Annotated in this window: 38 protein-coding genes (2 of these 38 cut by a window edge); 26 read left to right on the top strand and 12 right to left on the bottom strand. The window is 44.3% G+C overall.

Going from position 1 to position 57,671, the window contains the following annotated elements; all coding sequences use genetic code 11:
• The 4 genes from IPL35_17425 to IPL35_17410 all read left to right on the top strand — a co-directional run.
• Window positions 1-6,855, top strand: partial view of a choice-of-anchor L domain-containing protein gene (locus tag IPL35_17425; protein ID MBK8445067.1) — the 3' portion only. Its footprint begins 1,623 nt before the window's first position; 6,855 of the gene's 8,478 nt are visible here — the last part of the coding sequence; the start codon falls outside the window, past its left edge; it ends in the stop codon at window positions 6,853-6,855.
• Window positions 6,856-7,036: 181 nt separating this feature from the next.
• Window positions 7,037-8,482, top strand: coding sequence for an aldehyde dehydrogenase (locus IPL35_17420; protein MBK8445066.1), 1,446 nt, complete (start codon window positions 7,037-7,039; stop codon window positions 8,480-8,482).
• A 240-nt stretch (window positions 8,483-8,722) separates the two neighbouring features.
• The gene (locus IPL35_17415; protein MBK8445065.1) at window positions 8,723-9,406 is read left to right on the top strand and encodes a retropepsin-like domain-containing protein; all 684 of its coding nucleotides are present in this window, start codon (window positions 8,723-8,725) and stop codon (window positions 9,404-9,406) included.
• Window positions 9,363-9,896: a PDZ domain-containing protein gene (locus IPL35_17410; GenBank protein ID MBK8445064.1), complete on the top strand. Its 534-nt coding sequence runs from the start codon at window positions 9,363-9,365 to the stop codon at window positions 9,894-9,896. Before IPL35_17415 ends, IPL35_17410 begins: the two co-directional genes overlap by 44 nt.
• Window positions 9,897-10,021: 125 nt before the next feature.
• Here IPL35_17410 and IPL35_17405 read toward each other — a convergent pair whose 3' ends face one another.
• Both IPL35_17405 and IPL35_17400 read right to left on the bottom strand, forming a co-directional pair.
• Entirely contained in the window at window positions 10,022-11,533 is a 1,512-nt protein-coding gene (locus IPL35_17405) for a tail fiber domain-containing protein (GenBank protein MBK8445063.1), read from the bottom strand.
• Window positions 11,534-11,795: 262 nt separating this feature from the next.
• A complete protein-coding gene (locus tag IPL35_17400; GenBank protein MBK8445062.1) occupies window positions 11,796-13,022 on the bottom strand; it encodes a T9SS type A sorting domain-containing protein in 1,227 nt (408 codons plus the stop codon).
• A 256-nt stretch (window positions 13,023-13,278) separates the two neighbouring features.
• Between IPL35_17400 and IPL35_17395 the strand changes: the two genes are divergently transcribed.
• From IPL35_17395 to IPL35_17370, 6 genes are all read left to right on the top strand, one after another.
• Entirely contained in the window at window positions 13,279-14,724 is a 1,446-nt protein-coding gene (locus IPL35_17395) for a hypothetical protein (protein MBK8445061.1), read from the top strand.
• 160 nt (window positions 14,725-14,884) lie between these two features.
• Entirely contained in the window at window positions 14,885-15,571 is a 687-nt protein-coding gene (locus tag IPL35_17390) for an acetyltransferase (GenBank protein ID MBK8445060.1), read from the top strand.
• A 182-nt stretch (window positions 15,572-15,753) separates the two neighbouring features.
• Window positions 15,754-17,328 carry a helix-turn-helix domain-containing protein gene (locus IPL35_17385; GenBank protein MBK8445059.1) on the top strand — a complete coding sequence of 525 codons (1,575 nt, stop codon included), beginning with the start codon at window positions 15,754-15,756 and terminating at the stop codon, window positions 17,326-17,328.
• A gap of 4 nt (window positions 17,329-17,332) precedes the next feature.
• On the top strand, window positions 17,333-19,096 hold the full coding sequence (locus IPL35_17380) for an AIPR family protein (GenBank protein MBK8445058.1): 1,764 nt from the start codon (window positions 17,333-17,335) through the stop codon (window positions 19,094-19,096).
• Window positions 19,083-19,856: a TdeIII family type II restriction endonuclease gene (locus IPL35_17375; protein ID MBK8445057.1), complete on the top strand. Its 774-nt coding sequence runs from the start codon at window positions 19,083-19,085 to the stop codon at window positions 19,854-19,856. The genes IPL35_17380 and IPL35_17375 overlap by 14 nt, the downstream gene beginning before the upstream one ends.
• 133 nt (window positions 19,857-19,989) lie before the next feature.
• Window positions 19,990-22,398, top strand: coding sequence for an alpha-amylase (locus IPL35_17370; GenBank protein MBK8445056.1), 2,409 nt, complete (start codon window positions 19,990-19,992; stop codon window positions 22,396-22,398).
• A gap of 16 nt (window positions 22,399-22,414) precedes the next feature.
• Here the strand turns inward: IPL35_17370 and IPL35_17365 are convergent, their stop codons facing one another.
• From IPL35_17365 to IPL35_17350, 4 genes are all read right to left on the bottom strand, one after another.
• Window positions 22,415-23,884, bottom strand: a complete 1,470-nt coding sequence (locus IPL35_17365) for a serine/threonine-protein phosphatase (protein MBK8445055.1) — start codon at window positions 23,882-23,884, stop codon at window positions 22,415-22,417.
• Window positions 23,885-24,162: 278 nt separating this feature from the next.
• Window positions 24,163-25,740, bottom strand: a complete 1,578-nt coding sequence (locus tag IPL35_17360) for a T9SS type A sorting domain-containing protein (GenBank protein MBK8445054.1) — start codon at window positions 25,738-25,740, stop codon at window positions 24,163-24,165.
• A 90-nt stretch (window positions 25,741-25,830) separates the two neighbouring features.
• A complete protein-coding gene (locus IPL35_17355; protein ID MBK8445053.1) occupies window positions 25,831-25,941 on the bottom strand; it encodes a T9SS type A sorting domain-containing protein in 111 nt (36 codons plus the stop codon).
• Between the two features lie 2,177 nt (window positions 25,942-28,118).
• A complete protein-coding gene (locus IPL35_17350; GenBank protein MBK8445052.1) occupies window positions 28,119-28,589 on the bottom strand; it encodes a hypothetical protein in 471 nt (156 codons plus the stop codon).
• A 169-nt stretch (window positions 28,590-28,758) separates the two neighbouring features.
• On the opposite strand from IPL35_17350, the gene IPL35_17345 reads away from it, so the two are divergent.
• From IPL35_17345 to IPL35_17325, 5 genes are all read left to right on the top strand, one after another.
• Window positions 28,759-29,466, top strand: coding sequence for a hypothetical protein (locus IPL35_17345; GenBank protein ID MBK8445051.1), 708 nt, complete (start codon window positions 28,759-28,761; stop codon window positions 29,464-29,466).
• Between the two features lie 198 nt (window positions 29,467-29,664).
• Window positions 29,665-32,940, top strand: coding sequence for a tetratricopeptide repeat protein (locus IPL35_17340; protein ID MBK8445050.1), 3,276 nt, complete (start codon window positions 29,665-29,667; stop codon window positions 32,938-32,940).
• Window positions 32,941-33,068: 128 nt separating this feature from the next.
• Window positions 33,069-33,671, top strand: a complete 603-nt coding sequence (locus tag IPL35_17335) for a tetratricopeptide repeat protein (GenBank protein MBK8445049.1) — start codon at window positions 33,069-33,071, stop codon at window positions 33,669-33,671.
• Between the two features lie 193 nt (window positions 33,672-33,864).
• On the top strand, window positions 33,865-34,119 hold the full coding sequence (locus tag IPL35_17330) for a GlsB/YeaQ/YmgE family stress response membrane protein (GenBank protein ID MBK8445048.1): 255 nt from the start codon (window positions 33,865-33,867) through the stop codon (window positions 34,117-34,119).
• 166 nt (window positions 34,120-34,285) lie between these two features.
• Window positions 34,286-34,822 carry a DUF937 domain-containing protein gene (locus IPL35_17325; GenBank protein MBK8445047.1) on the top strand — a complete coding sequence of 179 codons (537 nt, stop codon included), beginning with the start codon at window positions 34,286-34,288 and terminating at the stop codon, window positions 34,820-34,822.
• Between the two features lie 50 nt (window positions 34,823-34,872).
• Here the strand turns inward: IPL35_17325 and recQ are convergent, their stop codons facing one another.
• Together recQ and IPL35_17315 are read right to left on the bottom strand one after the other, a co-directional pair.
• On the bottom strand, window positions 34,873-37,083 hold the full coding sequence (recQ, locus tag IPL35_17320; GenBank protein MBK8445046.1) for a DNA helicase RecQ: 2,211 nt from the start codon (window positions 37,081-37,083) through the stop codon (window positions 34,873-34,875).
• 60 nt (window positions 37,084-37,143) lie between these two features.
• Complete coding sequence (locus IPL35_17315) at window positions 37,144-38,040, bottom strand: hypothetical protein (GenBank protein ID MBK8445045.1); 897 nt, start codon at window positions 38,038-38,040, stop codon at window positions 37,144-37,146.
• Between the two features lie 101 nt (window positions 38,041-38,141).
• Here IPL35_17315 and IPL35_17310 point away from each other — a divergent pair, with 101 nt between their 5' ends.
• The 10 genes from IPL35_17310 (at window position 38,142) to IPL35_17265 (ending at window position 53,422) form a co-directional block, all read left to right on the top strand.
• Window positions 38,142-38,786, top strand: a complete 645-nt coding sequence (locus tag IPL35_17310; protein MBK8445044.1) for a 4'-phosphopantetheinyl transferase superfamily protein — start codon at window positions 38,142-38,144, stop codon at window positions 38,784-38,786.
• 307 nt (window positions 38,787-39,093) lie between these two features.
• On the top strand, window positions 39,094-41,007 hold the full coding sequence (locus tag IPL35_17305) for a hypothetical protein (protein MBK8445043.1): 1,914 nt from the start codon (window positions 39,094-39,096) through the stop codon (window positions 41,005-41,007).
• Window positions 40,904-41,425, top strand: coding sequence for a hypothetical protein (locus IPL35_17300; protein MBK8445042.1), 522 nt, complete (start codon window positions 40,904-40,906; stop codon window positions 41,423-41,425). The genes IPL35_17305 and IPL35_17300 overlap by 104 nt, the downstream gene beginning before the upstream one ends.
• Before the next feature lie 249 nt (window positions 41,426-41,674).
• Window positions 41,675-42,586, top strand: coding sequence for a hypothetical protein (locus IPL35_17295; protein ID MBK8445041.1), 912 nt, complete (start codon window positions 41,675-41,677; stop codon window positions 42,584-42,586).
• A complete protein-coding gene (locus IPL35_17290; GenBank protein ID MBK8445040.1) occupies window positions 42,522-42,944 on the top strand; it encodes a hypothetical protein in 423 nt (140 codons plus the stop codon). The genes IPL35_17295 and IPL35_17290 overlap by 65 nt, the downstream gene beginning before the upstream one ends.
• Complete coding sequence (locus tag IPL35_17285) at window positions 42,875-43,417, top strand: hypothetical protein (protein MBK8445039.1); 543 nt, start codon at window positions 42,875-42,877, stop codon at window positions 43,415-43,417. The genes IPL35_17290 and IPL35_17285 overlap by 70 nt, the downstream gene beginning before the upstream one ends.
• Entirely contained in the window at window positions 43,401-43,784 is a 384-nt protein-coding gene (locus IPL35_17280; GenBank protein MBK8445038.1) for a hypothetical protein, read from the top strand. Before IPL35_17285 ends, IPL35_17280 begins: the two co-directional genes overlap by 17 nt.
• A gap of 101 nt (window positions 43,785-43,885) precedes the next feature.
• Window positions 43,886-46,327, top strand: coding sequence for a hypothetical protein (locus tag IPL35_17275; protein ID MBK8445037.1), 2,442 nt, complete (start codon window positions 43,886-43,888; stop codon window positions 46,325-46,327).
• Between the two features lie 1,379 nt (window positions 46,328-47,706).
• Entirely contained in the window at window positions 47,707-49,821 is a 2,115-nt protein-coding gene (locus IPL35_17270) for a hypothetical protein (GenBank protein MBK8445036.1), read from the top strand.
• On the top strand, window positions 49,775-53,422 hold the full coding sequence (locus tag IPL35_17265) for a gliding motility-associated C-terminal domain-containing protein (GenBank protein ID MBK8445035.1): 3,648 nt from the start codon (window positions 49,775-49,777) through the stop codon (window positions 53,420-53,422). The genes IPL35_17270 and IPL35_17265 overlap by 47 nt, the downstream gene beginning before the upstream one ends.
• Before the next feature lie 213 nt (window positions 53,423-53,635).
• Here the strand turns inward: IPL35_17265 and IPL35_17260 are convergent, their stop codons facing one another.
• Together IPL35_17260 and IPL35_17255 are read right to left on the bottom strand one after the other, a co-directional pair.
• On the bottom strand, window positions 53,636-54,685 hold the full coding sequence (locus IPL35_17260; GenBank protein MBK8445034.1) for a hypothetical protein: 1,050 nt from the start codon (window positions 54,683-54,685) through the stop codon (window positions 53,636-53,638).
• An 84-nt stretch (window positions 54,686-54,769) separates the two neighbouring features.
• Window positions 54,770-55,471, bottom strand: coding sequence for a class I SAM-dependent methyltransferase (locus IPL35_17255; protein MBK8445033.1), 702 nt, complete (start codon window positions 55,469-55,471; stop codon window positions 54,770-54,772).
• Between the two features lie 245 nt (window positions 55,472-55,716).
• Here IPL35_17255 and IPL35_17250 point away from each other — a divergent pair, with 245 nt between their 5' ends.
• Window positions 55,717-56,457, top strand: coding sequence for an RNA methyltransferase (locus IPL35_17250; GenBank protein MBK8445032.1), 741 nt, complete (start codon window positions 55,717-55,719; stop codon window positions 56,455-56,457).
• A gap of 162 nt (window positions 56,458-56,619) precedes the next feature.
• On the opposite strand, the gene IPL35_17245 is transcribed toward IPL35_17250, so the two are convergent.
• Both IPL35_17245 and IPL35_17240 read right to left on the bottom strand, forming a co-directional pair.
• On the bottom strand, window positions 56,620-57,036 hold the full coding sequence (locus IPL35_17245; GenBank protein MBK8445031.1) for a T9SS type A sorting domain-containing protein: 417 nt from the start codon (window positions 57,034-57,036) through the stop codon (window positions 56,620-56,622).
• 127 nt (window positions 57,037-57,163) lie between these two features.
• A protein-coding gene (locus IPL35_17240; protein ID MBK8445030.1) for a TrkA family potassium uptake protein crosses the window boundary here: on the bottom strand, window positions 57,164-57,671 show its 3' portion. 182 nt of this gene lie beyond the right edge of the window; 508 of the gene's 690 nt are visible here — the last part of the coding sequence; its start codon lies off the right edge, out of view — the gene reads right to left on this strand; its stop codon occupies window positions 57,164-57,166.

Genomic DNA, 57,671 nt, shown 5'->3' with positions numbered 1-57,671 from the left:
GCCGAAGTAACCGCCCTCTTGACTATACAAATGGAGAGTGAGCCGCAGGTAGAAATTATAGACCCCGGAGATATTTGTATTGGCGATACTATTGTATTAGATGCCTATATTAATGGTGATATATTGGCAAATGCCCCCGGCAGCGGCTATTGGAGTACACCTACTGCCAATGTATTTATCGGTGATAATGGAGAAGTAACAGGATTTACGGGAAATCCGCCATATATGGTATCTTATGCTTATACCACACCCAATTTTTGTTATACTACCGTTGATGAAATACAATTAAATTTTGTAGAATCTCCCACAGCTACTTTAGATGGTAAAACCTATCAGATTTGCCCCGGTGGTGTAGATTGTACCAATATCCCTATCAAACTCACCGGACAAGCTCCTTGGTCACTGACCTATTCTATTGACGGCACGAATCAGGCGGCTCTCAATATTACACAAAGCCAAACACAAGCCGGCACAGGAGATACGGTATTGTATAATTTACAAGCCTGTACCGCTGGAACTTATATAATAGAAATCGTTTCTGATATAAACTGTACGGGAGTAGGCTTCAATGAAGCGGTGGTAGAAACAGCTCCCCCTTTAACCGTAACATTTCCCGACAGCACCATTTGCTATACAGGTACTGCCGTACAAGTGCCTATCACTTTCACAGGTACACCACCCTTTTTTCTGACCGCTAAATTTGATGGTTTGAATAATGATGTACCGCTTATACAAAATATCACAGCAGCGCAATTAGATGCCAATGGCGTGTATTTGCTGAATATTTCGGCACAATCTCTGAATAACAATATTCCGGGTACTTTCGTAATCAACACCACCCCTTTACCCGGCTTGAGTGATGCTTTGGGTTGTACGCCTACCATCAACAACGGCAACTTCGTAATTGGTACTTTTGCCATTACCGATGCCGACATTACGCCCGAAACCTGTGATGCCGCCAATGGTGCTGTTACCAATGTTACCTATTCCGGTGTGGGCACTAACAGTTTGGAATATTACTGGGTGTCGGCAGCCGGAGATACAGTAGCTACCACCGATAATTTAACAGATGTAAATGCGGGAACTTATACTTTGTATCTTCACAATGCGGGTGGCTGTGTGGATACTGCCACTTACGATATTCCCGACCAACCTTCGCCTGTATTAAGCGGCGGTACTGCAACGGCAGCCACTTGTAACCTCAACAACGGCAGCATTACAGATATTGTTATATCAGGCGGCACCGGCAATATCTCCTACGAATGGCTCAACGGTGCAGGTACTACCATAAACGGTGCTGCAAGTATTGATTTAAATAATGTAGCAGGCGGTACTTATACTTTGGTAGCCACCGATGCCAACGGTTGCGATGATTCTTTGTCGCTCACTATTGATGCCTTTGCTAGCCCTATATTGAACGGCGGCATCGTACAAAATGCCTATTGCGGACAAAGCAACGGCAGTATTTCGGGTATTAGTGTTACTTTAGCAACAGGTGTCACCAATGCTGTTTACAGTTGGCAAGACAGCAACGGTAACGAAATAGCTCTTACTACAGACCTTTCCAACGTTCCGGCGGGTACTTATACTTTTATAGTAATTGATGAAAATGATTGTGAAGTTTCTTTACCTCCTTTTGTAGTTGATGATTTGCCGGGACCTACCTTGAGTGGCGGCGGCACCGAACCCGAAACCTGCTCGGAAAATGACGGAGCAGTGGTGGGAATTTCTATTGCAGGCGGAGCGACACCTTATACTTATACCTGGACTGATGCCAACGGAACGACAGTAGGTACGGATAGCATTGATTTATACAATGTTACCGAAGGTTCTTATACACTTACTGTTGTAGATAATGCCAATTGTGAAGATGAAATAGGACCTTTCACCGTGAGCCATACACCCGATATAGTAGCCACAGGAGGAACAGTAAATAATGCCGCTTGTGGCGATGCCAATGGCGGTATTAGTGGAATTAATGTAAGCGGCGGAACTTCCCCTTATACTTACGAATGGTCAAATAGTACGTCCAATATTAATTTAAGTAATGTGGGCGAAGGCACATATACTTTTACAGTCACCGATGCTGCCAACTGTACAGCCACACTCAATTTTGATGTTGCCGACGAACCAGCTCCCATCATCAATGGTGGAAGTTTGGTTCCATCTACTTGTAACTTGCCCAATGGAGCAGTCAATGGCATTACCATTATCGGCGGTACGGAACCACTCACTATTCAATGGCTCAATAACGGCACACCCGTAAGCGGAGCTACTACTGCTACTTTGAGCAATGCCACAGGCGGCGATTATACACTTGTTGTAACAGATGCCAACAACTGCGAAGTAACACAGGATTTCACTATTCCCGCTTTTGGAAACCCCGCTTTAAGTGGCGGCACTGTACAAAATGCACATTGCGGACAAAGTGACGGCAGCATTACAGGCATACAACTGACTTTGGCAAATGGTGTAACTGATGCAGATTATGTATGGACTGATGCAGCAAACAATACGGTGGGTAATACTGCCAACCTCAACAATGTTGCAGCAGGAACATACACAGTTACAGTTACTGATGAAAATGATTGTGAAGCTACCTTATCTTTTACAATAGATGATTTACCTGCACCGACTTTGAGTGGCGGCACACCTTTTGCAGAAACCTGTGCCGGAAATGATGGTGGTGTCGATGGAATTACTGTATCCGGCGGAGCTACACCATATTCATATAGCTGGACAAATGCAGGTGGAACTATTGTAGGCAGCAACGATATAGATTTAAGCGGCGTACCACAAGGTACTTATACATTGACAATAACAGATGATGCAGATTGTGTTGTAACAAGCCCCCCTTTTGAAGTAGAACACGCCCCGCAAGTTGATGCTACCGGCGGTACAGTTGATGACAGTGCCTGCGGCGATGCAAATGGTGGTATCAATGGTATCAATGTATCGGGCGGCACAACACCTTATTCTTATAGCTGGACAAATGCAGGCGGTACAGAAGTAAGTACAACTTTGAATTTGACCAATGTATTGGCAGGAAATTATACTTTTACGGTCACAGATGCCTCTGATTGTCAGGCTACTTTGTCTTTTACAATCAATAATGAAGCCGGACCCACACTGAGTGGCGGCGAAGCTACTCCCGCCGTATGTGCCGAAGCCAACGGAGCCATTAACAATGTACAAAGCAATGGCGGCACAGGTACACTCACCTTCTCTTGGACAAATGCCTCCGGTTCTGTTGTAGGAAACAGCATTAATTTAGCCAATGTCAGTCCGGACGACTACACACTTACCGTTACTGACGAAAACGGCTGTACCGACAACATCACCATTACAGTAGGAACACTGCCTTTGCCAACCCTCAGCGGCGGAACAGTAAATAATGCTACTTGTGGCGAAGCCAACGGAAGTATTATCAACATTGTTGCTACCGGACAAGGCACTATTGATTATGTATGGCAAAACAGCAGTGGCGGCGTAGTTGGTTCGGGTAGCGGCACAAGTATTAGCTTGCAAAATGTAGCACCAGATACTTATACCCTCATCATCACCGATGAAAATCAATGCGAAGAAAGCCAAACCTTTACTTTACAAAATGAACCCTCGCCTGTATTAAGCGGCGGTGTTGCCAATAATTCAAGTTGCGGCAATGCAGATGGAAGTATAAATGGCGTAAGTGTAAGCGGCGGCACACCGCCTATTACTTATTCTTGGGAAGATGCAGCAGGTGATGCAGTAGCGGGCAATGGCAATTCATTGTCTAATGTGCCTGCCGGTGCTTATACCTTATATGCTACTGATAACAATGGCTGCCGCGATACTTTATTTTTTAATATTATTGATATTGGCGCACCAACTGTTAATCCTCCTACTACTGTAATCGGCACAACCTGTTCCGGTAATAACGGCTCTATTGCAGGTGTGAGTGTAAGTGGCGGCACACCGCCTTATTCCTATCAATGGACACTGAATGGTACACCTGTTATCAATGGCAACCAAGCAGATATAGCTGCTTTGGCGGCAGGAACTTATACGCTTACTGTCACCGGAGCCAACGACTGTGCAGCCAGCATCAATGTAGACGTTCCCGACGCACCGGGTCCTGTTTTAAGCGGCGGTATTGCTCAGGCTTCTAGTTTCTGTGCCGACAACGGCAGCATCAGCGGTATTGTTTTATCCGGCGGCACAGCACCTTTCAGCTATCAATGGGAAAGAAACGGTGTGTTAATAGCGGGCGAAAATGATATTGATTTGCAAGATGTAGGCGCAGGAAATTACACTTTAACAGTAACTGATGATAATGATTGTACATTTAGTATAGATTTTACGGTTACTGCCGCCAATCCACCTTCTTTGAGTGGCGGTACTGTGGTAAATGAAACGTGCAGCGATAATAATGGAAGCATTACAGGTATTGTTTCTAATGGAGTGACACCGCTTACTTATGAATGGGTAAATACCAATACTCCCAACAATGTAATCAGCACAAGCATCAATTTAAATAATGTAGCTGCCGGAGAATATGAATTGACCATGACCGATGGTAATGATTGCGATACTACTTTAACATTTACGATAACTGACAGTCCGGCTCCGCAAATCAGTGGCGGCGGCACTACTCCTTCGAGTTGCGGTCAGTCAGATGGTGCTGTTAGTACAGTAAATGTAAGCGGAGGTCAAACGCCTTACACTTATAGCTGGATCAATGCACAAGGAGCAGCAATAGGCGGCAATCAGAATAATTTGCCGAATGTTCCTGCGGGTAGCTATACACTCACCGTCACCGATGCCAACGACTGCACCGATACCGAAACTTATACCGTTTCTGATGCTTCGGCACCGATTATCAGTGGCGGCACTCCTACATCTACTACTTGTTCTCAGGATAATGGCAGCATTACAGGCGTTTCAGCTTCGGGTGGCAACGGCAATTTGAGTTTTACATGGACAGATGCGGGCGGAGCTACGGTTTCCACCAATCAGCAATTAAACGGAGTGGCGGCAGGAAACTACACACTTACGGTAGAAGATGCTACGGGTTGTGTAGCAACCAAATCATTTACCATCACCGACCAAGCTGCACCTCAATTAAGTGGCGGCACCGTGACACCTCCCACCTGCGGCGAAAATAATGGAAGTGTAACAGGCGTTTCGGCTTCGGGTGGTACTGCACCTTTGACCTATGTATGGCGCGAAGGAACAACAATAGTAGGCAACTCGGTTAATTTGATAAATGTAGGTCCCGGCACTTATGCACTTACTGTTACCGATGCCAATGATTGTAGCGATAACATTTCATTTGATGTAATAGATGAAGCATCACCACAAATTACAGTGGACGGCACCACCGTTTCGGATTGTGGAACAGGTACGGGCACAGCGAGCATCAGCGTAAGCGGCGGCGTATCTCCTTATCAATACGAGTGGACAAACAGCTTATTACAAGTAGTTTCTACCGTTCAAGACCCGACCGGTCTTTTACCCGGCACTTATACAGTGGCGGTTACAGATGCCAATAATTGCACCATCACTGAGCAAGCCTTAGTTCCGGGCAATATTCCACCGCCTGTTATCAGTTGCGGAACCGCCGATTATGAAAGCCTTACTTTCAACTGGACGGCGGTAGGCGGAGCAAATGGTTATTTGGTTACTTACGAAGGATTGAACGATACCTTATTGCTAAGTGCTGCAACACTCACTTATACTATAGAAGATTTATCGCCCAACCAAACTGTTACCTTATATGTAGCCACCGTAGGCGAAGCCGGTTGCGGATCCAGTGCCTTTGCCGACAATGATTGTACTACGGCAGGTTGTCCGCCGGTTGCAGTGGCTATCAGTGGTTTAGCAGATTCTTATTGTGTAGGTGATGCTGCCGTAAATTTAACTGTTACGCCTACGGGTGCTGTATTGAGCGGAGCGGGCATCAGCGGACTTACATTTGACCCTACAATAGCAGGAGCCGGAAATATAGACATCAATTTAGTGTATGAGGTGTATTATGATCAGGATACTTGTGTGTATGAAACGCAAGCAACAACAGTAGTATATGAACAACCCATAGCCGACTTTGAATTAGACAGTTCGGTGGTATGTTTGGGCGATTTGGTGAACTTCAGCTTTACGGGGCTTGCCAATAATGGTGATGATATATTGTGGGATTTCGGCGATGGCGCACAGCCTGCTACCGCCAACGGTATTGGTCCTCACGAAGTTTTTTGGAACACACCGGGCAACAAAAACATATCGCTCACCGTTGCCAGCAGCAATTGTAATGATGCCACTTCGCAGGTGGTGGCAGTTTCGGAAGTTACCATCAGCACCATTGGCAGCACCGAAATTGATTTGGGAGAATCTATTGAACTCGTTACCAATGGAACTTCTGCACTCAATGGCAGCTTAGATTTTGAATGGATAGTATTGGGTGAAAATGGCAATCTTTCCTGCGAAAACTGCCAAAATCCTACTGCTACTCCTATTGACTCGGTTACATATCAAGTAACCGTAGAAGACGAATACGGCTGTACGGCTACTACTACGGTTACGATTGACGTTTTTGTGAAACCTTTTGTTGCCGTTCCTACCGGATTTTCACCAAACGGCGATGGTATTAACGACTTTTTCAAAGCAATTTCGCGGGAAGTAACAGCATTAGAACTGATGGTATTCAGTCGGTGGGGCGAAAAGATGTATGAAACCAAAGAAATCAATCATCAGGGCTGGAACGGCTTATTGCCCAACGGCGAAGCTGCCGAATTAGATGTATATGTATGGTGGTGCAGGTATAAAGACAACAACGGCAAAGAAGAACTCATCAAAGGAAACGTAACCTTAGTGCGATAAACTTTTGATCTAATCATTTGTTTTATTTCATAAAAAAATAATTTCCGGCAGTGATAAAATGCTTGTAATTTTATCACTGCTTTTTTTCTTTCTGTTAAAGATGATACGCAGCATTGCTCGGCATTGCTGATTTTGTATTCAAAAAAATTCTGTTCATCATTTTTATAACCATAAAAAAATTATGGCTCATATTTTAGAAAATCCTGTCGCTTCAGCCTCTTTTATCCCAAAAGAAAGCACGGTATCCAATCAAATAGCAGATGTGATAGCACAACAAAACCGTTTTTTTGCTTCGGGTGTTACAAAAGACGCAAATTTTCGGGTACAGCAACTCCGCCGCCTGCGCCAAGCTATACAACAATATGAGCCGAAACTCTTCGATGCGCTCCACGCCGACCTGCACAAAAGCAATTTTGAAAGTTTCGGAACAGAAATCGGTGTCACACTCTCCGAAATAGATGGTTTTATCAGCCATGTTCCGCGTTGGGCAAAACCCCACAGCGTAGGCACTTCTTTATTTCATTTTCCGGCATCGAGCCGCATATATTACGAACCTTTCGGCAAAACCCTCATCATTGCCCCTTGGAATTATCCGTTTTTGTTGAGTATTTCGCCATTGGCAGGTGCGTTAGCCGCCGGAAACACTGCCGTTATCAAACCCTCCGAACTCACGGTGCATACTTCGGCGGTAATGCAGGAAATGTTAGAGGCTTATTTTCCTGCCGAACAAGTGGCGGTATTTCAGGGCGATGCCGCCGTTGCTCAACAATTGCTGGCGCAGCCTTTTGAATTTGTCTTTTTTACGGGCAGCACGCGCGTAGGCAAAATTGTATATGAAGCCGCCGCCAAAAATCTCACACCCGCAGTGCTGGAACTCGGCGGCAAAAGCCCTTGTGTGGTGGACAAAGATATACATCTGACACACACCGCCCGCCGTATTGTGTGGGGAAAGTTTTTAAATGCCGGACAAACCTGTATTGCACCCGATTATGTATTGGTGCATCGTTCTGTAAAAGATGCTTTGATTGCACAAATGAAAAAAGAAACGGAGCAGTTTTTTGGCAGCAACCCCCAACAAAGCAGCGATTATGTGCGCATCATCAACCACGCTCACTTCGACCGATTGCTGCGCTTGATAGATGCTTCCAAAGTGGTGCACGGTGGCACACACGACCGCAACGACCGCTACATCGCACCTACTATTTTAGATGGTGTGCAGTTGAAAGATGCAGTGATGCAGGAAGAAATTTTCGGTCCTATTTTGCCTGTCTTGACCTACGAAAATACCGAAGAAGCACTTGCCATCATTCGGCAACGCCCCAAACCTTTGTCGTTATATGTTTTTTCAAAAGATAAAAAATGGTGCGAAAATATCATTGAGCGCACTTCGTCGGGCGGCGGCTGCATCAACGACACTATTGTGCATATTTCCAACAAAAACTTAGGCTTCGGCGGTGTGGGCAACAGCGGATTAGGAAAATATCACGGCAAAAACAGCTTTGAGGCATTTTCCAATCGGCGCGGTATTTTAGATAAAAAATTGTGGCTTGATGTGCCTTTGCGCTATGCTCCCTACAACAAATTGAGCTTGGATATGGTACGAAAAATCTATCGCTGGTTTTTTTAGCTGGCGGATAAGTAGGTAATTTTTTTTGAAAAGAAAACAAATCCACACACTTGGCAGGCGGTATTTTTTCATAAAAAACACCGTATTTTCAATACCTTAAAATAAATTTTTGTTACAATTTTGTTTTGCGCAGGTACTTTGATACTCAGATATTACTGTATTGCTTGGTGTTGTTTTTGTTGTCTGTTGTGTTCATCATCAGAGAGCGCAGCACAAACGACAAGGAAAGAAACGCAGCAGGTGGTAGGCTTTGACATTCCACAAGGTCGGCGCGTTTGTACGATACCGATACAAGTTGTCAATAATTTAATACTGCTGCCGGTGCGCAACCATAGCGGTTTGCCACTTACTTTTATTTTAGATACAGGTGTAGCTACGCCGATTTTATTGTATCAATCGCTGCAAAATACTTTTGAATACCGCTACCAACGTACAGTTACGGTGAGGGGTTTGGGCAAAGATGAAGCACTCGAAGCACAGGCTCTCAGTGGAGTTTCCTTAGATATAGGTGCGTTGCAAGGGCGCAATTTGGAGATGATTGTACTACCTGATTTTGCCTTTGATGCTACAAGTTTGGTCGGTGTGCCGATACACGGTATTATTGGCTACGACATATTTGCACCCTTTCAGGTGCGTATTGATTATATAAAAAAGCAATTACAAATACGGCTGCCGCAATCGTCCTGCAAAGGAGCAGCGAGCATCATTCCTTTAGAAATCATCAATAAAAAACCATATATACGGGCTAAGGTGCAACAAGAGGAACGAAGGTATGACAATACTTTGCTGTTTATAGACAGCGGCTCCAGTATGGCACTTACATTGGTGGCACGCGATACTTTAGATATACCCCCTTCGGAGCAGGTAGTTCCTGTGTTTTTTGGGCACGGGACTCAGTGGCGATTTGAGTGGCAACTTGGGTAGGGTAGATGCTCTGTATATGGATAAGCACACTTTATTACAGCCTCTTACAGCTTTTCCCGATTCTGTGTCGCTGCGGCATTTGTATGCAGTGGACAGTATCCGCAACGGCTCGGTGGGTGGCGAAATATTGCGGCGTTTTGTGGTAACATTTGACTATACGGCGCAACGGCTCTATTTACAGCCCAACCGACATTTTAAACAAAGCTTTGAATACAACAAAAGCGGCTTACATCTGTTGCAGGAAAACAACAACAAACTCACCACTTTGGTAGTGAGCAGGGTGGAGGCAAACAGTGCAGCAGAGCAGGCAGGTATTGAAAAAGGGGATATTTTATTGTCGATAAACGGAACTGCCGCCGCCGAGTGGAAACTCAGCGAATTGTATCATTTTTTTACCCACAAAAAAGCGGGCAAGCGCATACATCTCAAAATATTGCGACAGGGCAATATCAAAATTTCCCGCACTTTGGTATTGCGCGATTTATTGTAAAAATACATAGCAGTATATAAAAAAAAGCCGCCCCCAAAATTGAGGAGCGGTCTTGTGTGTATGTATAATAACAGTTAGGGTCTGTTTTAGCATTGAGTTTTGAAGACAAAATTCATATTGTTTTATTAACGGCTCAATACCATGCGTTTGCTGGCTACTTCAATACCGTCTGCAACGAGGGTATAAATATATAATCCGGCAGAAAACTCATTGGCTTCGATAATACTGCTGCCTGCGCCGCGCGAAGTAATATCCATTGCTTTGAGTTGTTTGCCACTCATATCATAAATAAATAGTTGGGCAGTATTGACGGTTTCGGGTAAAAAGTAGCGAATTTGTGTGTTTTGGTTGAATGGATTGGGGGCATTTTGTTCCAGAACAGCACCTTGCAAATCGTTGTTATTGTTGCCGGAAGTTTTGTTAAAAGCCGAGCAGCCATTTTCGCACATTGCTTGCAAGAGGTTTTTTAAATTCTCTAATTCTTCTTTTACGCTGCTTACTTGCTTGTTTAATTCAACAATGGCTTCATCTTTGCTTTCAATGAGGACTTGTTGCTCTTGAATGGCTTCGGTGAGTACCGGAATTACTGCATCATAATTCACCATTAAAGTACCGCTTTCGTGTTGGCGTACTGCTTCGGGTACTATTTCGAGCAATTCCTGTGCTAAGAAACCATTGGTTTTTCCTTCCGAAAATTTAGTGTCTTTCAACAAAGTATTGTCGTATTCGTAGCTCACCGGATTGAGGGCTTTTACTTTGCTCAAAGCATTTTGCAAAGGTGCGATGTCTTTTTTGAGGCGTTTGTCGGAGAAAGTGAAGTACATACCGCCGCCCACATCACCATTGGCAAACAACACAGTGCCTACAACACCTGTCACCCAAGGTGCACTGCCCGGAATAATAGCTGCCGGACCAGGCCACATACAATTACTGAAAGGACCGCCAACGGTTAAAGTAGCATTGACATTCAGGTCGCCGGGGCAACCGGGTGTGGTGCTGATAATAGGAAACCCTACTGCGCTGGTGGGCGAACCACAAAAACTAATCGAATTTACATTTCGGATATTGTTGCATTGCATTTGCAAATCTGTGGTAGCAATATGATTGCCTAAATTATCGCCACCACCCGGAGGCACAGCTACAGAAGCTAAATATCCGTTGGCATCTACTCCTACAAAAGTGTTGGGAGTCAAAGAAGGTACATTTACGCCGCTACCGCCTAAAACCAAACCGCCTAAGCCATCGCCAAAAACGTTGCCGCCACCGCAGAAATTAGCCGAATTGATGTTGTTGATATCAAAACACGACATATTTAAAGGCATAGCGGCGATATGATTGCCTAAATTATCGCCTGGCAGTGGGGCAGTGCTTAGGTTGCGAACACGAACATTATTTGTACCATCTAATACCAAGATATTAGTGGCTGCAGTAGTACTCGCACCTAAATTTTGCAAGCGCACCGTACCATTGACGTGGAGTTTGGCGGCGGGGCTGGTTACATTGATACCTACATTGCCGGAGCGGTAAATATTACCTGTAGAAGTGGTAACACCGAGCCATTGTTGGGCTTGTAAAGAAAAAGAAGAAACTGCCAATAAAGAAGCAGCTAATGCGAGATGCTTGATAGTGCGTGTCATAACTTTGAAATTTTTTTGGGTGAATAAAAATTATTAAAATTGATTTGAATGAAATTGTTTGTTTTCTTGCCACAAAATTATCCTACTCATCACCCCGAAAACAAATACAAAAAAAATGAAAAATATAAGCGACTCATTTTTATACTTCCGTGCAAGCAATTACGCCAAACAGATAATTTTTTTTATGGAATAAGGAATAAAAAAAATGCGCCACCCAAAGGCAGCGCACTTTTGTAAAGACATAATACACACAATAGCGTTTTTAGCGTTTTATCAGTTTTCCTTTGCTTATTGTTGCTCCTGTTTGGAGGCGATAATAATAAACTCCGCTTGCTACCTCCGCACTGTTCCAGACCAAATGCTGTGCTCCCGCACCAAAAACAGCATCATTGACAAACTCCACAGCACCCAATGGCGAAAATATTTGCAGTTGCACCTGCTGTTGTTCTTCTTCTACATAAAAAGAGAAAGTTACCGTTTGCTCAAAAGGATTAGGGCTTATTTGTAAATTTTTATAAACGCTCATATTTCCGGCATCGGTTTTAAGTGGCGGGCTGCTGCAATTGACAGAGTTGTGCAATATATAGCGGGCAGCATTTGCCATACATTGTAAATAGTTGGGATTTCCGGTGCAGGCGCAGGCTTCTGTTCTGGAATACACACGACCGTAGTTATTGCCAGGGGTGGTATCTTTAATATAAGTACAAGGACTGGAGCATAAATCGGGCGGCGGCAATGTTAAAACACCATAAATGGGTTCTACGGTAGCCACACCATATACATGAATGGTTTTTAAGCAAGTACCCGAACCAGCGGCTTTACTGGCAGTGCCACCCGCCCCGCAATCAGAACTTACACAATATTCTATGGTATCCATAGAGCCGGTAACGGTGGGCAAAGGATAAGTATAAGCGGCAGTAGAGGTAGAAAAAGTACTCGGAGGCTCACTATCCACACTGATTTCCACCGTATAGCTTGTTGCTTGCGGTACGGCTGTCCATTGCAAAATTTCTTCGTTGCCGGCTTGGGCGTAGCTCGTCCAAAGGCTGTCGGGGTCGGGGCAAAGCGGATTGGAATAGGTATCGCAATGAAAGGTTGAAGGATATTCTATTACATTGGGGCATTGCGAAAGCACACAAAACGTCAAATCTTCGCCTTGCCACGCAGGAGGTACTCCAAAATTAAATTCGGGTGTTGATGGCATAAAACTACCGACAGGCACACCATTGGAGCTGATATTGAGTGTGTATTGGGTTGCTCCTGCCACCGGATTCCAGAAAGCCTGTATGCTGTCGGGCTGTATGCTTGCAAAATTGATAACAGTAGGCGGCGGGCAAAAATGTGACGGCAGCACCCAAGTATCTGCATAAAGAGCCGTATCCGCTTCAATAATTGTATAGGCGGCTGTTTGTGCTTGTAATAGGGTAGTTGCTGCCGCCCAAATCCAACAACAACTGTAAAAAACGCAGCGTAAAGAAATTTTTTTCATATCTTACCAAGTTTAATTTATTTAAAAGTACAATATCACTCCCAATACATTCGGAGTGTTGTTTTCTTTTTTTACGGCACATCTGTTGTGATGATGACAAAATGACGTAAAAAGAAGCCTTATTTTGTTTGATACATAAACATATCCTAAATTAGTACTCAAAAATATAATAAAACCTTTGATTGTTTCATTACATTTTTTCGCCAAAATATCAAAACCTGATACAGTCGGCAGCAATTTTTTTTAAAACTTTTTTATGAAAGATGCCAAATTGATAAAAGTATTGCGGCTTTTGCCTGCCGGCGAACTCAAACGCTGGCGCGATTTGGTATATTCGCCTTTTTTCAACAAAAACAAAGTGTTGCAACAGTTCTGTGATTATATCCTCAAATATGCTCCTGATTTTGAACACCCTGCTTTAGAGCGCGATACAGTATTTGCGACATTGTTTCCTAATGAGGGCGCACGCGACAATAAAAGCGAAACCATCAATATGTTGTCGGGCAAATTATTTGCGCTGCTGGAACGGTTTATTTTTATGATACAAACCGAAAACAAAGCACAACTGCAAGAAATAGAACTCTTGCGTTTTTACGATACTCACCATCAGTCCAATTATTTTCAAAGTGCGCTGCGCAATCTTTCAAAAATAAAAAATGCACACCCTTATCGCAACAAACATTTTTTTTATGAGGATTTTTTGGAAGAATCTTTAAAAACGGATTATTACAGCGAAAAAAACGACGAAAGCAAAGGCGATGTGAATTTTCAGGCGGCGATGTATGCCTTAGATGTGTTTTATTTGTGCAGTAAATTGGAACAACTGTGCCAAATGCGCAACCGCCAGCGCAGCGTGCAGCAGCCCTACACTTATACGCTGATGGAGGAAATATTGTCTTTTTTACAAAATGACACACAATATCGCCGTTATCCTGCTATCAATATGTGGTATTCGGCACTTTGCCTTCTCAACGAACCCACATTAGAACGCTACGACTACCTGAAACAACTGCTCGAACAACACGCTCCTTTGTTGGAAATCCGCGAGAGCAAAATTTTATACACTTATTTGGTAAATACGCTGCGCGATGTAGTGAGCGGGCAGGCTTATTACGAAAAAGTATTTGAGTTGTATCAGTTTGGTTTGACCCAAAATTTCTTGTTTCCGCTGCTGCCCACCGTGCTGCGCAATATTGTGCTGGTGGGTTTGATGCTGAATAAAGTGGAATGGGTGAGTAATTTTTTGGAAACGGCAAAGCCGCAAATTGCCGAACACCCCGACAAAGAAGATGCTTTTAATTTGTGTTTGGCGTGGTTGGATTTTAAAAAAGGAAATTTTGATGCCGTTTTAGACCGCCTCAATACGGTGTTTTTCAACAGTATCATTTTTAAAATAGACGAACGCTGTGTGCGCCTGAAAATTTATTACGAACTCGGTTTAGATGAATTGTTTTTGAATCTTATCAACAGTTTTCGCAAATTTGTCACCGACAACAAAAACATATTGCCCGCCAATTATGTGCAATGGCAGCGCGATTTTATCAATACCACCTACGACCTGTTCAACACCGCCGCCGGAGAAACGAAAAAATTGCAAGCCATTAAAGAGCAAATTGTGCAAACCGCCATTTTACCCGAGCGCACTTGGCTGCTGGAAAAATTGGAACTCAAAATGCAGCAACCCCCAAAAAGGAAATATTGAGTGCAGCACGAAACAAATGATTAATTTTTAATTATAAATGATAACTACAAGAACTAATTAAAAATCAATGTTGTATAAAAACAAATACTAAAAATTGATTCTGCTCAAGCACTTGCTTTATTCAAAAACAAATATTCTTTTATATTTTTTTTACAAAACAATGACCACTCCTACCGCCACCGCCGCCACACGCCCTTTGCTCATTATCGGCGGCGGAGCCATTGCGCGTTTGGCAAAATTTTATTTTGAGCGCGACACGCCTTATCGCATTGCTGCCTTTGCCGTAGATGCTGCCTTTTGCCACAGCGATACTTTTGAAGGGGCACCCCTGCTCACCATTGAAGCGGCGACAGCACAGTTTCCGCCCGCCACCTGCGATGCTTTCGTAGCCATCGGCTATGCGCAAATGAATCGGGTGCGGGCGCAAAAATACGAGCAAATGAAGCAATACGGCTATCGTTTGGCGACTTATATCAGTCCACACTGCACCTATCTGAGCCAATTTGAAACCGGCGACAACTGTTTTATTCTGGAAGATAATACCATACAGCCTTTCGTGCGCATCGGCAACAATGTGTATTTGTGGAGTGGAAACCATATCGGGCACGATGTACACCTCGCCGACCATGTGTATGTGACTTCGCAAGTGGTGATAGCGGGATTTACGCAAGTGGGGGCTTATAGTTTTTTGGGCGTAAATGCAACCCTCCGCGACAGCATCGTGCTGGGAGAGCGCACTTTGGCGGGAGCGGGAGCAGTATTGCTCAAAAATACCGCCGCCGGTAGTGTGTGGGTTCCGCCGCCTTCGGTACTGCTGCCCAAAGACAGCAGCGAACTGAAAATCTGAAACAAAATTATTTATGCTATATTTTAATTATAAAAGCACTGTTTTTTTTGTTAAAGATAATGAAATAGCTGCTTTGTATATTTTGTAATGTGCAAATGGATATGAAACAAAGGAACATAAAAACCCATACCTTTGGAGGTGTTTTGTGAAAAATTCAACCAATATTCAAAAGTTTTACCAATATGGAGCTAATGACACTTAAAGAAGCCGCCGATTTTGCAAGCCGGCATATCAATAAGAACGTAACAACTTCTAATATTTCCTATTTGATAAATTACGGCAGAATACCAAAAGCAGGAAGCAATGGAACAGTTTTAATTGATAAACAAGAACTTATCAAATATTATGAAAGCTATTATGGAAGCCGTGAGTTGGATTGGAAAGACAAATTAGGCAATGATTTGAATTGGGCTTTGAGTTTTGAACACCTGAAAGAAGCCGAAACAACTAAGCACGTCCACCGTTTGCACCCCTACAAAGGCAAATATATTCCGCAATTAGTTGAATATTTTTTAGATGACCATACAGACGAATTTAAAACAAAAACTTTTTTCAAAAAAGGAGATATTGTACTTGACCCTTTTTGCGGGAGTGGCACAACCTTAGTACAATCTAACGAATTGGGTATTCACGCTATTGGTATAGACGTTTCGGCTTTTAATGCCTTGATAGGGAATGTAAAAGTTTCAAAGGTGGATTTGACAGACCTTTTCCAAGAAACCGAACAGATAAGTAAATCACTCAAAAAATTTGTACTCAACTCATCACATCTTGCTTTTGAAAAAGAACTTTCAGAGTATTTGACAGAATATGATAAAAAATATTTCCCCTCACCCGAATTTAAGATTAAGGTAAGAAAAAAGGAAATTGACGAAAAAACTTACACTGAAGCCCACGAAAAAGTTGTTTTGGAGAAATTTAATGAATTGGTAGTTAAATATAGCCTACAAATTAGGCAAGAGCAGAAAAATAATTTTTTGGCAAAGTGGTATTTACAGCCAGTTCGTAATGAGATTGACTTTGTATTTGAGCAAATCAAAAAAGTACAAAATCCACACACTAAAAAAGTGCTTACCGTAATTTTGAGCCGTACTATTCGTAGTTGTAGGGCAACTACTCACGCAGATTTGGCAACTTTGGTAGAACCTGTAACAACGACTTACTATTGCGCAAAACACGGTAAAATTTGCAAACCTTTGTTTTCGATGGTTTCGTGGTGGGAAAGATATTGTAAAGACACTTTACAACGATTTGGAGAATCTGCTAAATTAAGAACTAATACATTTCAATATTGTCTGAATGGTAACTCGGAAACAATAGATATTTTTGCAGAATTAGCCAAAAAACACCCCACTTTTTATGAATTAGCCCGAAATCAAAAAATCAAGGGTATTTTTTCAAGTCCGCCGTATGTAGGCTTGATTGATTACCACGAACAGCACGCTTATGCTTATGATTTGTTTGGATTTGAAAGAAAAGACGACCAAGAAATCGGCTCGATGTCCAAAAAGCAAACCAAACAAGCCCAACAAGACTACGCCAAAGGTATAGCCAATGTACTAAATAGCTGCAAAAGGTTTTTGGCGGAAGATTATGATATTTTCTTAGTAGCAAACGACAAAAACAATTTATACCCACAAATTGCAGAAATGGCAGGTATGCAAATTGTAAATCAATACAAACGCCCTGTGTTAAATCGTACAGAAAAAGACAAAGGGGCGTATTCGGAGATTATTTTTCATTTTAAAAGCAAGTAAAATTATGCAAAACCCAAGATTAAAAGGAGTTGTAGAACGCTTTGCAAATTTCAAACAAATTCAAGGTGAATTTTGGGAGAAATACCAAATATTTGCAAATTATATCTTTTTGAAAGATGTATTTTATAAGGTAAATGAAGAATATCCCTATGAAAGTCTTTTAAATATTTCATTTCTAGAAGATATAAATTTTGGGAAAGATGGTACTATGGCTGTAGATGGGTGCTTTTTAATCTATAAAAAAGAAATTCTACATCTTGGAATGGATACGCAAGATTTAGAAGAAAAATTTGAAAAATTTACAGATGGAGATTTGAATATAATACTTATTCAAACTAAATCAGGAAAATTAGAACCGACTGATATTAGTACATTATCAGATTGTCTTAATGCTGAATTTAAGCAACAAACAGAATGGCGAAAATTTGTGGAACTTCGAGGATTATGTAATAATTTCTTAGAAAAAACCAATAAAATAAATATAAAGTTTTCTTGTATTTATGTTGAAGGTAAGCAGACAGAAAAAGCTACATTTAATAATTCTACTTTTACTGTTCGTGTTGATGCCCTTAAAAAAGCAATGAAAGATTATTTATGGATTCCAAAAGATGAATATATTTTAGTTGATTTTTGTAGTGCTGAAAAAGTGTATGAAATGTATGAAAAGCAAGAGCAAAATCTTAGCATTGTTTCTAAAACTGTAAATTATATAAATATAACGAGTGCTATAACTGTTCCTGATGTTGGAAATATTTTATTCGGAGCAATATCTTTTGGAGAGTTAATGAAACTAATTTACGATAAAGAAAAAGGTAGAAGGTATGAATTATATGGCTACAATGTTAGAGATGAAGTTAAAAACCCTGCAATTAAGAAGGAGATAATTAAAACAATTACGGAACAGGGGGAACAATTTATTATACTTAATAATGGCATCACTTTTATTGTTGATAAACAAGAGAAACGTGGTGAAAGGGGAATTGTTCTTGAAAATATAAGAATAGTAAATGGTTGCCAAACTTGTAATGCCATTGTAGATGTTTGCAAGGATACAGACGATTTTAATGACCGCCAAGTTAGTATGAGAATTATTGAAACTCAAAAAGATGAAATACTTTTGGGTAATATCACTTATTCTTCAAATAATCAGAATGCTGTTACGAAAGAAAACCTTATTTCTATTGCTCCAAAAATATTTGAATTAGAAAAGGCATTTAAGGTTTTTGATTTGGAAAGAACGACTCCTTTTGAAACAGTTCTTTTTGAAAGACGAGAAGGGCAGTTTAGAGGTCAGAGCGTAAAATACATTGATACTCTTGCTCTTGCCAAAGCCTATATTTCTTTATGGGACGGTTTACCGAATGAGTGTTTAATGTATAGAGATGAAATACTTGAAAAATTTGTACATAGTATGAAAAACGATGAGTTTTTTATCAAAAAATCAATAATAGCAGGGATTTTATGGCATAACATCTATAAAAACACGCCATCTCTTTATGATAATGCTCGTTATCATATTTTTTCAGTAATCACGAGAAATTACATAGATTTACAAAATCCAGAAATTTCACAACTTGATTTTCATAAAATTCCTGATGAAATTCAGTTAGTTATAAATGCAATAAAAGAATGTAAAGACACTAATAATGACTTTATTTTCCCTGCATCAACTGCAAAGGGTAAAATACATTATCGTAAATTTTATCCACCAACAGCATTAAATGAGATAGATATAAAATATAAATCACTAAAAAATGCCCCTATCTAAAACACAAAAACTTCAAATACAAGAAGTCATTAAAACTTGTCTACGAAGCAAGTTCAAAAATTACAAACCTGAAAGCAATTATATGCCTTTTCATCACGCTTTACTGGGAAAAGACAGAATGGCGTTATTTTCTTTTATTCAATCTTTAAATACCACTTTTGGGAGTTCTATTTTTGAACCTGTAGCAATAGCTTTATCTGCAACTCATTTCAAAACAGCAAAAGCACAATTTGTAGTGGGGAGTGAAATAAGCGACTTTGCACAAAGGGAAATTCAAGAAATCATCAATGAACTTTCTATGGGTACATCGCCCAACAAAATAAATGAAGTGGAGAGAATACGCAAGGTTTGCCAAAAGGGAATAATGCAAAAACTCAAAACTGTAAAAGTGGATTTGTATTTGGAAACACAAAGCAATGAAATTCATTTATTTGACCTAAAAACAGCCAAGCCAAATATCAGTAATTTTAAAGATTTTAAAAGAACACTTTTAGAATGGGTAGCCATTATTTTAGCCCAAAATCCAACAGCAAAAATTCATTCTTACGTTGCTATTCCTTATAATCCTTATTACCCCGAACCTTATCAGCGTTGGACGTTAAAAGGAATGTTAGACTTATCCCAAGAGTTAAAAGTTGCCGAAGAATTTTGGAACTATTTAGGCGGTGAAGGTGCTTTTGAAGATTTATTGGATTGCTTTGAATTGGCTGGTTTGGAAATGCAAGCTGAAATTGATAATTATTTTTTAAAATTTAAGTAATACTTATGAATAGGCTTTTGTAAGAAAAAAGCTACACTATCCAAATCCTTCGCGAATATTTTAAAGTTGGTTTGTTTTTTGCCAATATTATTGTATCTGTTTTATAATATTCATTTTTTCAATACATCTTTGTATGAAATACGCTACTATATCATTTCTGTTTTGGGTGGGTTTTTCTGTATTCGCTATCCCCGCCTTACAAGCACAAACCCTGCCTGTCCCTTTCAAACCCTGCGAGCAGTTGTTGAGTGCTTTGCAACTGCAAGCCCCCAACGACAGCACCCACCTTTTACTCAGCGACTACCTGTGCGAACCCTACACCATCAGCTCCATACAAACACACAGCAGCATTGTCTATCATCTTTCCGATGACCGCAAGCAGCTCAGTTTTTGGATAAAAGACAAGGAAGCCCTGCCGCCGCTTTCGTGGCTTACTATTCGCGGAAACGGAAAAAATACGAGTATTCTCGTGAAAAAATCGGATAAACAAAAAGTCCTTTTCTCCTATCAACCCGAAAAAGCAAACCGCCCGATGAAAGTGCAATTAGCGGGTGACATGAATCAGTGGAATCCGGCGAACACCACCCTCGTCTGGAACGAAGCACAACAACAATACGAAACCGAAATGTACCTGAAAAGCGGTATCTACGCTTATCAGATAGTGGCAGACGGCAAATGGCAACTCGACCCCGCCAACAGCGAGCAAATGCCCAACGGTATGGGCGGTTTCAACTCAAAACGCACCATAGGCGACCCTTTGCAGCGCAAAGTGCCGCACCTCACCACCTTCAAATACACCGACACCCATATTTTAATCAAAGGCGAGCGCGACCCCTATAAAATGGTGGCTCAATGGCAAAATACCGCTATTGACGCTTTTTATTCCGAAGGCTCACAAACCTACCAAATTCTCATTCCGCAAGAAGCCAAACTATTGCCGCGCTCTTTTGTGCGCGTTCAAGCCTACAACGAACACGGCATTTCCAATGAATTGCTCCTTCCCTTGCACTTCGGGCGCGTATTGGATAAGGTGCAGGAAATTCAGCGCAGCGATGCACAGGCACAAATCATTTACAATGTTTTTATTGACCGTTTTTATAATGGCAACCCCACCAACGACCGCCCCACTCCCGACCCCGAAATTTTGCCCAAAGCCAACTATTACGGCGGCGATATTGCGGGCATCACACAACAACTAAACAAAGGATTTTTTGACGAACTCGGTATCAATACTTTGTGGATTTCGCCCGTTGTTAAAAATCCAAAAGGAGCTTGGGGCTTGTTTAACAAAGATGGTGTACGCACTAAATTTTCTGCATATCACGGCTATTGGCCTGTTTCTTTTAATCAGGTGGAAGAAAGGCTCGGCACCGCACAAGACCTCAAAAATCTGGTCGCTGCCGCCCACGACCACAACGACAATGTATTGCTGGATTTTGTGGCGCACCATGTACATCAGGAACACCCCTTTTACCAACAAAATCCCACCCTTGTCACGAATTTGCATTTGCCGGACGGCTCGCTCAATACCGAGCGTTGGGACGACCACCGCCTCACTACTTGGTTTGATGTGTTTTTGCCCACTTTGGATTTTTCTAATGCCAAAGTGCGCCAGATGCTGTCGGATTCGGCGGTTTTTTGGCTCAAAGAATACCAACTCGACGGCTTTCGCCACGATGCCACCAAGCATATACCCGAAATTTTTTGGCGCGATTTAACCAAAAAAATAAAAAAAGAAATACAACACCCTATTTATCAAATCGGCGAAACCTACGGCTCGCCCGAACTGATAGGTTCTTATTTGGGCAGTGGTATGTTAGATGCACAATTTGATTTTAATGTATATGATGGTTTGGTGGGGGCTTTGGTCAATAAAAACGCTTCTTTTGACGATCTCAAAAGCCGTATTATTCAAAGTTGCACCACTTACGGCTATCACCACACGATGGGCAATATCAGTGGCAACCAAGACCGCCCGCGTTTTATGGCACTGGCAAGCGGCAAACTTTCTTTTGAAGATGATGCAAAATGGGTGGGCTGGGCAAAAAATATACAAACAGAAGCCGCCGACTCTGCCGCTTTTAAAAAAATGGCTTTGTTGCAAGCCTGTATTTTTACGCTCAACGGCATACCGATTGTGTATTATGGCGATGAAATAGGTATGACGGGTGGCAACGACCCCGACAACCGCCGCCCGATGCAGTTTGAAAATTATACCCCCGAACAAAAAAAATTGCGCCATACTGTTCAGCAATTGGCAAAATTGCGCCGCAATACCTTGCCCCTGCTCTATGGCGATTTGCGCCTGCTCAACAGTTCCGATGCCGATGTATTGGTATATAGTCGCAATTATTTCGGAAAAAGTGCTTTGATACTCATCAACAAAAGCGAACACGACAGCAAAGCCCTTACACTGCAAGTGCCTGATTTTTTCAATACAGAAAAATTAGAGAGCAATTTTGGTCAGGCTGCCAAAGTACAACACAAATTTATCAGCATCACCTTGCCGCCTTTGAGCTTTGAGATAATGACCACACCGTAGAAAAAAAATATCATTTCTATTGTGCTTCGCAAAAAGCGGCTCTTTCTAATAGTTCTTGCGCCGCACTGCTGTCGGCTGCTGCTGCTGCTTTTTCGCGGTAGTAGCGGGCTAAGAGTTTCCACGCTTGCGGCGTAAATATTTCTTTGGCGATAGAAAGCGTATCTTTATACAATAATAATTCGGGAACTTCGGCGCGGTGGGCAGAATCTTTCGGCAGTGCCAAGAGCAAGGCATTATAAATATCCAACTGAGCCAATGTTTTGCGGCGCAGCGTGGTGGTGCTGTCTGTTTGAATGGTGTCGCCGTCTATTTTTTGCAAAGCACTTTCCAAAAAAGCAATTTTATCCTGCAAATAAGCCGTAGAATCTTGGACAATGTTTGCTTGCAGACGCATATCGCTCAAATAACGGATTTTATTTTGCAGGGCGGTGTCATTATCTTTAAGTTCCAGAGCCAAATTATAATAATGTGCCGCCGAATCCAAAACGCCCGCCATTTCAAAAGATTGGGCACGCTCGGCAAGTGCTTTGAAATGTGTTTTTTCTTTAGCATTGCGCCATAAAAAAAACACCAACAGCGACAAGAGTGCCGCAGTGCCGCCCAGCAAATAAGGCAAATAGTTGGTTTTTGTTTTTTCTTCCTGAGTAAGCAGCAAAGAAGGCGAAGCACTCGGCTCTAAATGAGTCGCCACGCCTATTTCTTCTTCTTCCAAAGGCAGGGAGCTGAGGTCCTTGTCGGTATGCTCTATGGGTATTAAATATAAAGAAAAATTGTCGTTGGAATGTTGCTGACAAAAATGATACAACATATCGCGCACTTCGGCGGCATTGCTTTCGCTTTGTTGCACGAGCAGTTCTAAGGCGGCATCGCTCAAGCCCTCCGTTACGCCATCGGTGCAGAGCAGGAGCAGGTCGCCGTTTTGCAAATCCGTGAGCAGGTGGCACTCTACATCGGTGGGTTTGTGATTGCCGGATACGGCACGCAAAATAATATTGCGTTGGGGGTGGCTTTTGGCTTGCTCTTCGGTGATGTCGCCGAAGCGCACCATTTGTCCTACGAGGGAGTGGTCGTCGCTACGCCACAGTATTTTTCCGTTGCGAAAATGATAAATACGGCTGTCGCCACACCAGGCGGCGAGGCTGTGTGTTTCGTGTAGCCACAGCAAAGTGAGCGTAGTACCCATACCGGCGGCATCGGGGTGCTGCTCCATAAAACTCGTCATATTGCCTTCGGCAAATCGCAGAGCCTCTTCTACACGGTCTTTTTGTGGCAATTCATCTATAAAATCCTTTAAATACTCTCTGAACGATTCACACACCAAATGCGAAGCCACTTCGCCTTTTTCGGCACCGCCCACGCCATCGCATACCATAAAGAGGCGGTCGTGGCGGTCGGCTTGCCCCAAAGCTGGTGCAATGGAATCTTCATTATTTTGGCGTTTGCCCTTTTCGTTGAGGGCTACCGGTGTATGAATGGAAATCGGCATATAAAAATATGATGATACGGATAAAAAGACGGTTGTAAAATGAGAATTTTTCTGTTAGAAACGAGTACAAAAGTGCAAAATTGCCATTTTTTATAAGAAACTGCTAATGACATCTTTTTTTATACCAAAAAAACAGAAAATTTCTCAAATTATTAAAAAGCATTTTATCTGCATACCGTTTTTGGGAGTGTGCCGTTGTGTTGTTTTTTTATTGTGTTTGTGAAAATTGTCTGAACCGTGATTTTTCGGATTGCCTTGATTTTTTGTTGCTGCTGTTCTCATCGCTTCACGAATTTTTGGGTAAATACTTTGCCCGACTTGGTGTGTGCTTGCACAAAGTAGATGCCGCTCGTGAGGTGGGCAACGGAAAGCTCGTTTTCTGCTCCGAATTGCGCTTCATTTACTCCCCCTTGTCCCCTCTCAGAGGGGGAATTTGTACTCCCCCTTGCCCCCTCTAAGAGGGGGAATTGCTGACCGAGGGTGTTGTATATCTCTACACTTGTGATGGCTTCGTGGCTGTGGATAAATAGCTTATCGGTGGCGGGGTTGGGGGAGATGCTTACCCCCTCTTGCGCGCCTATTTCGTCTATGCCTACCACCTCTACATACATACTATCGCAGCCGGTTTGCCAGCAGGTGTTGCCGAGACTGTCTATTTTTACCTCCCAGGCGTAGTTGCCCTCAAACGATAAGCCCGTGAGCAAATAGCCGCCATCGCTGGTAGCCAAAAAACCGCGTGTGTATTGGTTTTCTGATGATTCTATGCCTATGCGTTTTGTCCAAAGGGTATCGCCTGTGCTGTTAAAACGCATTACCAAAGCCTCTGTGCGCGGTATATCATTTGCTTGATGCGCCACCGATACAAAACCGCCGTCCGGCTGAAAATACACCTCTGTAAAAAATGTGGTAGTATAATTGGGATAGTGGTAATGTTTTTCCCATAATACCTCCCCTGTATCATCTATTGCTCCTACAAGCTGATAACGTTTGTTATCCTTTCCATAAGTATAACTTAGTAAATAGTTATTGGTATTCGGTATGGGGATAGCTTTTCCGCCAGTGTTTAGAACTGACTCGGTATCTTCCTGATATACCTTATCCCAAATCACATTACCCACACTATCTACCCGAGTTACATAGCAATTTTGATAAGCAGGTACTAAATTGCCTCCTTTTCCTCGGTAGCCTGAAAAGATGTAGCCGCCGTCTTGGGTGGGATATACATATAAGGCAGCACCTATTATCGTTGTGGGATATACCCGCTCCCATTCCACCTCGCCCAAACTGTCGAGTTTGATGAGGTAGGGGTCATTATCTGCTTCTATGCTGTCACCATAAATAAACCTTAAACCACCTATAATATACCCACCGTCTTTTGTTCCTTTAATTTGCATGCCCGATATTTCTCCTCCTGCTGTTCCATACTCTTTTTCCCATATTATATCTCCTTCTTTATTGGTTCTTAGCAGTTTTGTATTTCTTAAACAATTTGTTCCATCGTATTCATAGCATTTTAGTGCCATTACTACTATATCTTCATCTTCAAGTAGCACTTCTTTACCTGTAAAGGACACATACTCGCCTATCATATTCGTTCCTAAACTTTTAGTATCTAATGTTGTTCCACTGTGTTTGTCTATGCTTCGCAATATTATTTCTCGCTCATTGGTGTAATAATACGCCTGATTGGTTACTATGATATAAGCATCATCTGTCTCTACCGCTCCGCCGTTAAAAGTAGCTATACTATCGTTAGGATAAGTCTTCTTAAAATACGAAAGGGTGTCGTTTTGAGCGGATAATGTATTGAAAAAGATCATTACGGCTGTCAGGGTATATGATATCACTTTTTTCATATTTCTTGTTTTTTGATAAAAATGTGCCTGTTGTCTGAACCGTGATTTTTCGGATTTTCGGATTTTCTTGATTTTTTGTTGCTGCTGTTTTCATCGTTTCACGAATTTTTTGGTAAATACTTTGCCCGACTTGGTGTGTGCTTGCACAAAGTAGATGCCGCTGGCGAGGTGGGCAACGGAAAGCTCGTTTTCGCTCCGAATTGCGCTTCATTTACTCCCCCTTGCCCTTCATTTACTCCCCCTGACCCCCTCTCAGAGGGGGAATTTGTACTCCCCCTTGCCCCCTCTGAGAGGGGGAATTGCTGACCGAGGGTGTTGTATATCTCTACACTTGTGAGGGCTTCGGGGCTGTGGATAAATAGCTTATCGGTGGCGGGGTTGGGTGAGATGCTTATCCCTCCTTGCTCCCCTATTTCGTCTATGCCTACCACCTCTATATACATACTATCGCAGCCGGTTTGCCAGCAGGTGTTGCCGATACTGTCTATTTTTACCTCCCAGGCGTAGTTGCCCTCAAACGATAAGCCCGTGAGTAAATAGCCGCCGTCGCTGGTAGCTATCATTCCTCTGATGTATTGCAGTTCTGTTGGGTCTATGTCGTAATACTTACTCCACTCTATTTCCCCATTTTGTCTGAATTTTGTTAGTAGAGGTCTTACCTTTTCATATTCATTGTACTGATGCGTAGCTCCTATAAAACTTCCATCTTCTTTAAAAATAAAACCTATATGATAGCCTGTTATATCAGGCTCTATGTGATAGTTCTTTTCCCATAGTACAACTCCACTATCATCTATTGCTCCTATAAACTGATAAATAGTATCTTGTTTTCCATATCTGTAACTTAATAAATAGGTATTGGTATTCGGTATAGGAATGGCTCTGCCACCTGTGCTAAGAAATGACTCGGTATCTTCCTGATATACCTTATCCCAAATCACATTACCCGCGCTATCTACCCGTGTAACATAACAATTATAGTAAGGGGCAAAATTACTACCTTTACCTCGGTAGCCTGAAAAGATGTAGCCGCCGTCTTGGGTGGGATATACATATAAGGCAGCACCTATTTTTTCTGTTGGATATACCCGCTCCCATTCCACCTCGCCCAAACTGTCTATCTTTAATAGATAAGGTGAATTTGTTTCTTGGCTGGTTTTAAAACCACCGAGAATATACCCCCCATCCTGTGTTGCCGATAAATCAAAACTTCCATTGTCGTTATTTTTTTCTCCATATATTTTATTCCATTCAATATATCCATAATCATTGAATTTTAATATATTTATATCTCTAAGTACCATTCCATTATCTGAAATTTGGTTCTCTACAAAGGATAATACTACACTATTTCCTAAATCTACTATTTCCTTTCCGTGATAATTTGCTACGCCAAGTTGTGTCGTTTTTAGTTTTATTTCTTCCAATACAATACCCGTCATTTTGTCTATTTTTCTCCACCAAATACCTTTTTCATTGTTTGTTACGTTGGATTCGTTTGTTATAATACCGTAATAATGCGCTCGCTCTACAGCACCACTGTTAAAAGCATATATAGAATTTGGTATTACATTAAACACTTTTTTAAAATACGAAAGGGTGTCGTTTTGAGCGGATAAACCCACACTCAGGAGAACGATTATTGTTGTTGTAAATAATATCTTCTTTCCTATATCTAAATCACTCCTTGTCTGCTCTTTGGCATTTATAATGGCAGGATAGTTTTGTTGTTGTGTTGTTGTCATAATATGAGTATTCTTTGTGTGGTAAAGTTAATGCTACAAATATAAACCTTTTTTTATTTCAACTTTGTCAAAGTTCGAACTTTGACAAAGTTATCCCCCAGCCGATGACGAAGCCAATGACGAACCCACTGCCCTCTAAAAAATCCTGTTAATCCTTTAATCCTGAAAATCAAGGTTCAGACAATTTATCAGGTGGAGCAATTTCACCTCCCTTGTTTCTCCTTTTCACAGGAGGTAATTTTTTTATCTCAACTTCTCAACTTTGTCAAAGTTCCAACTTTGACAAAGTTGTCCCCCAGCCGATGACGAAGCCAATGACGAACCCACTGCCCTCTAAAAAATCCTGTTAATTCTTTAATCCTGAAAATCAAGGTTCAGACAATTTATCAGGTGGAGCAATTTCACCTCCCTTGTTTCTCCTTTTCACAGGAGGTAATTTTTTTATCTCAACTTCTCAACTTTGTCAAAGTTCCAACTTTGACAAAGTTATCCCCGAAGCCGATGACGAACCCGCTACACTTTAAAAAATCCTGTTAATTCTTTAATCCTGAAAATCAAGGTTCAGACAATTTATTAGGTGGAGCAATTTCACCTCCCTTGTTTTTCCTTTTCACAGGAGGTAATTTTTTTATCTCAACTTCTCAACTTTGTCAAAGTTCGAACTTTGACAAAGTTAAAACGACCAATTCCCGATACCTCGCAGAGCTTGGCAACTTGGTTAATCAGCACTGCAACGCCGTATTGCACTGCTGCAACGCCGTATTGCACTGCTGCAACGCCGTATTGCACTGCTGCAACGCCGTATTGCACTGCTTCCACGCCGTATTGCACTGCTGCAACGCCGTATTGCACTGCTGCAACGCCGTATTGCACTGCTGCAACGCCGTATTGCACTGCTGCAACGCCGTATTGCACTGCTGCAACGCCGTATTGCACTGCTGCAACGCCGTATTGCACTGCTGCAACGCCGCACTGCACTATTGCAACGCCGCACTGCACTATTGCAACGCCGCACTGCACTATTGCAACGCCGCACTGCACTATTGCAACGCCGCACTGCACTATTGCAACGCCGTACTGCACTATTGCAACGCCGTACTGCACTATTGTAATCTCAAACGGTAGTATTTTGTCGCAAACCGACAATTTGCCACTTTGGATAAAAAATTTTATATCTGTTACAATAGTGATGAAACCCCTGCGTTATATCGCCATATCCGCTTTATATATATAGGGATTTCATTTTTTTTTAACAATCAAAATTTTTATCACAATGAAAGATGCTTTTCTTCCCCGCAACGAAGGGGAAAGAGATTTGTGGCTGAAAAACTTCGCCCAAAAACTCAGCGGCTACACTGCCAAATACGGAATTGCCGCCCCCGAACTCGCCGATATGCAGGCGAGTGCACTCTACTACTCTTTTTGGCTCGATTACCGCAACAAAACAGAGGAGTATTTGCGCAAGGTAGTGGCTTTTAAAAATGAACTTGCCGTCGGCATTGAAACAGGAGCCACCGCTTCGCCGCCGCCCACACCACCCCTCACGGCTGCCGCACCGCCCTTTGTGCAGCCGGGTATCTTTAAGCGTGCCGCCAGCTTGGGCAAGCGCATCAAAAGCCACATCGCCTACACCCTCGCCGATGGCAATGATTTGGGATTGGAGGGCACTGAGCAAACGGGCAGCAACGGGTTCAATGCTATCAAGCCCCTATTAACATTGCGTTTGGTGCAGGGGGGTACTCCCGAAATCAGATGGAGCAAAAAACAAATGCAGGGTATCCGATTATATGTGGACAGGGGAGAGGGCAAAGGCTTTGAATTTTTGGCAATTGATACCCGCCCCAACTATTTGGATAAACATGACCTGCCGCCTTCCGGCAAAACGGCACTGTGGAAATACAAAGCCATTTATATAAAAGAAGACGAAGCCGTAGGGCAGTGGAGCGACGAAGTGCAGATATATGTGAGCAGTGCAGTATAGAGCTGCCAACCCGACCCATCGTTTTGTGATTTACAAAAACAGTTCCCCGCCTGAAGGCTGAGAACTGTTTTTTTTCTTATAAATCCCACTACCTGTAGTTTTTCGGGCGAAAAATGATAATGCTTTGTAAAATTTAAAATAACTTTGCTCGTTCATACAGACAGTACAAGTCTGTTCAGTTTTTTCAAAATAAAACACATGAAACGTTTTTCTCTTTTAATATGTACTTTTTTAGCACTGTTGCTATTGGTAACGGAGGCAACGCAAGCGCAAACCAAAGCACACAGAGCCGTTAAAAAAAAGAAAAAGGATAAAGAAATGTCGGCATTGGGCTATGCCTACCACGATATGACCGCCCGCTACAATGGCTATTTCAATGCAAAAATAATCATGCAGGAAAGCATGAAAAAACTGAAAGTAGCCCAAACCGATAATTTCGACGAACTCCTCAATCTCTTCACCTTCGAAGGGGGCGAAAAAGCCGCTGCCGTACACGGCGAAATGGGGCGCGTAATACGCAAAAGCACCGTAGATTTACAATTGCACCCCAACAGCAAATGGGCAGACGACTGCTACCTGTTGCTCGGCAAAGCCTACTACCTCAAAGGCGACTACGACTCGGCACTCACTGCCTTGCAGGTGGTCGGAAAAAAATTCAAAAACAGCATCCGCATCTACGACCGCCAAAAAGTAACCAAAGGTGGACGCAAAAGAGGTATGCCCGGCTTGGGTGCCGGTGTGAGTGTGCAAGGTCCCGGTGGTATCTCCAAACAGGAGCGTTTAGATTTATTTAAAAAGAAAGAAAAAGATAAAAAAGAAAAAGCAAAAGAACGCGAAGATGCACAGGAAGCACGCGAAGATGCCAACAAAGAGAAAAAAGAACAAATGCAGGAGGAGCGGGAAGATCGTGAAAAAGAGCGCGAGCAAAAAGCCGAAGATAAGAAAAAACAAATGGAAAAGGAGCGCAAAGAACGCGAAAAAGCACGGAAAGAACGTGCCAAAGAAAAGAAGGAAGAAATGAAAGAGCGCGAAAAAGCACGGAAAAAAGGGATTAAATATGTGCCTAAAAATAAAAGTGAAGATAAAGAAGATGCGGACGAAAAAGAGGCTTTAGAAGAAAAAGAACGGCAGGAAAAAGAAGCGGCAGAAGCCGCCGAAAAAGAGCGCGAAGAAAAAGAACAATTGGCGCGTGAAGAAGAAGAACGATTGGCAAAAGAAAAAGAAGCGGCAGAAGCCGCCGAAAAAGAGCGATTGGCACGCGAAGAAGAAGAACGATTGGCGCGTGAAGAGGAAGAACGATTAGCAAAAGAAAAAGAAGCGGCAGAAGCCCCCGAAACCGGACGCAGCAGTGGTGTGCGCAGTTCTATCTTTGCCCACCGCCCCGCCCGCTATGAAGCAGTGCTCTGGCTGGCGCGTACCTATTTGCAGCAAGACCAAGCCGCCGAAGCCCTCACCGTACTCAACTCTGCCCGCGAAATGTCGGGTTTTCCGCGCAAGCTGCTCGGCGAACTCAACAGCCTCTATGCTATGTATTACTTAAAGGTAGAAAACGCCGAAGAAGCTAAAAATGCTTTGGCGCAATCTATCCGCACCCAACGCAAAAAATCGCAGCGTGCCCGCTTGCATTATATTCTCGGACAAATGTATCTCGCGGAGGGCAATTATGCCGAAGCCGTCACCGCATTTAACCAAACCCTCAAAAGCAAGCCCGTTTATCCCATAGAGTTCAACGCCAAAATGAATATCGCCAAATCCAAGCTGCAAAGCGGCGATTTCAGCGCCGAGCAAGCTACGCGCTATTTGGCAAAAATGATGAAAGACGATAAAAATGCCGAATATAAAGACCAGATTTTGTTTGCGATGGCAGAAATTGCTGCCGCCAATGGTGACGAAGCCCGCGCTTCGGAACTCTTACAGGCATCAGCAGCCAATAGCAAAGGCAATAATCAACAAAAAGGAACTTCGTTCTTGAAATTGGCAGAAATGGCATACAACGGTCGCCAGTTTGAAAAATCGGCGGCTTATTACGACAGTGCACTCACCTATCTGCCAAAAGATTACGCAAAATTGGCAGAAATTCAAGACCGCGCCAAAGTGTTGGTAGAATTGGGCAAACACATCAAAACCATTGAGGCAGAAGATAGCATGCAGCGCATAGCCAGACTACCCAAAGGCGAGCGCGATGAAATGCTCGATAAACTCATTGTAGAATTGGAAGCCGCCGCCGCCCGCGCCCTTGCTCAAACGCAGGCTGCCAACAATGCCGCCGCCGCCAACAACGCCGGTGCTGATGGCACTTGGTATTTTTACAATGCTACCCAAAAATCGCTGGGCTTCACCACCTTCCAAACCAACTGGGGCAACCGCACCCTGAGCGACAACTGGCGCAGAAGTGCCGCCGCCACCACCGACCTCGCCGAACCCGACAACGAAGGCGGCGAAGGCAATTTGAGTTCGCTCGCCGAAAGTGGCAGGCTGCGCCGCGAAGACCTGATGAAGATGCTCCCCACCACACCCGAACGTTTAGCCGCTTCCGACAAACGCATTGAAGAAGCACTCTTTGCGGGAGCCAATATTTATAAAGATTTCCTCAGCAGCCCCCCCAAAGCCATTGAAATGTACGAAACGCTCATCAAGCGTTTTCCGCAAAGCGAGTATTTGCCGCAGGTATATTATACCTTGTATTTGTTGTACGGCAAAACCGACACCAAAAAAGCCGACTCTTATAAAAATAAACTCCTTGCCGAGTACCCCAACTCCGAATATGCCAAGTTGATTAATAATCCGGCACTTGCCGATAAATCCGTGACCTTAGACAAGGAATTGCTGAAATACTACGAGCAGACCTATAAAATGTACGAAGAAGAAAAATACAAGGAAGTATTGAGCCGCCGCGAAGAATCGCAAAAACTCTTTGCCTCCAACGATATGCAGCCGCAATTTGATTTGCTCAGTGCCTTTGCCATTGGCAAATTGGAGGGCAGAGAAAAATATATCGCCGCCTTGGAAGATGTTTCTCAAAAGCACAAAGGCACACCAGCCAAAGTCAAAGCCGATGAAATGCTCGCATACTTGCGCAACGAAAAATCATCTCCGGCAAATGCGCCCAAATACGCCTATAAGCCCGAAGGCGAACACTATATCGCCATTGCTTTTATAGACTATACCAAACCCATCAGCACCTATCTGAACCAAATCAGCGAATTTAATAAAAGCAAATCAATGGAGTTGCGAACCAACCAGCTCCTCCTATCGGCTACTATGCCGTTGATTTTAATAAAAACATTCCCTTCGGCACAGGCGGCACAGGAGCATTTGGCAATGCTCAAAGAAGCCAAAAAAGATATGTTCGGCTCTATATCGGCACAATATGAAACCGTATTAATATCCAAAGAAAACTATTCTATTTTCTTTGAACAAAAAGATATGGACGCTTACAAAACTTTTTATACCGAAAATTACGGCGATAGATAAAACAAACAACGACAATACCCAACGCTTTTGCAGCACAAAGAGCCGCAAAAGCGTTTTTTTCTGTTTACTGCCATAAAAAAAATGCTATCTTCAACCTTACTTTATAAATATTTAATATTTTTTATTATATGATAAATTTTCTCGCCTTCTTCACTTTCGAGCGATTGGTTATTTTGTTTTTCGTATCCTTGCTTGCTTTTGTAGGACTTACTTTTGCAGTAGGCTTCGAGTGGTCGTGGATGTTTCTGTTGCTGTGTATTATTCTCATTGTCCGCTATTTTTTGTTGGGCACGGTAGGTGCAGCAGGTCGTCATCTGCAAAATCAGGATTTTGCCAAAGCCGAGCAGGTATTGGGCTGGACAAAGAAACCCGAATGGCTGATGCCGGGTATCAATGCAATGTATTATTTTTTGAAAAGCGCGCTGATGCAGCAAAAAAATGATATGAGCAGTGCCGAAACCTACCTGAAAAAATCGGTGGAATTGGGCTTGCCCGACAACGAAACCAACGCCATGGCACATGTGAATTTAGCGGCTTTGTACCTCAACAAAAACCGCCCCAAAGAAGCCAAAGAATATTACCAAAAAGCAAAAGACCTCCAACCCAGCACACCGCAAATCAAAGATGCACTGCGCCAAATGGATACCTATTTTAAGCAGCAGGGAAAAATACCGATGTATCAGCAAATAGATATGCACAACAACAGAGGCGGACGTGTGATAAGGAAATAACCCCTTGAAAATATGCTCTGTAATAAATATTTTTATTTTTTATATGAGCCGAAAAACAAATTATTGCTGCTGCTTTAATGCTTTGTTGAGCGTGCATCAAGTTTTTTTATTTTGAATAAAAGGAACGATTTTTAATACCAGTCTGTTTTAAAAACACATTTATTCTTTTAATCATTTTAAAAAAGTTTTTATTATGAATGCAAATAATCTTATTTATGTACTCGTTTTGGGTGCGGTTGCCGGTTGGTTGGCAGGGCAAATTATGCGCGGCGGCGGTTTAGGATTAATTGGTAATATTATTGTAGGAGTTATTGGTGCTTTTTTAGGCTCTTGGCTGTTTGGTTTATTGAATATTTCAGCAGGTGGTGGGCTTCTCGGTCAGTTGATAACTTCTACTGTAGGTGCTGCGGTATTGCTCTTTTTATCCAGTTTGATAAGAAGGGCATAGCAATCTAGTAAGATTATTATTTCTTTTTTAAAACGGCTTTAAATCTTTTAAAGTCTTTTTTTACAGTCATATTTTTATTTACTCTTTTTAAAAAAAATCACACAACAACAAAAATGGACATTCTTAATTTATTAGCTTCGCAATTAGATGAAAAACATTGCAGCAGATGATGAGCAAAGTGGGAGCCAATGAGGAGCAGTTGAATTCGGCATTGGGAGCAGTTGTTCCTATTCTTACCAATGCACTTGCCCGCAATGCTTCTACACCCGAAGGTGCTTCGGCTTTGCACAATGCTTTGAGCAACAAACACGACGGCAGTGTTTTGGATTCTTTAATGGATTTGGTGAACAACCCGCAAAACGGCGAAGGTGCAGGTATTTTGCGCCACGTTTTGGGCGGCAGTCGTCCGGCAGTGGAGCAAGCAGTAAGTGTAAATACTGGATTGAACCAACAAGGAGTAGGACAATTATTGGAAATGTTAGCTCCTATGTTAATGGGTGTTTTGGGTCGCCAGCAACGTCAGGCAACCTCTTCTGATGCCGCCGGTGGTTTGTCGGAGTGGTTGCGTAGCGCACAAGGACAAATGCAAAATCAGGCACCGCAGCAAATGGGATTCATTGGTCGCTTGCTCGACCGTGACGGCGATGGCAATATGATGGACGATGTGATGGAAATGGGCTTTAAATTTTTCACAAAAAGATAAGCGTTAAAGCTCATTTATTGCAGCAAAAATATAAAAAAGCACTTGCGCTTTCAAATAAAGGGCAAGTGCTTTTTTGTATAAATAGAGATTGCTCTAATTTTTGTTTTCGTTGTATAGAAAAGTCCAATCGAAGTTTGATACATTAAAGCCCAGCGAATTTGCTCGTAAGTACAGGTTTCGTTGAGGTGTTTAAAAATAGCGGTGCTGCCTCCTTCTGCACCCACCTCCCGAATTGCCCGCTGAATGGTATTTAATATGTTTTTGGGTACAATTCGTTCAATGTCTATGGCTGCTCCTTGTCGGTAGAGTTCCAATAAATGAGTGTGTACGGTGTTTTCTGTGATGTTGCGCTCGCGGGCAATATCCGCCACATTCTTTCCGCTTTGAAACATCGTGAGGCTGATGGTTTTGGTATTTACCCCCAAAGCGGCAGTATTGTTTTTTTTGTTGGCTTGATAAATAAACTGTAAAATTTCTTGGATAAAAATGTCGCCGTACAGCTCTAATTTGCGCTCGCCCACGCCCGAAATCAAGCGCATATCGGCAAGCGAGAGGGGTTTTTCGGCAGCCATTTCCATCAGCGTGGCATCTGAAAATACCAAATAAGGCGCAATGTTCGCTTCATCGGCTACTTGTTTGCGCAGTGTGCGCAGTGCCTCGAAGAGTTCGTCGCGCACTTTTTGGCGCGGAGCTTTGGCGGCGGGTTTTGCCTCTTCCAATTCCCACGATTTGCGCCAGTCGGCGGGCGATACCAACTGCACTTTTTCTCCTTCAAACAAAACTTTTTTGCTCAACTCGGTAATTTTGAGATAATTATGGTCTTCGTAAGCAATGCGCAATAAGCCCAAATGTATGAGCTGCTGAAGATATACTTGCCAGTCGGCGGCGGTGGCATCGCGCCCTGCACCGTAGGTTTTCAGCAAATGAAACCCTTTTTCCAACAATTCCTGCTTTACCGAAGCCCTCAAAATATCAATTACCATCTGCAAAGTGGCTTGCTCGCGGCTGCGTGCCACCACCGACAATGCTTTTTGTGCCTGTATCGTTCCATCAGTATAGTGCGGCGGATTGCGGCATACATCGCAATTACCACAGTTTTTTTCGTAAGGCTCATCAAAATAATGCAATAAAATTTTGCGGCGGCACATCTGCGCTTCGGCGTATTGTTGCATGCGCTCCAATTTGGCTAATTGTATTTCTTGCTGCCCGCTTTCTGCCGCAAAGTTGCGCAACTTTATCACATCGCCGTAGCTGTAAAACAACAAAGTATCCGAAGGCAAGCCGTCTCTTCCGGCACGTCCTATTTCCTGATAATAGCCTTCCATATTCTTGGGCATATTATAATGCGCCACAAAACGCACATTGGATTTGTCGATGCCCATACCAAAAGCAATGGTGGCGCAAATAATGGGAATATTGTCGTTGATAAAATTTTCCTGTACCCAATTGCGCTCATCTGTGGGCATACCTGCGTGGTAGTGAGCAGCGCGATAACCGTTTTTGCGCAATTTTTCGGCGATGTCTTCGGTGCTGTTGCGGCTGAGGCAATAGATAATGCCGCTTTGTTTATTCCTTTTTTCCAAAAAAGACAGCAGCATCGCCATACGGTTTTGTGCGGGCAATACGGTGAGGCTCAAATTGGGGCGGTCAAAAGAGGCGATAAAAACGGCGGGTTCTTGCATACATAACTGCGCCATAATGTCGGTGCGGGTGAGGCGGTCGGCGGTGGCGGTGAGTGCCATCAGCGGTGTGTTGGAAAAACGTTCTTTGAGCGAGCGCAACTGCGTATATTCCGGTCTGAAATCGTGTCCCCACGCCGATATGCAATGCGCTTCGTCAATCGCAAAAAAGCTGATTTTTATTTTGTTGAGCCAAACCAAAAAAGCCTCCGAGAGCAACTTTTCGGGCGATACATACAATAATTTAATATCACCTTCCAAAATGCGCTGCTCAATGCTCTGCTGTTCGTCCAATTGTTGGGTACTGTTCAAAAAAGCAGCCCCTACGCCGTTGGCTATCAAGCCTTCTACCTGATCTTTCATCAGGGCAATGAGCGGCGACACCACTACTGCCAATCCTTCGGAAATGAGTGCCGGAATCTGAAAACACAGCGACTTGCCGCCGCCGGTGGGCATCAGTACCAACACATCGCGCTGTTGCAGGGCGGCAGTGATAATTTCTGCCTGCAAAGGACGAAATTGCTCGTAGCCGAAATATTTTTTCATAGCGGCTTGCGCCGATTCTAAAGAAATTTCTTGCATCATAAACACAAAAATACAACAAATGAACCGCACAATAAAATACCTAAAAATACAAGCACATCATTGTACGACATACTGGATAATGTGGCGGTCGTCCGAAGCTGACAATAAAGTATGTTCATCGAGCCACAGCAGACGATTTACGGAATGAAGATGCGCCTGCGGGTCTTTGCTAATGTCCATTACTTTGAGCAGTTCAAAGTTGTCGACACTCCACAATTTGATGCTTTTGTCGCGCGAAGCAGTGGCAAATACGCGCTGCGAAGGCGATACCGCAATATCGTTGATGGTGAATAAATGAGCAGGTATTACATGGTCTAATTGCCAGTCGGTGTCGCTTCTCCGCCATACGGATAAGCGGGCATCTTTGGAGCCTAACAACAAAATGCGCTGCTGGTGCAGCAGTGCGGCACAAAATACCGAGTCTTGATGAAAAAGAAGTACTTGTTTGGTTTCAAAGGTGCTGTCGTCCAAAATATAGACTTTGCTGTCGCTGCAAGTTACTATCCATTCTTTGTGGACGGTATCGCGTAAAATAGATCTGATGCTTTTTGTACTCAGCGATATAGTGCGTAATATTTGTAAATTTTCGGCATCTAAAATCTGTATTTTTCCATTGTAATTTCCCGTAATAATTTGATTATCAATATATTGAACAATATAGATGCTGCCCGAAAAATACGGTATTTGATGCTCTGATTTTAGCTGCGTCAATGATATTCCGTAAAGTGTACCCGCTAAGGTGCCTATCCAAAGTTGGTGGCGGTGGCGAGCAATAGATAAAATGGCGGAAGGTACTTGCACTTTTAGCAAGCCCGTTTCGGGGGAGTTGGTATTCCATTGTACTACTGCGCCGTTGCCGTCGGCTGCCAAAAAAGTATTCTCGTCAAGGGGCAGTAATGAAAAAATGGCACCACGATGCCCTTTGAATACCTGACTGATTTGGAAGTGTAACATCTGATGGAAATAAAATTTTAAAAAATGCGCTGATAATAAATCTACAATATTTTGTCATATTTGTTTGTTGTCTCTATCTACAAACATATAGTTATTGTATTATGCCTTTGCAAAAAATAATATATTTTCCTGATGATATATTGCTCGCTTTTTGGGAAATAAGCGAAAATATTGAGCAATTATGGAATTTGCTGCCCGTTTCAGAGGCGGCAACGCATACGCTGAAACAGGAAATTGCCTCTTTTCACCCAAAACGTCAGCGCGAAATAATAGCGGCACATGGTTTGTTGTATTATATTTTGAATAAAAAATTTTACCGCATACAACATAATGAGCAGCAAAAGCCTCTTATAAAAGAACTAAATGATATGCATATTTCTGTGAGCCATACCGATAGTTGTGTAGTGGTAGCGTTGGCAAAAAATAGGGTAGTGGGTGTAGATGCAGAGCAGATTTCGGAGCAGGCGTGGCGAGTGCGGGAGCGTTTTATGAATGAGGCAGAGTTGCAATGGGCAGGTAATGACATAAAAAAATGCACTTTGCTTTGGAGTATTAAAGAAAGTGCCTACAAATGGCAGCAGCGACAAGGACTGAATTTTAAAAAAGACATACAGGTTCAGTTACATTATTCACATTTAACGGCGCAGGAATATTATACTGTTTATTTGGAAAAAGATGCCTTGTATTTAACCGTAAAATATACTTTTGATAATTTAAGTTTTGTATATACATTGTGTTACAAATGATTTATTTTTTTTATGTTTATAAAAAAAATAATTAAAAAATTAACAGAAAAATATTTGTTTATTTAAAAAATATCTATATTTCGGCGAACAAAAATATTATATTATTATAGAATACACTTTTACTTAAGCTTTCTTTTAATTTACCTTTACCATTTTTTGTAAAGCCATTGTTTGAATGGTTTTGCAAGTGCTTTGCTTTTTCAAATTTTTATTATCCTTTGGTTTTCTTCAATGCTTTTTGAAGAAAAATTATTCATTTTTAATTTAAACCCTAAAGGATTGTTTCAAAATAAAATTTGAAAAAGTTATGAATAGATTTTACGCATGTTTGTTTATTTGCTTATTTTTTTGCAAAATTAAGATAGTCGCTCAGAACTGTGCGGGGACAATTTGTACATCTTGTAATACTTCCGCCGTCATTACGGCTGCTACAAATGCGAACATTATAGATAATACAGCAACAGGAAGTGCACCTAATTTGATGGTGAGTGCCATAGGTCCAGGTGAAGTGAGTATAGATCTTACATTTGATTTTGACTGGGATCAAGGCACAACAGTCAATTGGTTGCACGGGGTGTCTTTCAATGCTGGTCCTGGTTGGACGGCTACGCAAGCTAGTGTGCCACCTGGTTTTATGTTTATGCCTAATGGTGTAATAGGCGCGTGTTCAGGAGTTTCTTATGGAGCGGGGTATTACTATGATACTTCAGGAAATGATAATAGTAGTGTACCTGGAGGGTGTGATGATGGTGATACTTATAATGAACCTAACCCTCAAAATTCTAATCCTGGTAACAATTGGGGATATGATTGTGGATATTTTGTGCATCCGGCAGATGAAGGATTTTTTCCATTTTGTTCTTCTTTAAATTGTAACACTGACGAAACATATAATTCTGGAAATTGCACTTGTGTTCAAGACACTCCTTGTGATTTCACCTTTAGCTTTCACTTAGAATATTGTCCTACTAATCCTGTGCAAAGTAATTTTATGGAAACTATTAGCTTTACTGCAACTGCTGATGGTAATTCAGGGGGATGGTATCAGTTTGATTCTAATTGCGATGCTACTACGAACTTTACAGTTACTATCTTAAATGCTTTTTCTACTTCTACTTGCCCTTGTAATCAGCCTCAGCCCGATTTGGTAGCCAGCCCGCCGGCAGCTATCTGTTCAGGTACAAGTGTTAATTTAGCAAACTATATCACTGATGCTAATAATACTTCGGGTACTTATACTTACCATACCAGCAATCCGCCTACTGCCGGTAATCAAATAGCAAGTTCAGTAGTAACACCAACCGTCACTACCACTTATTATGTGAAAAAAACTGCGAGTGGTTGTACCGATGTAGTACCTATCACAATTACAGTAAATCCCAAACCTGTAGCTACAGACCCCGCAGATGTAAGTGCTTGCGCAGGAGCTTTGGTGAATATGCCGGTATTTAGCAGCGCACCGGCGGGTGCTACTTTTACTTGGATTAATACGAATACAGCTACGGGTATTGCTTCCAGCGGTTCAGGAAATATCGCAGATTATACAGCACCCAACGTATCTACTGCACAAACGTCCAATATTATTATCACCCCCACATTAAATGGTTGTGCAGGTAATTCTGTGGCATTCACGGTTACAATTAATCCTAAACCAACGGTTGTCGATCCGGCTGATGTTACGGCTTGTGCCGGTACTACAGTAAATATGCCTGTATTTAGTGGAACACCTGCTAATGCTACATTTTCATGGACAAATAATAATGTTAATACAGGAATAGGAGCGAGTGGCACTGGAAATATTGCAGATTATACAGGTCCTAATGTAGCTACTACGCAGACGAGTGTAATTACAGTTACCCCCAACCTTCCTGGAGGTGGGTGTCCGGGTAATCCTATTGGTTTTTTGGTAACCGTTAATGCAAAAGTCACCCCTACGTTCAGTCCAATAGCAGCGATCTGTTCGGGCGGCTCCTTCACTTTGCCATCAAGTTCAACGAACAGTCCACCGATACCGGGTAGTTGGAGTCCTGCGGTGAATACTACGGCAACGACAACCTATACATTCACCCCTGCTGCGGGGCAATGTGCAAATACAGCGACATTGACAGTGACGGTGAATGCCGAAAGTAACGCCTACATTCAGTCCGATAGCGGCAATTTGCTCAGGCGGCTCCTTCACTTTGCCATCAAGTTCAACGAACAGTCCACCGATACCGGGTAGTTGGAGTCCTGCGGTGAACACTACAGCTACAACGACTTACACCTTTACCCCGAGTGCGGGACAATGTGCGAATACGGCAACCTTGACGGTGACAGTGAACCCGAAAGTAACCCCTACGTTCAGTCCGATAGCGGCAATTTGCTCGGGCGGCTCCTTCACCCTGCCGTCGAGTTCAACGAACAGTCCACCGATACCGGGTACTTGGAGTCCTGCGGTGAACACTACAGCGACAACAACTTACACCTTTACCCCGAGTGCGGGACAATGTGCAAATACGGCAACTTTAACGGTGACAGTGAACCCGAAAGTAACCCCGACATTCTCACCGATAGCGGCGATTTGCTCAGGCGGCTCCTTCACTTTGCCATCAAGTTCAACGAACAGTCCGCGATGCCAGGTAGTTGGAGTCCTGCGGTGAACACTACAGCGACAACAACTTACACCTTTACCCAGAGTGCGGGACAATGTGCAAATACGGCAACCTTGACGGTGACAGTGAACCCGAAAGTAACCCCTACGTTCAGTCCGATAGCGGCAATTTGCTCAGGCGGCTCCTTCACTTTGCCATCAAGTTCAACGAACAGTCCACCGATACCGGGTACTTGGAGTCCTGCGGTGAACACTACAGCGACAACAACCTATACCTTTCCCCCGGGTGCGGGACAATGTGCAAATACAGCGACCTTTGACGGTGACAGTGAATGCCCCTGTAACGCCTACATTCAGTCCGATCGCGGCGATTTGCTCAGGCGGCTCCTTCACCTTGCCGTCAAGTTCAACGAACAGTCCTGCGATACCGGGTAGTTGGAGTCCTGCGGTGAACACTACGGCAACGACAACCTATACGTTCACCCCTGCTGCGGGGCAATGTGCAAATACAGCAACCTTGACGGTGACGGTGAATGCCCCTGTCACCCCTACATTCAGTCCGATAGCGGCAATTTGTTCGGGCGGCTCCTTCACTTTGCCATCAAGTTCAACGAACAGTCCCGCAATACCGGGTACTTGGAGTCCTGCGGTAAACAATACAGCAACGACAACCTATACATTCACGCCTGCTGCGGGGCAATGTGCAAATACAGCAACCTTGACGGTGACAGTGAATGCCCCTGTTACGCCTACGTTCAGTCCGATTGCGGCGATTTGTTCGGGCGGCTCCTTCACCTTGCCGTCGAGTTCCACGAACAGTCCACCGATACCGGGTGGTTGGACTCCTGCGGTGAACACTACTGCGACCACAACCTATACTTTCACCCCCTGCTGCGGGGCAATGTGCAAATACAGCAACCTTGACGGTGACGGTGAATGCCCCTGTGACTCCTACATTCAGTCCGATAGCGGCGATCTGTTCGGGCGGCTCCTTCACTTTGCCATCAAGTTCAACGAACAGTCCACCGATACCGGGTACTTGGAGTCCTGCGGTGAACACTACAGCTACAACGACTTACACCTTTACCCCGAGTGCGGGACAATGTGCGAATACGGCAACCTTGACGGTGACGGTGAATGCCCCTGTGACCCCTACATTCAGTCCGATAGCGGCAATTTGTTCGGGCGGCTGCTTTACCTTGCCGTCTAGTTCAACGAACAGTCCCATAGGTGGTAGTTGGAGTCCTGCGGTAAACAATACAGCAACGACAACCTATACATTCACGCCTGCTGCGGGGCAATGTGCAAATACGGCGACCTTGACAGTGACGGTGAATGCCCCTGTCACCCCTACATTCAGTCCGATAGCGGCAATTTGTTCAGGCGGCTCCTTCACTTTGCCATCAAGTTCAACGATCAGTCCGATAGGTGGTAGTTGGAGTCCTGCGGTGAACACTACAGCGACGACAACTTATACCTTTACCCCTGGTGCGGGACAATGTGCGAATACAGCGACCATGACGGTGACGGTGAATGCCCCTGTCACCCTCCTACATTCACTCCGATAGCGGCAATTTGTTCGGGCGGCACCATTACTTTGCCATCGAGTTCAACGAACAGTCATAGTCGGCAGTTGGAGTCCTGCGGTAAACAATACAGCAACGACAACCTATACATTCACGCCTGCTGCGGGACAATGCGCGAATACGGCGACCTTGACGGTGACAGTGAACCCGAAAGTAACCCCGACATTCACACCGGTCGCGGCGATCTGTTCGGGTGGCTCCTTCACCTTACCGGCGAGTTCAACGAAGTCAGTATAGGGCAGTTGGAGTCCTGCGGTAAACAATACAGCAACAACGACTTATACCTTTACCCCGGTGCGGGGCAATGTGCGACTACAGCGACCTTGACGGTGACGGTGAATGCCCCTGTTACCCCTACATTCAGCCCGATAGCGGCGATTTGTTCGGGCGGCTCCTTACCTTACCGTCAAGCTCAACAAACAGTCCAGATAGGGGTAGTTGGAGTCCTGCGGTGAACACTACGGCGACGACGACTTATACCTTTACCCCTGGTGCGGGGCAATGTGCAAATACAGCGACCATGACGGTGACGGTGAACCCCAAAGTTACCCCTACGTTCAGTCCGATTGCGGCGATTTGCTCAGGCGGCTAATTACTTTGCCGTCGAGTTCAACGAACAGTCCACGATGGCAGTTGGAGTCCTGCGGTGAACACTACAGCGACGACAACCTATACATTCACGCCTGCTGCGGGGCAATGTGCAAATACGGCGACCTTGACAGTGACGGTGAATGCCCCTGTCACCCCTACATTCAGTCCGATAGCGGCAATTTGTTCGGGCGGCTGCATTACCTTGCCATCGAGTTCAACAAACAGTCCTAGGTGCCGGTTGGAGTCCTGCGGTAAACAATACCGCAACGACGACCTATACCTTTACGCCTGCTGCGGGACAATGCGCGAATACGGCGACCTTGACGGTGACAGTGAACCCGAAAGTAACCCCGACATTCACACCGGTCGCGGCGATCTGTTCGGGTGGCTCCTTCACCTTACCGTCGAGTTCAACGAACAGTCCACCGATATCGGGTACTTGGAGTCCTGCGGTAAACAATACAGCTACAACGACTTATACCTTTACCCCAAGTGCGGGGCAATGTGCAAATACAGCAACCTTGACGGTGACGGTGAATGCCCCTGTCACCCCTACGTTCAGTCCGATAGCGGCAATTTGCTCAGGCGGCTCCTTCACTTTGCCATCAAGCTCAACGAACAGTCCACCGATACCGGGTACTTGGAGTCCTGCGGTGAACACTACGGCAACGACAACCTATACGTTCACCCCTGCTGCGGGGCAATGTGCGACCACAGCGACGATGACGGTGACGGTGAATGCCCCTGTTACGCCAACGTTCACACCGATAGCAGCGATTTGTTCGGGTGGCAGCATTACTTTACCTGCTACCTCAACGAACAGCATAGGTGGCAGTTGGAGTCCTGCGGTGAACAATACAGCGACGACAACCTATACATTCACCCCGAGTGCAGGACAATGCGCGACTACGGCAACCTTGACGGTGAATGTAAACAATGCAACGACTCCTACATTCACACCGATCGCGGCGATCTGTTCGGGGGGCAGCATTACCTTACCTGCTACCTCAACGAACAGCATAGGGGGTACTTGGAGTCCTGCGGTGAACAATACAGCGACGACAACCTATACCTTCACCCCGAGTGCGGGACAATGTGCGACTACGGCGACTTTGACGGTGACTGTGAATAATCAGACGACTCCGATATTCTCACCGATTGCGGCGATTTGTTCAGGCGGTTCATTTACCTTGCCGACGAGTTCTACCAATAGTATTAATGGCAGTTGGAGTCCTGCGGTGAACAATACAGCTACGACGACTTATACCTTCACCCCGAGTGCGGGACAATGCGCGACTACGGCGACCTTGACGGTGAATGTAAATAATCAGACACTCCCGACGTTCAGTCCGATCGCGGCGATCTGTTCGGGGGGCAGCATTACCTTACCTGCTACCTCAACGAATAGTATAGGTGGCAGTTGGAGTCCTGCGGTGAACACTACGGCAACAACGACTTATACCTTTACACCGAGTGCGGGGCAATGTGCGAGTACAGCGACCTTGACGGTGAATGTGAATGCCCCTGTCACTCCTACGTTCAGTCCGATCGCGGCGATTTGTTCAGGCGGTTCATTTACCTTGCCGACGACCTCAACAAATAGTATAGGCGGCAGTTGGAGTCCTGCGGTGAACAATACGGCGACCACGACTTATACATTCACCCCAAGTGCGGGACAATGTGCGACTACGGCGACTTTGACGGTGAATGTAAATAATCAGACACTCCCGACGTTCAGTCCGATCGCGGCGATCTGTTCGGGTGGTAGTATCACCTTACCTGCTACCTCAACGAATAGCATAGGAGGCAGTTGGAGTCCTGCGGTGAACAACACGGCTACGACGACTTACACCTTTACACCGAGTGCGGGACAATGCGCGAGTACGGCGACCTTGACGGTGAATGTAAACAATCAAACGACTCCTACATTCAGTCCGATTGCTGCGATTTGTTCGGGCGGTAGTATTACTTTACCGACGACCTCAACAAACAGCATAGGCGGTACTTGGAGTCCTGCGGTGAACAATACCGCTACGACGACTTATACCTTTACCCCGAGTGCAGGACAATGTGCGACTACGGCAACCTTGACGGTGAATATAAATAATCAGACGATTCCGACGTTTTCACCGATCGCGGCGATCTGTTCGGGTGGTAGTATCACCTTACCTGCTACCTCAACGAATAGCATAGGAGGCAGTTGGAGTCCTGCGGTGAACAACACTGCTACAACGACTTATACCTTTACCCCAAGTGCGGGACAATGTGCGACCACAGCGACCTTGACGGTGACGGTGAATAATCAGACAACCCCTACGTTCAGTCCGATCGCAGCAATTTGTTCGGGTGGTAGTATTACTTTACCGACGACCTCAACAAACAGCATAGGCGGTACTTGGAGTCCTGCGGTGAACAATACCGCTACAACGACTTATACCTTCACCCCAAGTGCGGGACAATGTGCGACCACAGCAACGATGACGGTGAATGTAAATAATCAGACACTCCCGGCGTTTTCACCGATTGCGGCGATTTGTTCGGGCGGCAGCATTACCTTACCTACGACCTCAACGAATAGTATAGGCGGGCAGTTGGAGTCCTGCGGTGAACAATACAGCTACGACAACCTATACCTTCACCCCAAGTGCGGGACAATGTGCGAGTACAGCGACTTTGACGGTGACAGTGAATGCCCCTGTCACACCTACGTTCAGTCCGATCGCTGCGATTTGTTCAGGCGGTTCATTTACCTTGCCGACGAGTTCAACAAATAGTATTAAGGGCAGTTGGAGTCCTGCGGTAAATAACACGGCTACAACGACTTATACATTCACCCCAAGTGCGGGACAATGTGCGACTACGGCGACTTTGACGGTGAATGTAAATAATCAGACACTCCCGACGTTCAGTCCGATCGCGGCGATCTGTTCGGGTGGTAGTATCACCTTACCTGCTACCTCAACGAACAGCATAGGAGGCAGTTGGAGTCCTGCGGTGAACAACACGGCTACAACGATTTATACCTTCACCCCAAGTGCGGGACAATGTGCGAATACGGCGACCTTGACGGTGACAGTGAATGCCCCTGTCACCCCTACGTTCAGTCCGATCGCGGCGATTTGTTCAGGCGGTTCATTTACCTTGCCGACGAGTTCTACCAATAGTATTAATGGCAGTTGGAGTCCTGCGGTGAACAATACAGCGACGACAACCTATACATTCACCCCGAGTGCGGGACAATGTGCGAATACAGCGACCTTGACGGTGACAGTGAACAATGCAACGACCCCTACATTCAGTCCGATCGCGGCGATTTGTTCGGGTGGTAGTATCACCTTACCTGCTACCTCAACGAATAGTATAGGTGGTAGTTGGAGTCCTGCGGTGAACAATACGGCTACAACGACTTATACCTTCACCCCAAGTGCGGGACAATGTGCGACCACAGCGACTTTGACGGTGACGGTGAACAATGAAACGACCCCTACGTTTTCAGTCCGATAGCGGCGATTTGTTCGGGTGGTAGTATTACTTTACCTACGACCTCAACAAACAGTATCGGAGGCAGTTGGAGTCCTGCGGTGAACAATACGGCTACAACGACTTATACCTTCACCCCAAGTGCGGGACAATGTGCGACCACAGCAACTTTGACGGTGACTGTAAACAATGCAACAACCCCTACGTTCAGTCCGATCGCGGCGATTTGTTCGGGTGGTAGTATCACCTTACCTGCTACCTCAACAAACAGCATAGGGGGTAGTTGGAGTCCTGCGGTGAACAATACGGCTACAACGACTTATACCTTTACCCCGAGTGCGGGACAATGTGCGACCACAGCGACCTTGACGGTGACGGTGAACAATCAGACGACCCCTACATTCAGTCCGATTGCGGCGATTTGTTCGGGTGGCAGTATTACCTTACCGACGACCTCAACAAACAGTATAGGAGGTAGTTGGAGTCCTGTGGTGAACACTACGGCAACGACGACTTATACCTTTACGCCGAGTGCGGGACAATGCGCGACCACAGCGACCTTGACGGTGAATGTAAACAATCAAACGACCCCTACATTCTCACCGATTGCGGCGATTTGTTCGGGTGGCAGCATTACCTTACCGACGACCTCAACAAACAGTATAGGAGGTAGTTGGAGTCCTGTGGTGAACACTACGGCAACGACGACTTATACCTTTACGCCGAGTGCGGGACAATGCGCGACTACGGCGACTTTGACGGTGACAGTAAACAATGCAACAACCCCTACATTCACCCGATCGCAGCGATTTGTTCGGGTGGTAGTATTACTTTACCGACGACCTCAACGAATAGTATAGGAGGTAGTTGGAGCCCTGCGGTGAACAATACGGCTACAACGACTTATACTTTCACCCCAAGTGCGGGACAATGTGTGAGTACAGCGACCTTGACGGTGACTGTAAACAATGCAACGACTCCTACGTTCAGTCCGATTGCGGCGATTTGTTCAGGCGGCAGCATTACCTTACCGACGACCTCAACAAATAGTATAGGAGGCAGTTGGAGTCCTGCGGTGAACAACACAGCAACAACAACCTATACTTTTACCCCTGCTGCGGGACAATGCGCGAATACAGCAACTTTAACGGTGACGGTGAATGCCCCTGTTACACCTACGTTCTCACCGATTGCGGCGATTTGTTCGGGTGGTAGTATTACCTTACCTACGACTTCAACGAACAGCATAGGAGGCAGTTGGAGTCCTGCGGTGAACAATACAGCAACGACAACCTATACTTTTACCCCTGGTGCGGGACAATGCGCGAGTACAGCGACGATGACGGTGACAGTGAATGTACAACCGCCCCCTCCGAGTGGTTTAGCCTGTTATGAAACGGCCACCCTCAATGCAAGCACCTGTGCTTGGGAGGTGAGCGGTGTTGAGCCACCTGCTCCGACGAATTTGGCCTGTTATGAAACGGCTACTTTTGATGGGGTTGCTTGTGTGTGGGTTGTGAGCGGCGTTCCACCGATATGCGATGACAACGATTGTGGTACACAAGACAGCTACAATACAACAACTTGTGCTTGTGTGCATACTCCGATACCACCGCCGAATTGCGATGACAACGATTGCAGTACGCAGGACAGCTACGATACAACAACTTGTGCCTGTGTGCATACGCCGATCCCACCACCGAATTGCGATGACAACGATTGCGGTACACAAGACAGCTACAACACGGCTAGCTGCACCTGTGAGCATACTCCGGTTCCGCCGCCGATATGCGATGACAATGATTGCAGCACCGATGACAGCTATGACAGCATTACGTGTCAATGCGTTTATACACCCAATGGTTTGAGTATTTTACCGGTGTTTACTGCACTTTCGCCGATCTGTTCGGGCGGCAACATTACGTTACCGACTACCTCAACAAACAGCATAGGAGGCAGTTGGAGTCCTGCGGTGAATAACACAGCGACCACGACTTATACCTTCACGCCGAGTGGTGGACAATGTGCGAGTACGGCGACCTTGACGGTGACGGTGAACAATCAAACGCCCCCTACGTTTTCACCGATTGCTGCAATTTGTTCGGGTGGTAGTATTACTTTACCGACTACTTCAACGAATGGCATCGGGGGCAGCTGGATTCCTGCGGTGAACAATACCGCTACGACGACTTATACGTTTACCCCGAGTGGGGGGCAATGCGCGAGTACGTCAGCGATGACGGTGGTGATTCAAAATGCAGTTGTTCCACAGTTCAGTATAGAGAATACGTATTGCAACGGAGCGGCGACGGACTTGTTGCCTTCGGTATCGGACAATGGAATAACGGGAGTCTGGAGTCCGGGCGCGATATCGAACAGCAGTTCGGGTAGTTATACCTTCACGCCACAGGCGAACAATTGTGCGTTGCCCTATATATTAGATGTGACGATTACGTCGGGAGCCGTGCCGGAGTTTTCTCTGACAGACAGCTATTGTTCGGGCGAAGTGGTAGCTGTGCTGCCTTCGGTATCGGACAACGGAATAGCGGGTACTTGGGTACCGGGAGTGATTTCGAATACGGCGAGTTTTGATTATACGTTTACTCCTGCTGCAGGGGTATGCGGTCAGCCCTATATCCTGAGTGTAACGGTGAGTCCTGCGGTGACACCGACGTTTACGCCGATAGATCCTTTGTGCAGCAGTTCGGGGTATTGGTGTTGCGGTCACATCGAACAACGGAGTGACGGGGACGTGGAGTCCTGCGAGTATCAATCCGGGCTACGCTAACTCCCCTGTCATTGCCACCTTCACTCCGAGCAGCAATCCTTGTGCGCAAAGCACTACAATGACCATAGAAATTACCGATGTCGTGACGGCGAGTTTCACGGATTTTCCAAATTTATGTCCGGGCGATGCGGTATTTACGCTACCGATCATCTCTTCCAATGGGGTTGTTGGGAGTTGGGCACCGACGAGTGTGAATCCATCTACGATGCCGCCAGTGGTGAATGCGATGTTTACACCGGCGGGAGCCTGTGCCCAGAGTTTGGTGGTACCGATCGCATTGGGGATAGAGGGCTGTACGAATCCGACGGCAGAGAATTACAATCCGAATGCGAGTTGTGAAGACGGTTCGTGTATCTTTATCTGTCCGGATCCGGGCTGCGATGATGGTCAATGTTCAAACGGCGCAGAGTGGTGGAATGCTACTTTGTGTGTATGTATGCCCGGAGAACCCGTTATTCCGGCGAATTGTGATGACGGGAACTGTTACAACGGCTTGGAGGTTTGGGATGATATGAGTTGTTCCTGTTTGGCGGGCGAACCTCCGGTGATACCGAATTGCAACGACAATATCTGTAGTACATTAGATGTATATGATCCATTTATATGTGAATGTACGCACGAGTTCATAGACCCGCCGAGTTGTGATGACGGTGATTGCAATACTTTGGACAGCTATATAGCGTCACAATGTACCTGTGTGCATACGGTCATCGTTCCATTGTGCAATGACGGGGACTGTACGACCGAAGACACCTACGATGCGCAGATTTGCCTATGCATCAATACGCCAATCCTTCCTCCGAGTTGCGATGACGGGGATTGTCAGACGGCAGACAGCTACAACTCATCTATCTGTGAATGCGAACACGAACCGATCGCATTGCCGGTATGCGATGACAATTTGTGCAGCACGACAGACACCTACGACAGTGCGAGCTGTTCTTGTGTGTTTACGCCAATACCGCCTCCGAGTTGTGATGACGGTGATTGTCAGACGGCAGATGTGTATAACTTTTTGACTTGCGAATGTGAGTACAGTGCTATAGAGCCGGGAGCCTGCGATGACAACAATTGCGGAACAGCGGACAGCTATGATGAGGGACAGTGTCAGTGTGTGAACACGCCGATACCTCCGCCGAATTGTGATGATGGAGATTGCAGCACGGCAGACAGCTACAACAGTTTGACTTGTACCTGTGAGAATACGCCGATATCGCCACCAAATTGTGATGACAATGACTGCGGGACAGCAGACAGTTACGATGCGGCTACGTGCAGTTGCAGCCATAGCATCATACCTCCGCCGAATTGTGATGACGGAGATTGCAGCACGGCAGACAGCTACAATAGTTTGACCTGTACCTGTGTGCATACGCCGATATCGCCACCAAATTGTGATGACGGAGATTGCGGGACGACAGACAGCTACGATGCGGCTACGTGCAGTTGCAGCCATACCATCATACCTCCGCCGAATTGTGATGACAATAACTGTAATACAGCAGATGTTTATAATACGCAAACGTGTCAGTGTGAGCACAATGCGATAACACCGGGAGCTTGCGAGGACAATGATTGCAGCACGGCGGACAGCTATGATGCAGCTGCGTGTGCCTGTGTACATACGCCGATACCGCCATTGGTTTGCGATGACGGGGATTGTAATACAGCCGACAGCTACGACAGCAATACGTGTAGCTGTATCTACCTCCCTGTACTGCCACCAAATTGCGATGATGGGGATTGCGGCACGATAGACAGCTACAACAGCAGCACTTGCAGTTGCGAGCACACGGCAGTAAATCCGGGCAGTTGTGATGACGGGGATTGCGGGACGGCAGACAGTTACGACAGCAGTCTGTGTGCGTGTGTAAACACGCTCATACCGCCGCCGAATTGTGATGACGGGGACTGCCAGACAGCGGACAGCTACGATGGTGCTACTTGCAGTTGTATAAATACTTTGATACCGCCACCGGATTGCAATGATAATGATTGCAACACGGCAGATGTGTATAATACCCAGACTTGCGCCTGTGAAAATAACCCGATAACACAGGGAGCTTGTGATGATCAGGATTGCACGACAGCAGACAGTTATGATGTGGCGGCTTGTGCCTGTGTAAACACCCCAATACCGCCGCCAAGTTGTGATGACAATGATTGCAATACGGCAGACAGCTACGACAGTGGGACTTGTACTTGTGTAAACACGCCAATACCACCACCAAGTTGTGATGACAATGATTGCCAGACGGCGGATAGCTACGACAGTGCTACTTGTACTTGTGTAAACACCCAAATACCGCCACCGGATTGTGATGACAATGATTGTAATACGGCAGACAGCTATGACAGTACAACCTGTACTTGTGTAAACACCCAAATACCGCCACCGGATTGTGATGACAATGATTGCAACACGGCAGATGTGTATAATATACAGACTTGTGTCTGTGAGCACAACCCGATAACACCGGGTGCTTGTGATGATGGGAACTGCGGCACGGCGGACAGCTATGATGCAGTGCTTTGTGAATGTGTAAACACGCCGATACCGCCACCGGATTGCGATGACAATGATTGCAACACGGCAGACAGCTATGATGCGGCTACTTGCAGTTGTATAAACACGCTGCTACCGCCACCGGATTGTGATGACAATGATTGCAACACGGCAGATGTGTATAATATACAGACTTGTGTCTGTGAGCACAACCCGATAACACCGGGAGCTTGTGATGATGGGAACTGCGGCACAGCGGACAGCTATGATGCGGTGCTATGTGAATGTGTAAACACCCAAATACCGCCACCGGATTGCGATGACAATAACTGCAACACGGCAGACAGCTACGACAGCACGACCTGTACCTGCGTAAATAGTTTGATACCTCCGCCAAGTTGTGATGATAACGACTGTGGCACTGCGGACAGCTATGACGACAATACTTGTACCTGCGAGCATACGCCGATAGCGGTTCCTGATTGTGATGACAATGATTGCACGACAGCAGACAGCTACGACAGCAACACCTGTATCTGTGTACACACGGTGGTTTCGGGTCAGCCGAATGCGGGGATCAACAGCAGTGGGGAGCATTGCATAGAGTCGGGCGAAGTGAGTTTGTTGGCGTTGATGGACGGCACCCCTGACAGTGGGGGCGTATGGACGGACGGCAGTGGCGCGGTGGTGAGCGGTTTGTTCACGGCGGCGGCAGTGGGGAGCTACAATTTTACCTATACCTTGACAGACGGGGATTGCAGCGATGTGGCGCAATTGAGCCTGACGGTGATGCAATGCAACAATATAGCACCGGAGATACCGGAGTTATATATACCGACTGCTTTTAGTCCGAATGGTGATGGAGTGAATGATGTATGGCAGTTGAGTGACAAGAAGGATATTGCGAAGATCCACGTATCGGTGTTCAACCGTTGGGGGAATGAGGTATATGAGAGCGATGAGATAGACTTTCAGTGGGACGGATTTTACAAAGACACCGAACAGGAAATGGAGGTTTATACTTTTTATATTGAAGTTACTTTTGATGACGGAAGTGATAAATTCTACAAAGGAAACCTCACTTTAGTGCGTTAAACTGCTTTATTACTGTGAATAAAAAAGGCTCTTTCAATAAAGAAAGAGCCTTTTTCTATTTTAAAACTTCATTTATAATCTGTATTATATTTTAGATAAAAACTAAGTAGAGCAGTACCTGAAAACCTGAATTTATTTCGTAGTGAAACTTGTACCAAAATATTTTACGCTTGTTTCAATACTTTTCATAAACTTCAAATAATTTCTTGGAGGCTAATGAGGCAAAACTTGTTTATGGTGAATATCTAAAATATTACGCAAACTTGCTTTTACAATACTTCCCATACTGCTACATTGTAAAAAAGAATCATTTTGATAAAAACCGGCCAACTCTTTTTTGAGTTGTTGCACTTTGTCCGGCTCTGAAAGGTCAATTTCGAGGGCACACATTTCCAATTCTTGTAAGCGTACCTGTGATTTACGGCAGCGTACAGCTATCATACTTTGCTCTTCGCGCTGATATTGCAGGATAGTGGCTTCATTCAGGTGTTTTTCGCATAATTCGGCGAAGGGGCGATTTTCTTTAAAAAAACGCGGCATATATACTTCTTTTTGACCTTCGTAGGACTGCTGGTCGAAGTCTATGGAACGAATGCGGTATTGTACATCGTCAAAATCGGGCGTAATATCTATTACAAAATTGTAGGCTCGCATATCGCCCAGTAAGCGCACCAAGCATCGCTCATTGAATTTTACAAATTCTTTTGCCAGACGCACCTGATTGGTTTCGGGGTGATTCAGGTAATTACTGATAAACATATCGCCCGGAATACCGGCTATGTGTTCCTCTATAAGGGTGTTGTTTTGTACCAAATAAGCGATGCGGTTGGGAGATAAAACATGTTCCAGTTCTAAGCCGTAAATACGGGAGGCATCGGCAGTTTTTACATAAAAATAATCATAATTATCGTTGTATTGATTGACAATGCGCACACGAAAAGGATTGGAATTTCCGAAAGTACAATAATCTACACGCGCTACTTGCAGGTGTTTCATCACCGAAGTGTCGCCTTCGGTACGCAGCAAAGCATAGATATGGGTAAGCTCAGGAAAAATTTCTTTGCGGTCGTTGGGAGCATATTGCACACTCTCCCACAGCGTGTCGTTGCCGTGGCGGTCGAGGAGTGGGCGGGCGTATTCAAAGCGGCGCAAATCGGAGTAATCCAAATGAATATTGTTTTCTTCGCGGTTGTTTTTTCTGAGATACGAGCGCAAATATTTTCCGATGGGATAAGTTTTTTTCTTTTTACTGATAATGGACATATTAAATTATATTGTATTTTTATTATTGATAACCAATTTTTTATATAAAAAATAAATAAAATTTATTGAATGTATGATTTAAAATTACTTGTTTTGTTTTTCGGCATACAGCACAAAATTATGCACACTTTTTAAAATGCGGCTTTGGGGGAAAATTTTGGAAAAGCAAGTATCAAAAAAATCCTGAGCTTGTTGGCGAAAGGCGGGCTGGTGGCTTACCATATTCCAAAACAACAAGCCATTGGGCTGTAGTCGCTCGGAGAGGGCTGCTACAAAACTGTGTTGTAAAAATTGCGGCGGTGTGAGCAATTCCTTAAAAATATCAAAACAGATAAAATCATAAGCACTCTGTTCTTGCAATACCCAAGAATAAGCATCGGCGCATATAAAATTTGTTTTTTGCAACAATGGCAGGGGCATATAGCGTTGTGCCCACTGAATAATGGAAGTGTTGTTTTCTATGGCATCGTAGCAGTGTGCAGTTTGTTGGTATTTTTTTTCCAACAGATAAGGAACGCTTCCCAAACCTGCCCCCAAAATACAGGCTTTTTGTACGCGCTGCGGGACGATGGCTGCCGCCGCAAAAGCGGTATCAAAGGTGGTGTAGAGGTCTTCGAAAGAATAAGTGGCGGCACCGCTGTCTAAGCGCAAACGCCCCCGACTTACATATAAAGAAAGTGTTTCGGAGGTGGTAGTATCTGTGTGTTGCCGGAGCAAAATATCTCCTATATAGCTGGCATATTTTGCCAACAAAGGCACGCGATAATGTAAAGCAGCAGATGACAATTTTTTATTTGTTTTATATCGGTATCAAAAATGTGGAATGGCTTATCAATCAGGCAATGAATATTTTTATTTCAAAAAAAATAATGAATGATTTTATGATTTAATTTATTGAAAATCAATTTATTGTGTTGTAGTATTTATTGCCGGAGATAGCTGCGAAATGCTAAAAAACACATCAAAGATAAGGTGTAATTACATACATTTTGTGCCAAAATGCTTTACTTTGCAAATATCATTTTTTATTTATGTTATCAAAAGCACGCATACAGGCTGTCAGGGCTTTGCATCAAAAAAAGGAACGACAACAGCAAAAATGTTTTATTGCCGAAGGCGATAAATTAGTACGCGATTTATTGGAATCCGATTTTTTGCATATCCGCGAGTTGTATGCGCTGCCCGAGTGGTGCTCGCAATATGCTGCCCTTGCCGCACAACTCCCTTTGCAGCAGATAACGGCGGCGGAGTTGGAGCGTATTTCGGCATTACAAAGCCCCAACCAAGTGTTGGCGGTGGTGGATATGCCTCGTATTCAGGTGCAAGCATCGCTTTTGCGCCGCAGTGTTTGTTTTGTACTCGACCATATCCAAGATCCGGGCAATTTGGGCACTATCATTCGTATATCCGATTGGTTCGGAATGCCTTATATATTTTGTATTAACGATTGTGTAGAAGCCTATAATCCCAAAACCGTGCAATCCACCATGGGGTCGCTGGCTCGTGTGCCTGTAATTGAAACTACTGCATCGGCACTCCGCCAACAGTTTTCTGATATTGCGTGGTGGGGGGCAGTGCTGGAGGGTGAGCCTTTGCGCACTCTGGCGTGGCAAAAGCCTTTGTTTTTAGTTGTTGGCAATGAGTCTAAGGGAATATCGCAGGAGGTAATGAATTTGTTACAACGGCGTATTACCATAGAAAGGAGCGGAGCAGCAGAATCGCTCAATGCTGCCATTGCCGCAGGAATTATAGCGTTTGCGGCAGCAGGTTAAAAAAAATGAAAACGGCAGCCTTCAAAGCTGCCGTTTTGCCGAATTATATAAAAGAATGGAACTGCCGAACAAATGAAACTCATGGGGTAAATTTTATTTTTCTTTTTAATGTTTCAATTTACCGTGCTTTGTTTTTTTTATATCATACATCTAAAAAAAACATCAATGTACAATAATTTTAGTACTGCCGGTTTTGCCGTACATATCTACTACTTTGATTAGATAAACACCCGAATTAGACGGTGCAGACATATTAAAGGAAACCGTTGTGTTGTTGATGTTTGTTTCTGTAGGTGTTATGGTTTGGCTATATATTAAAGCACCCTCACCGCTATACATCAGCACTGTTAATTGGCTGGAAGAAATAGTTCCGGATACTGTAACGATAAAGTTATTGCCCACCGTCATTACGTTAGGCTGTGCCGTTACTATTACGTTGCCGTCTAATAAAATTTCATCTACAGTAGCTATTCTGCCCGCTTCTGACAGTGCTGTAGAAATATTAATTGAACTGTTTTGTGCCTGCATACCCAAACCCATCAAAAATAGTGGCAGACAAACATAAAAAAATAATTTCATTGTTGTTAAAGATGAGAATAATATTGAGAATAAAAAAGTATTGTATTGTTGTTACAAAGATACATCAATATCTTTGTATATATAATTGAAAATTTTATTAAATGTCATTTTTACACAAAAATGACATTTAATATTCTAACATCAATAGCCGTTGAATATCCTTTATTTCGCCGTATATCACTAAAATATCATTGGATTCTAAACGCATGTCGGCGGAAGCCACCCCCATTACTTTTTGTTCTTTCTTTTTGATACCGATAATATTGCTTTGTTCAACCGTTTTGATGATGGTCAGGATAATAAGGTTGTATTTGTTGCGAAATTGTACTTCTTCAATAGTTTGTCCTACATAACGTTGTGGCACAATGGCTTCTATAATATTATAATGCTCCGACAGGCTGAAAGAATCCACGACACCTTTCATATTTAATTTTTTTGCGTGTCGTTCGGCAGATTCTTCTTCGGGGTGTATAATTTCATCTACTTGCATCGCCTCCAATACTGTTTGTTGCAGTGGAGAGATAGCGCGTGCTACCAATTTTTTTACTCCATTTTGCCGCATCAGTGCAGTGGTCATAATAGAAGCTCCTATATCTTCGCCAATAGCGACAATCACGGAGTCGGCTTCTCGGAGT

The organism is Sphingobacteriales bacterium, assembly GCA_016711285.1.
GTDB lineage: Bacteria > Bacteroidota > Bacteroidia > Chitinophagales > UBA2359 > JADJTG01.
Note: the sequence above shows the minus strand (reverse complement) of the source record. Positions and strands in the feature narration are given on the sequence as shown.

Coding starts and splice junctions, on each gene's coding strand:
- IPL35_17335 (MBK8445049.1), top strand. CDS start 33,069: ATGATAAATTTTCTCGCCTTCTTCACTTTCGAGCGATTGGTTATTTTG.
- IPL35_17375 (MBK8445057.1), top strand. CDS start 19,083: ATGCCCCTATCTAAAACACAAAAACTTCAAATACAAGAAGTCATTAAA.
- IPL35_17330 (MBK8445048.1), top strand. CDS start 33,865: ATGAATGCAAATAATCTTATTTATGTACTCGTTTTGGGTGCGGTTGCC.
- IPL35_17420 (MBK8445066.1), top strand. CDS start 7,037: ATGGCTCATATTTTAGAAAATCCTGTCGCTTCAGCCTCTTTTATCCCA.
- IPL35_17345 (MBK8445051.1), top strand. CDS start 28,759: ATGAAAGATGCTTTTCTTCCCCGCAACGAAGGGGAAAGAGATTTGTGG.
- IPL35_17405 (MBK8445063.1), bottom strand. CDS start 11,533: ATGACACGCACTATCAAGCATCTCGCATTAGCTGCTTCTTTATTGGCA.
- IPL35_17395 (MBK8445061.1), top strand. CDS start 13,279: ATGAAAGATGCCAAATTGATAAAAGTATTGCGGCTTTTGCCTGCCGGC.
- IPL35_17260 (MBK8445034.1), bottom strand. CDS start 54,685: ATGTCCATTATCAGTAAAAAGAAAAAAACTTATCCCATCGGAAAATAT.
- IPL35_17360 (MBK8445054.1), bottom strand. CDS start 25,740: ATGAAAAAAGTGATATCATATACCCTGACAGCCGTAATGATCTTTTTC.
- IPL35_17365 (MBK8445055.1), bottom strand. CDS start 23,884: ATGCCGATTTCCATTCATACACCGGTAGCCCTCAACGAAAAGGGCAAA.
- IPL35_17325 (MBK8445047.1), top strand. CDS start 34,286: ATGATGAGCAAAGTGGGAGCCAATGAGGAGCAGTTGAATTCGGCATTG.
- IPL35_17380 (MBK8445058.1), top strand. CDS start 17,333: ATGCAAAACCCAAGATTAAAAGGAGTTGTAGAACGCTTTGCAAATTTC.
- IPL35_17400 (MBK8445062.1), bottom strand. CDS start 13,022: ATGAAAAAAATTTCTTTACGCTGCGTTTTTTACAGTTGTTGTTGGATT.
- IPL35_17250 (MBK8445032.1), top strand. CDS start 55,717: ATGTTATCAAAAGCACGCATACAGGCTGTCAGGGCTTTGCATCAAAAA.
- recQ (MBK8445046.1), bottom strand. CDS start 37,083: ATGCAAGAAATTTCTTTAGAATCGGCGCAAGCCGCTATGAAAAAATAT.
- IPL35_17370 (MBK8445056.1), top strand. CDS start 19,990: ATGAAATACGCTACTATATCATTTCTGTTTTGGGTGGGTTTTTCTGTA.
- IPL35_17315 (MBK8445045.1), bottom strand. CDS start 38,040: ATGTTACACTTCCAAATCAGTCAGGTATTCAAAGGGCATCGTGGTGCC.
- IPL35_17245 (MBK8445031.1), bottom strand. CDS start 57,036: ATGAAATTATTTTTTTATGTTTGTCTGCCACTATTTTTGATGGGTTTG.
- IPL35_17340 (MBK8445050.1), top strand. CDS start 29,665: ATGAAACGTTTTTCTCTTTTAATATGTACTTTTTTAGCACTGTTGCTA.
- IPL35_17385 (MBK8445059.1), top strand. CDS start 15,754: ATGGAGCTAATGACACTTAAAGAAGCCGCCGATTTTGCAAGCCGGCAT.
- IPL35_17305 (MBK8445043.1), top strand. CDS start 39,094: ATGAATAGATTTTACGCATGTTTGTTTATTTGCTTATTTTTTTGCAAA.
- IPL35_17285 (MBK8445039.1), top strand. CDS start 42,875: ATGTGCGAATACAGCGACCATGACGGTGACGGTGAATGCCCCTGTCAC.
- IPL35_17310 (MBK8445044.1), top strand. CDS start 38,142: ATGCCTTTGCAAAAAATAATATATTTTCCTGATGATATATTGCTCGCT.
- IPL35_17300 (MBK8445042.1), top strand. CDS start 40,904: ATGCCGAAAGTAACGCCTACATTCAGTCCGATAGCGGCAATTTGCTCA.
- IPL35_17390 (MBK8445060.1), top strand. CDS start 14,885: ATGACCACTCCTACCGCCACCGCCGCCACACGCCCTTTGCTCATTATC.